At 36.3% G+C, this 57671-nt stretch carries 53 protein-coding genes (2 of these 53 only partly in view); 12 read left to right on the top strand and 41 right to left on the bottom strand.

The features are described from left to right. The 6 genes from ABM34_RS12265 to ABM34_RS12240 all read left to right on the top strand — a co-directional run. Positions 1 to 168, top strand: the final stretch of a protein-coding gene (locus ABM34_RS12265; RefSeq protein ID WP_048706133.1) for a MarR family winged helix-turn-helix transcriptional regulator. The gene continues 261 nt to the left of window position 1, outside the view; the window shows 168 of its 429 coding nt (coding positions 262-429); the start codon falls outside the window, past its left edge; the stop codon is at positions 166 to 168. 9 nt (positions 169 to 177) lie between these two features. After that, positions 178 to 699 carry a GNAT family N-acetyltransferase gene (locus ABM34_RS12260; protein WP_048706131.1) on the top strand — a complete coding sequence of 174 codons (522 nt, stop codon included), beginning with the start codon at positions 178 to 180 and terminating at the stop codon, positions 697 to 699. A 99-nt stretch (positions 700 to 798) separates the two neighbouring features. Beyond that, positions 799 to 1326, top strand: a complete 528-nt coding sequence (locus ABM34_RS12255) for a hypothetical protein (RefSeq protein ID WP_048706129.1) — start codon at positions 799 to 801, stop codon at positions 1324 to 1326. Positions 1327 to 1452: 126 nt separating this feature from the next. Continuing rightward, a complete protein-coding gene (gene clpP / locus ABM34_RS12250) occupies positions 1453 to 2046 on the top strand; it encodes an ATP-dependent Clp endopeptidase proteolytic subunit ClpP (RefSeq protein ID WP_048706127.1) in 594 nt (197 codons plus the stop codon). A gap of 103 nt (positions 2047 to 2149) precedes the next feature. Beyond that, complete coding sequence (locus tag ABM34_RS12245) at positions 2150 to 3547, top strand: DHA2 family efflux MFS transporter permease subunit (protein WP_048706125.1); 1398 nt, start codon at positions 2150 to 2152, stop codon at positions 3545 to 3547. Positions 3548 to 3612: 65 nt separating this feature from the next. After that, entirely contained in the window at positions 3613 to 4329 is a 717-nt protein-coding gene (locus ABM34_RS12240; protein WP_048706123.1) for an alpha/beta family hydrolase, read from the top strand. Positions 4330 to 4382: 53 nt separating this feature from the next. Here ABM34_RS12240 and whiA read toward each other — a convergent pair whose 3' ends face one another. From whiA to rapZ, 3 genes are read right to left on the bottom strand one after another with little or no spacing between them, the layout of a single operon-like run. Next, positions 4383 to 5318 carry a DNA-binding protein WhiA gene (whiA, locus tag ABM34_RS12235; RefSeq protein ID WP_048706121.1) on the bottom strand — a complete coding sequence of 312 codons (936 nt, stop codon included), beginning with the start codon at positions 5316 to 5318 and terminating at the stop codon, positions 4383 to 4385. Continuing rightward, positions 5319 to 6350, bottom strand: coding sequence for a gluconeogenesis factor YvcK family protein (locus ABM34_RS12230; RefSeq protein ID WP_048706119.1), 1032 nt, complete (start codon positions 6348 to 6350; stop codon positions 5319 to 5321). Next, entirely contained in the window at positions 6337 to 7251 is a 915-nt protein-coding gene (rapZ, locus tag ABM34_RS12225) for an RNase adapter RapZ (RefSeq protein ID WP_048706117.1), read from the bottom strand. Before rapZ ends, ABM34_RS12230 begins: the two co-directional genes overlap by 14 nt. A 125-nt stretch (positions 7252 to 7376) precedes the next feature. Between rapZ and ABM34_RS12220 the strand changes: the two genes are divergently transcribed. Then, positions 7377 to 9389 carry a cation:proton antiporter gene (locus tag ABM34_RS12220; RefSeq protein ID WP_048706116.1) on the top strand — a complete coding sequence of 671 codons (2013 nt, stop codon included), beginning with the start codon at positions 7377 to 7379 and terminating at the stop codon, positions 9387 to 9389. 31 nt (positions 9390 to 9420) lie between these two features. Here the strand turns inward: ABM34_RS12220 and uvrA are convergent, their stop codons facing one another. From uvrA to ABM34_RS12100, 24 genes are all read right to left on the bottom strand, one after another. Next, a complete protein-coding gene (gene uvrA / locus ABM34_RS12215) occupies positions 9421 to 12279 on the bottom strand; it encodes an excinuclease ABC subunit UvrA (RefSeq protein ID WP_048706115.1) in 2859 nt (952 codons plus the stop codon). Between the two features lie 2 nt (positions 12280 to 12281). Beyond that, entirely contained in the window at positions 12282 to 14324 is a 2043-nt protein-coding gene (gene uvrB / locus ABM34_RS12210; protein WP_417924660.1) for an excinuclease ABC subunit UvrB, read from the bottom strand. 79 nt (positions 14325 to 14403) lie between these two features. Further along, positions 14404 to 15654 carry an MFS transporter gene (locus ABM34_RS12205; protein ID WP_048706111.1) on the bottom strand — a complete coding sequence of 417 codons (1251 nt, stop codon included), beginning with the start codon at positions 15652 to 15654 and terminating at the stop codon, positions 14404 to 14406. Between the two features lie 11 nt (positions 15655 to 15665). Then, positions 15666 to 16958 (bottom strand): alkaline phosphatase family protein, encoded by a 1293-nt coding sequence (locus ABM34_RS12200; RefSeq protein WP_048706109.1) that lies wholly within the window; start codon positions 16956 to 16958, stop codon positions 15666 to 15668. 154 nt (positions 16959 to 17112) lie between these two features. Next, entirely contained in the window at positions 17113 to 18153 is a 1041-nt protein-coding gene (locus tag ABM34_RS12195; RefSeq protein ID WP_048706107.1) for a zinc-binding dehydrogenase, read from the bottom strand. A 27-nt stretch (positions 18154 to 18180) separates the two neighbouring features. Beyond that, entirely contained in the window at positions 18181 to 19899 is a 1719-nt protein-coding gene (locus ABM34_RS12190) for a phospho-sugar mutase (RefSeq protein ID WP_048706106.1), read from the bottom strand. 824 nt (positions 19900 to 20723) lie between these two features. Beyond that, positions 20724 to 21665, bottom strand: a complete 942-nt coding sequence (trxB, locus tag ABM34_RS12185) for a thioredoxin-disulfide reductase (RefSeq protein WP_048706103.1) — start codon at positions 21663 to 21665, stop codon at positions 20724 to 20726. Positions 21666 to 21699: 34 nt separating this feature from the next. Next, positions 21700 to 22539: a prolipoprotein diacylglyceryl transferase gene (lgt, locus tag ABM34_RS12180; RefSeq protein ID WP_048706101.1), complete on the bottom strand. Its 840-nt coding sequence runs from the start codon at positions 22537 to 22539 to the stop codon at positions 21700 to 21702. Further along, positions 22539 to 23498, bottom strand: coding sequence for an HPr(Ser) kinase/phosphatase (gene hprK / locus ABM34_RS12175; protein ID WP_048706099.1), 960 nt, complete (start codon positions 23496 to 23498; stop codon positions 22539 to 22541). Before hprK ends, lgt begins: the two co-directional genes overlap by 1 nt. A 63-nt stretch (positions 23499 to 23561) precedes the next feature. Then, the gene (locus ABM34_RS12170; protein WP_048706097.1) at positions 23562 to 23927 is read right to left on the bottom strand and encodes a phage holin family protein; all 366 of its coding nucleotides are present in this window, start codon (positions 23925 to 23927) and stop codon (positions 23562 to 23564) included. Continuing rightward, positions 23928 to 24227 (bottom strand): PspC domain-containing protein, encoded by a 300-nt coding sequence (locus ABM34_RS12165; protein WP_048706096.1) that lies wholly within the window; start codon positions 24225 to 24227, stop codon positions 23928 to 23930. A gap of 56 nt (positions 24228 to 24283) precedes the next feature. Beyond that, a complete protein-coding gene (gene phoU, locus ABM34_RS12160; RefSeq protein WP_048706094.1) occupies positions 24284 to 24967 on the bottom strand; it encodes a phosphate signaling complex protein PhoU in 684 nt (227 codons plus the stop codon). A 15-nt stretch (positions 24968 to 24982) separates the two neighbouring features. Next, positions 24983 to 25747, bottom strand: coding sequence for a phosphate ABC transporter ATP-binding protein PstB (pstB, locus tag ABM34_RS12155; RefSeq protein WP_048706092.1), 765 nt, complete (start codon positions 25745 to 25747; stop codon positions 24983 to 24985). A 15-nt stretch (positions 25748 to 25762) separates the two neighbouring features. Beyond that, a complete protein-coding gene (gene pstB, locus ABM34_RS12150; RefSeq protein WP_048706090.1) occupies positions 25763 to 26575 on the bottom strand; it encodes a phosphate ABC transporter ATP-binding protein PstB in 813 nt (270 codons plus the stop codon). 1 nt (position 26576) lies between these two features. Next, entirely contained in the window at positions 26577 to 27464 is an 888-nt protein-coding gene (gene pstA / locus ABM34_RS12145) for a phosphate ABC transporter permease PstA (RefSeq protein ID WP_048706088.1), read from the bottom strand. After that, a complete protein-coding gene (gene pstC / locus ABM34_RS12140) occupies positions 27464 to 28384 on the bottom strand; it encodes a phosphate ABC transporter permease subunit PstC (protein ID WP_048706086.1) in 921 nt (306 codons plus the stop codon). Before pstC ends, pstA begins: the two co-directional genes overlap by 1 nt. After that, entirely contained in the window at positions 28385 to 29284 is a 900-nt protein-coding gene (locus tag ABM34_RS12135) for a phosphate ABC transporter substrate-binding protein PstS family protein (RefSeq protein ID WP_198141152.1), read from the bottom strand. Positions 29285 to 29374: 90 nt separating this feature from the next. Next, positions 29375 to 31021, bottom strand: coding sequence for a two-component system histidine kinase PnpS (pnpS, locus tag ABM34_RS12130; RefSeq protein WP_048706083.1), 1647 nt, complete (start codon positions 31019 to 31021; stop codon positions 29375 to 29377). Positions 31022 to 31031: 10 nt separating this feature from the next. Next, positions 31032 to 31700 (bottom strand): response regulator transcription factor, encoded by a 669-nt coding sequence (locus ABM34_RS12125; RefSeq protein ID WP_048706081.1) that lies wholly within the window; start codon positions 31698 to 31700, stop codon positions 31032 to 31034. 2 nt (positions 31701 to 31702) lie between these two features. Beyond that, positions 31703 to 32819, bottom strand: a protein-coding gene (gene prfB, locus ABM34_RS12120) for a peptide chain release factor 2 (RefSeq protein WP_157023341.1) whose coding sequence is annotated in 2 segments (ribosomal slippage) — positions 31703 to 32746 and positions 32748 to 32819 — 1116 coding nt in all. Because the reading frame shifts where the segments join, the coding sequence is not laid out codon by codon here. Between the two features lie 48 nt (positions 32820 to 32867). Beyond that, on the bottom strand, positions 32868 to 35228 hold the full coding sequence (gene secA, locus ABM34_RS12115) for a preprotein translocase subunit SecA (RefSeq protein WP_048706078.1): 2361 nt from the start codon (positions 35226 to 35228) through the stop codon (positions 32868 to 32870). Between the two features lie 257 nt (positions 35229 to 35485). Then, complete coding sequence (gene hpf, locus ABM34_RS12110; protein WP_048706076.1) at positions 35486 to 36034, bottom strand: ribosome hibernation-promoting factor, HPF/YfiA family; 549 nt, start codon at positions 36032 to 36034, stop codon at positions 35486 to 35488. A gap of 97 nt (positions 36035 to 36131) precedes the next feature. Continuing rightward, positions 36132 to 36815 (bottom strand): ComF family protein, encoded by a 684-nt coding sequence (locus ABM34_RS12105; protein ID WP_048706074.1) that lies wholly within the window; start codon positions 36813 to 36815, stop codon positions 36132 to 36134. Further along, positions 36812 to 37909: a DEAD/DEAH box helicase gene (locus ABM34_RS12100; RefSeq protein WP_198141151.1), complete on the bottom strand. Its 1098-nt coding sequence runs from the start codon at positions 37907 to 37909 to the stop codon at positions 36812 to 36814. Before ABM34_RS12100 ends, ABM34_RS12105 begins: the two co-directional genes overlap by 4 nt. 255 nt (positions 37910 to 38164) lie before the next feature. Between ABM34_RS12100 and ABM34_RS12095 the strand changes: the two genes are divergently transcribed. Beyond that, entirely contained in the window at positions 38165 to 38803 is a 639-nt protein-coding gene (locus ABM34_RS12095; protein WP_048706071.1) for a YigZ family protein, read from the top strand. 87 nt (positions 38804 to 38890) lie between these two features. On the opposite strand, the gene ABM34_RS12090 is transcribed toward ABM34_RS12095, so the two are convergent. From ABM34_RS12090 to ABM34_RS12030, 13 genes are all read right to left on the bottom strand, one after another. Beyond that, on the bottom strand, positions 38891 to 39973 hold the full coding sequence (locus ABM34_RS12090; RefSeq protein WP_048706069.1) for a glycosyltransferase family 4 protein: 1083 nt from the start codon (positions 39971 to 39973) through the stop codon (positions 38891 to 38893). A 115-nt stretch (positions 39974 to 40088) separates the two neighbouring features. Further along, on the bottom strand, positions 40089 to 41654 hold the full coding sequence (gene rny / locus ABM34_RS12085) for a ribonuclease Y (protein WP_048706067.1): 1566 nt from the start codon (positions 41652 to 41654) through the stop codon (positions 40089 to 40091). A gap of 132 nt (positions 41655 to 41786) precedes the next feature. After that, complete coding sequence (gene recA, locus ABM34_RS12080) at positions 41787 to 42878, bottom strand: recombinase RecA (RefSeq protein WP_048706065.1); 1092 nt, start codon at positions 42876 to 42878, stop codon at positions 41787 to 41789. A 92-nt stretch (positions 42879 to 42970) separates the two neighbouring features. Further along, on the bottom strand, positions 42971 to 43516 hold the full coding sequence (locus ABM34_RS12075; protein WP_053084475.1) for a nicotinamide-nucleotide amidohydrolase family protein: 546 nt from the start codon (positions 43514 to 43516) through the stop codon (positions 42971 to 42973). 23 nt (positions 43517 to 43539) lie between these two features. Next, positions 43540 to 44124 carry a CDP-diacylglycerol--glycerol-3-phosphate 3-phosphatidyltransferase gene (gene pgsA, locus ABM34_RS12070; RefSeq protein ID WP_048706063.1) on the bottom strand — a complete coding sequence of 195 codons (585 nt, stop codon included), beginning with the start codon at positions 44122 to 44124 and terminating at the stop codon, positions 43540 to 43542. A gap of 101 nt (positions 44125 to 44225) precedes the next feature. After that, complete coding sequence (locus ABM34_RS12065; RefSeq protein WP_048706062.1) at positions 44226 to 45074, bottom strand: helix-turn-helix domain-containing protein; 849 nt, start codon at positions 45072 to 45074, stop codon at positions 44226 to 44228. Between the two features lie 60 nt (positions 45075 to 45134). After that, positions 45135 to 45854, bottom strand: a complete 720-nt coding sequence (ymfI, locus tag ABM34_RS12060; protein ID WP_048706060.1) for an elongation factor P 5-aminopentanone reductase — start codon at positions 45852 to 45854, stop codon at positions 45135 to 45137. Between the two features lies 1 nt (position 45855). Further along, complete coding sequence (yfmH, locus tag ABM34_RS12055) at positions 45856 to 47097, bottom strand: EF-P 5-aminopentanol modification-associated protein YfmH (RefSeq protein WP_048706058.1); 1242 nt, start codon at positions 47095 to 47097, stop codon at positions 45856 to 45858. Position 47098: 1 nt separating this feature from the next. Beyond that, positions 47099 to 48376, bottom strand: a complete 1278-nt coding sequence (gene yfmF / locus ABM34_RS12050; RefSeq protein ID WP_048706056.1) for an EF-P 5-aminopentanol modification-associated protein YfmF — start codon at positions 48374 to 48376, stop codon at positions 47099 to 47101. Positions 48377 to 48384: 8 nt separating this feature from the next. Continuing rightward, positions 48385 to 50814, bottom strand: a complete 2430-nt coding sequence (locus ABM34_RS12045; protein WP_053084474.1) for a DNA translocase FtsK — start codon at positions 50812 to 50814, stop codon at positions 48385 to 48387. Positions 50815 to 50892: 78 nt separating this feature from the next. After that, a complete protein-coding gene (locus ABM34_RS12040) occupies positions 50893 to 51342 on the bottom strand; it encodes a DUF1149 family protein (RefSeq protein ID WP_048706054.1) in 450 nt (149 codons plus the stop codon). 9 nt (positions 51343 to 51351) lie between these two features. Continuing rightward, entirely contained in the window at positions 51352 to 51861 is a 510-nt protein-coding gene (trmL, locus tag ABM34_RS12035; protein ID WP_048706052.1) for a tRNA (uridine(34)/cytosine(34)/5-carboxymethylaminomethyluridine(34)-2'-O)-methyltransferase TrmL, read from the bottom strand. Between the two features lie 179 nt (positions 51862 to 52040). Beyond that, the gene (locus ABM34_RS12030; RefSeq protein WP_048706050.1) at positions 52041 to 53267 is read right to left on the bottom strand and encodes an AI-2E family transporter; all 1227 of its coding nucleotides are present in this window, start codon (positions 53265 to 53267) and stop codon (positions 52041 to 52043) included. Positions 53268 to 53337: 70 nt separating this feature from the next. On the opposite strand from ABM34_RS12030, the gene ABM34_RS12025 reads away from it, so the two are divergent. From ABM34_RS12025 to ABM34_RS12015, 3 genes are read left to right on the top strand one after another with little or no spacing between them, the layout of a single operon-like run. Continuing rightward, positions 53338 to 54357 (top strand): lactonase family protein, encoded by a 1020-nt coding sequence (locus ABM34_RS12025; RefSeq protein ID WP_048706049.1) that lies wholly within the window; start codon positions 53338 to 53340, stop codon positions 54355 to 54357. Between the two features lie 26 nt (positions 54358 to 54383). Continuing rightward, positions 54384 to 55220: an undecaprenyl-diphosphate phosphatase gene (locus tag ABM34_RS12020; protein WP_048706047.1), complete on the top strand. Its 837-nt coding sequence runs from the start codon at positions 54384 to 54386 to the stop codon at positions 55218 to 55220. A 54-nt stretch (positions 55221 to 55274) separates the two neighbouring features. Continuing rightward, complete coding sequence (locus ABM34_RS12015) at positions 55275 to 55913, top strand: copper homeostasis protein CutC (protein ID WP_048706046.1); 639 nt, start codon at positions 55275 to 55277, stop codon at positions 55911 to 55913. A 313-nt stretch (positions 55914 to 56226) separates the two neighbouring features. On the opposite strand, the gene ABM34_RS12010 is transcribed toward ABM34_RS12015, so the two are convergent. Beyond that, entirely contained in the window at positions 56227 to 56790 is a 564-nt protein-coding gene (locus tag ABM34_RS12010) for an IS3 family transposase (protein WP_048706045.1), read from the bottom strand. 279 nt (positions 56791 to 57069) lie between these two features. On the opposite strand from ABM34_RS12010, the gene ABM34_RS12005 reads away from it, so the two are divergent. Next, positions 57070 to 57671, top strand: partial view of a hypothetical protein gene (locus ABM34_RS12005; RefSeq protein ID WP_048706043.1) — the 5' portion only. The gene runs 13 nt beyond the window's last position; only the first 602 of its 615 coding nucleotides appear in the window; its start codon is at positions 57070 to 57072; its stop codon lies beyond the right edge, outside the window.

Genomic DNA, 57671 nt, shown 5'->3' with positions numbered 1-57671 from the left:
ATAAAGGTTTTAGCGTTAACCGACCAAGGCCATGCAGCTTTAGACGATATTAACCACAGAGCCGATGATCAAATTTCTTCCCTATTCAAAAATGTTGAAAAATCGGAAATAAAGCATATAATCGACGCCATGAAAGAGATTCAAACTAAATTAGATAACAACGATTGAGGCAAGAAAATGTCAAATATTTATTTAAGAAAAGCAAATCTAGACGACCTAGATGCAATTATGGATATCATTAATGAAGCAAAAGCACTTCTGAAAAAAGACGGGAGTACTCAGTGGCAAAATGGTTCACCAAACCGTGAGAAAATTGAAAAAGATATTGATTTAGGATTCAGCAATGTATTGATAGTTGACGGAGAAATTGCTGCTACTGCCGCATTGTATACAACACCGGACCCTACTTATGCAAAAATTTATGACGGAGCTTGGTCTGCCACTGCTGACCCTTATGCAACTACTCATACGGTTGCTATCTCCAGCAAATTTAGAGGGATGCACTTAAGTAAATTTCTCTTCTCCAATTTAACTACACTAGCTGTAGAAAAAGGATTCCACAATCTACGTATTGATACTCATGAAATGAATGTGCGTATGCAAAGATTGGCCAAGAGTTTTGGATATGTACAACGTGGAATCATTTACATTGATTCAACTCCTGAAGGCAAAAGATTGGCTTTTGAATTAAATTTATAATAGGTAAATAACTGAATTTTCATAATCCCAAGAATACTTTGACTTAATATTTATATCCGTTAAAGTTGACTTATAGATTAAATTACTTTGGGGGGAATTATGAAAAAATTACTTACAAGCTTTTTTCTAACATTAATGGCGGTATTGGCAATTGTTCCGTTTGCACAAATTGCAAAGGCGGATGATCACAATGCTTTTAATTACATTAGCAATGTGGCGACGCCAAAGTTAACTACTTTGTATAACAAAGATGATAGTAATAACTTTACTGCAGTTAAGAATCGTAGTCTGGGTGCTAAAACAAATTGGTACACCGATATGTGGATTCAAAGTGGTAAAGAAACTTACTTACGTGTTTCCACAAATGAATGGGCACGTATGTCTGATGTTGTTGCAAGTTTGAAACTCGCAGCATCTGGAGAGCCTCATATTACTGGAGTTACAGTAACTGCTAATCCAGCAGCGATAATTTATGATGACTTTGGCGCAAAAACTATCGGTCGTCTAGAAAAAGGCTATGCTTTTAAAGCCGATCAAATGGGTTACTTTAATAATGACACACAACACACTTATTTCCGTGTTGGCACAAATCAATGGCTAAGCAATGCTGATGTTAATCCATATTAAATCATTAATATTCAAATGATAATTTTTTTTACATAATATAGTGCTAGTTTGTTGACCCTGTATTATTTATATGCTAAATTAGCACCGTACCGTTAAGAGTGCTAATCAAAAAACAGGAGGCATTTTATGTTAGTTCCTACAGTTATTGAACAAAGTTCACGTGGCGAACGTGCCTATGACATTTATTCGAGATTATTAAAGGATAGAATTATCATGCTATCTGGCGAAGTTAACAGCCAAATGGCAAACACAGTTATTGCAGAATTACTATTTCTAGACGCCCAAGATTCAGATAAGGACATTTCCATGTACATCAACTCACCTGGTGGCTCAGTTACCGATGGTTTAGCTATCGTGGATACTATGAATTTCGTAAAATCTGATGTTCAAACTATTGCTACAGGTTTGGCTGCTTCAATGGGTTCAGTCCTATTGTCATCAGGTACAAAGGGCAAACGTTTTGCTCTACCTAATTCAACAGTTCTTATTCACCAACCACTCGGTGGTGCTCAAGGACAACAAACAGAAATCGAAATTGCTGCACAAGAAATTTTGAAGACAAGAAAAAGATTAAATCACATCTTGGCTGACAATTCTGGCCAAACTTTCGAAAAACTACAAAAAGATACAGATCGTGATAACTATATGACAGCTCAAGAAGCTAAGGATTATGGTTTGATTGATGAAATCATGAGCAACAAGCCAGAAGACAAGAAATAATCTTTTAAATTGGAGGGAGTGCAAATTACTTGCATCCCTCTTTTTTTGCGTCCATAGACAAATAATTTTATTTCGACTATTCTTTTGATTGAAAGGAGAAATTATGACAAGCAATACAAACAAAATTATAAATAGAAAACTTTTTGTCAGTACTCTCTTAGCAGGAACTTTTACAATGTCGATTAGTCAGTCGTCTTTGTCTACCGCCTATCCGACATTGATGAAGTTCTTCGGAGTAACAGCACCAACCATTCAATGGCTGACGACTGGATTTATGCTAATCATGTGTATCATGATGCCAATTAGCCCTTGGTTGTTAAATAATATCTCGTTCAAAAAATTATTTCTCAGCGTCGTGGCAATTTTTGGAATTGGGACATTTATCATCATCCTAGCACCAAATTTTCCATTGGCTATGTTGGGTAGAGCTTTGGAAGCCGTCGGAGTAGGGATCCTATTTCCGTCGTTTCAATCAGTTCTACTAGAAATAACCGAGCGAGATCAACGTGGTGGAACAATGGGGATGGCTGGACTGGTAATGGGTTCAGCCCTAGCCAGCGGGCCTATCATCTCCGGAATTGTTTTGAATTGGCTTAAATGGCAAGGATTATTCGTAATATTCCTAATCATCATGGTAGCAATATTCGTCTTAGGATTATTTTTCATACAAGATGTTATGCCACGAAAAAAAGTTAAACTCGATTTTATTTCAATTATTTATTTACTTGGATTAGTTGGTCTGCTTTATGTTGTAAACCAGGCAGGCGCAGCACATTCATTGGATAATAGCCTACTAATTTTATTAGTAATCAGTATTATCCTCACCGGTTTATTTATTTATCGTCAGTTGACGGCAAATGACCCACTTCTAGATTTGAAAGTCATGAAATCATTTAACTTTGATTTAGCGATTTTGCTAACTGGATTTTCCTACATTTCGTTAATCGTTGTAACCATTATTTATCCTCTTTATTATCAAAATATTTTACACACTTCTATTCTGATTTCCGGATTAGCATTGGTGCCACCAGCAATATTGCTCAGCATCTTGAATCCACTAACTGGTAAATTAGCAGATAGAATCGGATTCAAACCAACTTTGTTAACTGGGATGTCGATGATTGTTGTTGGTTGGTTCCTACTATTCATCCTTAATTTCAAGTTAAACATTTGGGCCATGATTCTCATCGCGATGCTAATTGAAGGTGGAAATGCCTTTGTTATGATGCCTGCCACTACTCTTGGAGGAAATTCACTTTCTCAAGAATTAATCCCTCATGGGACGGCAATTATCACAACAGTTAGACAGCTATTAGGATCATTGGGTGTCAGTTTGGCAACATTAATCCTAGTATCATCGAATCAAAATCATCACTTACCAGTAAATGGTGGACTGGCGGGATATCACAGCGTATTTACATTCTTCTTTGTAATTGCATTATTTGGATTGATTTTCGCAATATTAGTCAAAGATTACAAAAAAACTTTAAAGCAAAACTAAAATTTCACCTCTGAGAAAATTTTTCAGAGGTGTTTTTTGTTATTATTATTCATGAGGACATTTACATGAAAAATTCATCAAAGTGGCTATTTCGAATAATTGCCACGATACTAATTATTGCGACAATCATCTTTGGGACAACCAAAGTTTTAGAATACCAACCTTCTTCAAAAGCAGAAGATGCAGCAAAAAGTTCAACACAAGTTTTGAATACTACAAAATTTCAAGGCGATGACAGTAAGCCAATGGTTATTTTTTATCCTGGTGCACTTGTAGATCCTAAGAGTTACAGTATTTGGGCAGAAAAAGTTGCTGCAGCTGGATATTCAGTTTATATTGTCAGGTTCACACTGGATTTGGCGGTTCTTAATCCTAATGTTGCTAAAAAAATTCAACAAAATAAAAATTATATCATCGGCGGACACTCACTTGGTGGGACCATGGCTGCCAGATATGCCCACGACAACCCCAAAGATTTAAAGGGTGTCTTCTTCTTGGCAAGTTATCCTGAAGAAAAAGGTGATTTAAAAAAAGCTAAAGTACCCGTGCTTTCAATCACCGGAACAAATGATGGTGTCCTCAATCAATCTAAATTTAATGGTGCAAAAAAATACTTACCAACGACCACAGTCTATACGCAAATAACTGGTGGAAACCATGCTGGATTCGGCAGTTACGGAAAACAACGTCACGATAAAAAAGCCTCAATCAGTAATGCCCGTCAACAAGACGAAATTTCCAATATCCTAATTACTTGGTTAAATAATTCTGTAATCAAATAAAAAGCATTATCAGATTTCATCCCTCAAAAGGACGAAATTAGATAATGCTTTTTTTATGCGCTAGCTTCTTCAGCCAACTGATTAATTTTTCTTAGTCGATGATTGATTCCTGATTTGGAAATTGCCCCACTAGGAACCATATCTCCGAGCTCCTTCAATGAGACTTCAGGATTATCCAATCTCAAAACAGCAATTTCTTGTAGTTTTTGTGGTAATGAATCAAGTCCTATCGTATCTCGAAGATGCTTAATGTTTTCAACTTGACGCTCCGCAGCGGCAACGGTCTTATTGATATTTGCATTTTCGCAATTAACCAGACGATTAACAGAGTTGCGCATATCGCGGACAATCCGAATATCTTCGAATTTTAACATTGAGTTAGTAGCACCAATCAACTGCAGAAAGTCGGCGATGCGTTCAGCTTCCTTTAGATAGGTAATATACCCGTTACGGCGTTTTGTTGTTTTAGCATTCAAGCCAAAATGATTCATCATTTCGGCAATATCAGCGTTGTGTGACTCATACAATGAATAAATTTCCAAATGGTATCTTGAAGTCTCTGGATTATTAACACTACCTGTTGCCAAGAATGCACCACGTAAATATGAACGCATTCTTTGATCTTCATTCAAAATATCAGGCGTTACATCAGTATTAATTGATAAACCTGTTTCATCTAAAATACCTAAATCTTGTAACACTTCATTAGTATTACGTTTGAGTCGAACAAGATATTGATTATTCTTCTTCAACTTCATTTTCTTACGAACTAAAAGTTCAGATTCCATGCCATACTTTTGCTTAATTAATGAGAATATTCTCCGAGCAATTGCCGGATTCTCTGTTTGAGTTGTTAATACAAAATGATGATTTTGTAAACTTAACGAACCATTCATTCTGATTAAAGCTGACAACTCAACACGTGCGTGCTCTGGATGGACCTCTAAACCAGTGAGTTCTTTCTTAACCTCACTTGCATACGAAGCCATTTATCTCACCTCATTTTTTCTATTCCCTGACTGAAAAGCCAAATTTAAAATTTCATGGGCAATTTTATCGCCGTCATGAAAGGCTCCGTGATCTCGCAACTTCAAAAAGTCATCAGAAATTACACGGCAACCCATATCTCTCAAACCTTCAAAATCAGGTGTAACTTGATTAATATACTCGTCATATTTTTTATGGTCCATATAATCTTCTGGAACGGGACGAGTATTGACCAAAACTGTATCGACAAAATTCCCACCTAAATGATTATCGAGTACGCGAACGTGATCAGCATCAGTAAAGTTTTCTGTTTCACCAATTTGGGTCATGATATTGCAAATATAGACTACTTCAGCGGGAGTTTGTTTAACTGCCTCACCAATTTGTTCAATCATTAAATTAGGAAGAATACTAGTAAACAAGCTACCAGGTCCAAGCACAACCACATCTGCTTGCATGATTGAAGCTAACACTGGAAGCAAGGTCTTGGGTTTTTCTTCTGGATTATCTGAGTTGGTTACCCAGACTCTTTTAACATGCTTACCTGAATGAGTAATCTCATGTTCACCCGCCAAAGTTGTACCATCAGTAAACTCAGCATTTAGAGTCAACTTAGTATTTGACGCAGGAAAAACATTTCCATCAATCTTCATCATTTTTGACAACGCTTGAACGGCATCGAAAATATTAGGAGACATTTCACTTAAGGCAGCGATGATCAAATTACCAAGCGCATGCCCCGAGAAAAAGTCATCATCACTTTTGAACCTATGTTGAAACACATCCAACTCATCTTCTGGTAAATCAGAGAGTGATGCTAACACATTTCGGATATCCCCGGGTGGAACAACGTTAATATAATTGCGAATAATACCTGACGATCCCCCATCATCGGCAACTGTAACAATTGCGGTAATATTGGCATCTTCTTTTCGTAAACTGTTTAAAATAACTGGTAAACCAGTTCCCCCACCTATAACAACAACTTTTGGACGACGTCCCTTAACAACACGAACTATCCTATTTGCTGCCATGTTCAATAACCTTCTTTTGTGATTTTTCCATATCGCGATGAGTAATATCAACGTAATACTTGTCCTTTAGATCTTTGCCCAATCTTTCCGCAATTGCTACGGAACGGTGTTGTCCACCCGTGCAACCGATTGCGACTGTTAAACTAGTTTTACCTTCTTTTTCATATCCAGGCAAAATGAATTTCATTAAATCAAATAATTTTTGATAAAACTTCTCGGTTTCGGGACTGTCCATAACGTAATCATAGACGTCCTTGTCTTTTCCTGTTTGAACTTTGAGTTCTGGGACATAGAAAGGATTTCTCAAGAATCTGACGTCCATCACAATATCTGCATCAATTGGAAGTCCATATTTAAAACCAAATGACATAACTTCAATGTGAAAAGTTGGTACTTCAGCTGATTTCTGAAAGTTGTCAAAAATAGCCTCACGAAGTTGTCTTGGTGATAAATCAGTAGTATCAATCACAACTTGAGCTCTTGACTTCATTTCACCCAATAACTCACGTTCCTTTTGAATCCCATCTAACAATCTTCCTTCCATAGCTAATGGATGGCTACGGCGTGTTTCTTTATAACGTGAAACCAATTCCTCATCAGAGGCATCAAGGAACATTATCTTCATTTCAACTTTTTGATTTTGTTCTTGTTCGTCAGCATTAACTTCGGCCAACATTGAAAAAATTTCATCATAAAATGCTCTTGATCTGATATCAACAACTAAAGCAACTTTGTCGATAGTTCCAGATTCGTGCACTAACTCCCAAAATTTTGGAAGTAAATTCGGCGGCATATTATCAATACAGAAATAACCAAGGTCTTCGAAAGATTGCATTGCAACAGTCTTTCCAGCCCCGCTCATTCCGGTAACTATAACTAAATTAAGTACATTTTTTGACATCTGTGCACCTCGCATTCAGATACTAGCATAACATTGCAACCCGGGCGTGTCTATTTAGAAACATCATATACGAGATTTATTTAGCGGTATAATTATTTCAAATCAAATTTGAGGGGGAAGTTGGTATGAATACCGTCTTCTTAGTTTTACTACTTGTTGCTGCAGTTGTTGCCGCAAATGCGTTATACACCAGATTCAGTATAGTCCCTGTAGCCTTTCTCCAAATTGGTGCAGGCTTAATCCTATCTCTATTCCCAATTTATAAACATTTTGAATTAGAACCTGAGGTATTCTTATTAGTTATTATTTCAGTATTGATGTTCAATGATGGTCAAAAGACTAGTCTGCGTCGACTGACACATGAATTTGGGACAACATTTTCATTATCAGTTGAACTTGCAATTGTATCAATTCTAATTATTGGATTTTTGACACACTTGGTTCTCCCAAGTTTGTCGTTGGCACTCGCTTTTGCACTTGGTGCAATCATTACGCCAACGGATCCAGTTGCGGTTTCATCCATCACCAATAAAGTTATGGTGCCAACTGAGGTAATGTCGACCTTAGAAAATGAGTCATTATTCAACGACGCTTCTGGTATCGTTGCTATGAATTTGGCCATTGGTGCAGCCGTCACCGGACAATTCTCCGTTTGGAACGGAATTGGTAACTTCTTATTTGTATTTTTCGGTGGAATTATTGTTGGGGCAATTTTAGGTTCAATTATAGTTAGAGGCCGAATTTTTCTAATAAATAGTAGTGTTGACACTCCTTCTGTTATCGTTCCGTATACACTTTTGACCCCATTCGTAGTTTATCTAATTGCTGAAGCTCTTGGTGTATCAGGAATTTTAGCGGTAGTTGTAACTGGACTAATTCACGGTGTGCAACAAGATCGACTGAGATTAACTTCATCGAAACTACAAATTGTTATGTCATCAACTTGGTCCATTATTGCTAGCATTTTAAATGGAATAGTATTTATCCTATTGGGACTGTCATTGCCAAGAGTAATAATTAGTCTTCACAGACGAGGAACCGGTTCAATATTATTACTAGTGGCCATTGGTGTTTTGCTCTACTTAGTTATGACTCTTCTTAGATATTTATGGACAAAACTTGATTTTGCCAAAATACGTGCTTGGGATAAGCATGATAAAAATAGTAATAGTGTAGTTATAGCGCTTAGCGGTGTCCACGGAACTATCACGTTGGCAATGGCATTCTCATTACCACTAACTTTGGATGGCAATGCATTTACTTTTCGAACTGATATTATCTTTATTGCGTCAGTGGTAATTATTACAAGTCTCTTAATACCGACACTTGTCCTACCTTTAATGCTTCCTAAGCAAGTTTCCAAGGTCTCGGAAAAAGATCTGACAGTTGCCAAAGATAAAATGGTGAATAATGCATTTCAAACCATCAAATCAATTCATGGCAACGAACCTGGAATTCTCGAAGTAATCAATATTTTAGATGGGCAACGTACCGTTGACGGACACGTTAATCGCAGCAAATTGAGTGATATTTTTTCCAAATGTTTCGAGCTTGAGGAAGAATCAATCAATCAAAGTTTGGATAAGGAAGAAATCAGTTCACTTGATGCACAATTATTTATGAGAGTTGCGCAAAGCACCAATCTTAGATATCAACAAAATGGATTTCAAAGATGGCGACTATTCTTCAAATTCAAAGTCGGTACTAGATTTTCTCCTAGCAAAAAATCCCGTCAGTTTAGAAAACAACTTCGTCAATTCAAACCAAGGAGTGGTACTAGCCGTGAGGAAATGATCAAGCGTAACAGACAAATGTGGTCAAATATGCAAACCATTGAAAAGAAACCCTACTCTATAGTTTCAAATTACTTGATGAAAAATCCAGATAATTACGATACAAAAGAAATCAGTATTGTTAGTCGTGCATATGACGAGAGACACCGGAGACTTTCAGGATCCTCCGGTGAATCTATTATTGAGGCTCAAAACGAACTATTGATCAAAGCTTTTCAATATGAATACAACTTCATTCAAGCCCAGGTAGCTTCTAAGAAATATAATAGTGAACTTGGTAATGAATTATATGAACAGATTTCTACTGATCAATTAGTCTACATGCAATCAATTAACGAAGCATAGAAAAAAAGTCAGGCCATAATGGCCTGACTTTTTATTTTTTCTTAAGTGCATCTTTTGTACGTTTAGTATCACGTTCAAGAATTGGACCTAAATACTGTCCTGTGTAGCTCTTTTTAACTTTAGCAATATGTTCTGGTGTTCCGGTAGCTACTACTTTTCCGCCACCTTCTCCACCTTCTGGTCCAAGATCAATGACCCAATCAGCTGATTTTATAACATCCAAGTTATGTTCAATTACTAAAACAGTATTGCCTTCATCAACTAATCTTTGGAGAACGTCCAGTAAACGTTTGATATCATCCGTATGGAGCCCTGTTGTAGGTTCATCAAGAATGTAGAAGTTCTTACCATTAGACTTCTTGTAAAGTTCTGATGCCAACTTCATTCTTTGAGCTTCACCACCGGATAACTGTGTAGCTGACTGTCCTAGTGAAACATAGCCTAAACCAACATCAACAATTGTTTGGAGTTTTCTCTTGATACGTGGAATATTACTGAAGAAATCTAATGCTTCAGCAACTTTCATATCAAGTACTTCAGAAATATTTTTACCCTTGTAGGTAACTTCCAAGGTTTCTGAATTGTAACGTGTGCCATGACAAACCTCACAAGGAACATAAACATCAGGTAAGAAATTCATTTCGATTTTAATGATACCGTCTCCACGACAGTTCTCACAACGTCCGCCTTTGATATTGAAAGAGAATCTTCCCTTTTTATATCCACGTAACTTAGCCTCATTTGTTTGTGAGAACAAATCACGAATATCATCAAAGACACCCGTATATGTTGCCGGATTACTTCTTGGTGTACGACCAATTGGACTTTGATCAATGGCAATCATCTTTTCCAACTTGTCATATCCGGTAATTTTCTTATATTTACCGGGCTTTTGAGAATTATGATTCATCTTTTGTGCTAAGGCACGCTTTAAAATCATATTTACTAAGGTTGATTTACCGGATCCAGAGACCCCAGTAACCCCAATAAATTTACCTAATGGAAATTTAACATCAATATTCTTTAAGTTATTCTCAGCAGCACCAGTGACTTCAACAACATCACCGCTACCAGCACGACGCTCAAGTGGAACAGGTACAAATTTCTTTCCTGCCAAATATTGACCAGTTAGAGATTTTGAATTCTTCTCCACCTGTTTTGGAGTTCCGGCAGCAACGATTTCACCACCGTTTTCACCAGCACCAGGACCGACATCAATCAAATAATCGGCAGCACGCATAGTATCTTCATCATGCTCGACAACAATTAACGTATTACCAAGATCACGCATCTTCTTCAATGAATTAATCAATCGATCATTATCACGTTGATGCAATCCAATTGATGGTTCATCAAGAATATACATGACACCAGATAAGTTAGAACCGATTTGTGTGGCTAGACGAATACGTTGTGCTTCACCACCAGAAAGTGTTCCAGCAGCACGAGACAATGTCAAATAATCCAAGCCCACATTAATTAAGAAAGCTAGTCTGTCTCTGACTTCTTTCAAAATTGGTTTGGCAATAACTGTATTTTGTTCACCTAATTTTACTGATTCGAAGAATGGTAATGAATCTTTGATTGAAAAATCAGAAGCTTCAGCAATATCCTTACCTTCTATTTTAACGGCTAATGCTTGGCGATTTAATCTTTTACCATGACAAACAGGACAAGTAAGTTCCGTCATGTACTTACGCATAACTTCACGGGTAAAATCACTGTTTGTTTCGTGATAACGACGATTAATATTCTTCAACACGCCTTCAAACGGAACATCAACATCCCTAACACTTCCAAAATCATTTTCGTAATGGAAATGGAAGTTCTTACCATCTGAACCGTTTAAAATTAAGTCACGTTCACGTTTTGATAGCTTGTTAAACGGTGTATCCATATTAATCTTGAAAGTCTTAGCTGCTTGAGCCAACATTTCAGGATAATATTGAGAGCTAATTGGGTTCCAAGGAACAATTGCGCCTTCATTTAAGCTCTTACTTGGGTCAGGAATCACCAAATCAACATCGACTTCTAACTTCATACCTAAACCATCACAGGCCTCACAGGCACCAAATGGTGCGTTAAATGAGAACAGTCTTGGTTCAAGTTCACCAACAGTAAATCCACATAATGGGCATGAATTCTTCTCAGAGAATACCATTGGTTCTCCATCAATAACATCAGCTGTCATGTATCCGTCTGATAATCTTAGGGCAGCTTCAACTGAATCAGTTAATCGTGATTTGATGTGATCATTAATAACGATTCTATCAACGATAACATCAATATCATGCTTTTTATTTTTGTCTAATTCTAAATCTTCGGAGACATCATGAACTTCTCCATCAACACGAATACGGACGTACCCTTGTTTTTGAATTTGTTCCAAAGCCTTTTTATGTTGTCCTTTTTTTGCACGAATAACTGGAGAAAGTACTTGTAACTTTGTCCCATCATCCAAGTTTAAAATTGAATCTACCATTTGTTGAGCAGATTGACTGGTAATTACCGTTCCATCATTAGGACAGATTGGTGTCCCCACACGTGCCCAAAGTAGACGCAAATAATCATTTATTTCTGTGACGGTTCCGACGGTTGATCTTGGGTTTTTTGAAGTCGTCTTTTGGTCAATTGAAATTGCGGGACTTAACCCATCAATTGAATCGACATCTGGCTTGTCCATTTGTCCCAAAAATTGTCTAGCATATGATGACAAACTTTCAACATAACGTCTTTGCCCTTCAGCATACAAGGTATCGAATGCCAATGAACTCTTACCGGAACCAGAAAGTCCAGTCATAACGACTAATTTATCTCGTGGTATTGTTACATTAATATTTTTTAAGTTGTGAGCACGTGCTCCATGAATTACTATTTTATCGTTCAGCATACTTAATTCATTTCCGCCTTTAACTCTAGAATTGTGTCACGTAAGTTGGCAGCTCCCTCAAAATCAAGTTTCTTAGCTGCTGATTCCATTTGCTCAGTTAAATTGCTGATCAATTCGTTCTTTTGTTTCTTAGTCATATTATCGAAGTCCAAGTTCTCTTCGGTAATTTGTTCTTTTTCAGATGAAGAATTATCAACCTTATGGAACATTGAAATTGCGTCACGTATAGGCTTAACAATAGTCTTAGGTGTAATTCCATGTTCCTCATTGAATTTCTCTTGGATCTCACGTCTGTGTGCAGTTTTATCAATGGCTGCTTTCATTGAGTCGGTAACTTTGTCAGCATACATGATAACTTTACCATGTTCATTTCTGGAAGCACGTCCAATAATCTGAACCAATGAACGTTCAGCACGCAAAAATCCTTCTTTATCAGCATCCAAAATAGCAATCAAGGATACTTCAGGAACATCAATACCTTCACGAAGTAAATTAATACCAATCAGTACATCAAATTTACCAAGTCGTAAATCACGAATAATTTGACTTCGCTCAATTGTTTTAATATCACTGTGTAAGTATCGAACCTTAATTCCCAGATCTTTGAAATAGTCAGTTAAATCTTCCGCCATCTTTTTGGTCAAAGTTGTGACGAAGACTCTTTCGTGCTTTTCAACACGATCATTTATCTCAGCAACCAAATCATCAATCTGCCCCATAATAGGCCGGACTTCAATTTTTGGATCAAGTAACCCAGTTGGACGGATTACTTGTGTAGCAATGTTAGGTGTTCTCTCTAGTTCATATGGACCAGGAGTAGCTGAAACGTACATTATACGTTTAACATGTTGTTCAAATTCCTCAAGTTTCAAGGGACGGTTGTCCAAGGCACTTGGCAATCTGAAACCATAGTTAACTAACATTTCCTTTCTGGCACGGTCACCATTATACATGCCACGGATTTGTGGCATAGTAACGTGAGACTCATCAATCATAATATTGAAGTCATCAGGGAAGAAATCAAGGAGAGTGAATGGTGGCTCACCTTCAGCTCTTCCTTCCATATGACGAGAATAATTTTCGATACCAGATGTATAACCCATTTCACGCATCATTTCGATATCGTATTCTGTACGTTGTTTAATACGTTGTGCTTCTAGTAACTTGCCTTCGCTTTCAAATTTTTTCAACTGTTGATCTAGCTCTTTTTGAATCCGAGTTAGAGCTTGTTCCATACTGGCATCACTGATCATAAAGTGAGTAGCAGGGAAAATCCCGATATGATCCATCGATCCTAAAATTTCACCAGTTAAAGCATTCATTTCGATAATTCGATCAATTTCGTCACCAAAGAATTCGACACGAATGGCATTATCATCTCGTGAAGCTGGGAAAATATCAACTACGTCACCACGAACACGGAAACGTCCACGTTGGAAATCAATATCATTACGCTCAAATTGATTTTCGACCAAATCTTCCAACAACTGATTACGAGATATTTCTTGTCCAACTCTTAGTGAAATAATACTGTCGGCATACTCTCTAGGATCACCCAAACCAAATATACAAGAAACCGAGGCAACAACAATAACGTCATTACGCTCAAGCAAAGAACTTGTAGCAGAATGACGTAATTTATCGATTTCATCATTGATACTAGAATCTTTTTCGATATAAGTATCACTTGATGGAACATATGCTTCTGGTTGGTAATAATCATAATAACTGACAAAATATTCGACAGCATTATTTGGGAAGAACTCTTTCATTTCACCATAAAGTTGACCCGCAAGAGTCTTATTGTGAGAAATAATTAGAGTTGGTTTATTTAAATTCTTAATTACATTGGCCATGGTGAAAGTTTTACCTGTACCCGTGGCACCTTCAAGGATTATTTCTTTTTCACCTTTCTCAAAACCCTTTGTGAGTTTATCAATGGCTTGTTGTTGGTCGCCGGCTGGGGCATATTTTGAGACCAAATCAAACTTATTATCATTCGCTCTATCTATCACTTTGAACCCTCCCAAAGCCAAAAAATACATCTAACTCAAACAGAATTAGATGTAATTTGCGTTAGAAATAATATATCGAATATATATTAACATATCGAACATACTTTCGCTATTTATTTGGATTTTTTGAAAGTCGAGGGATGATTGCAAAAATAATCAATCCCACGGCGAATAGAAAACTTAGTGAAGCTGCTCCAATTGTGGATTTACCAGTCATTTGTGTGACAATTGCCACGATAAATGGACCCATAACAGCGGAGAATTTACCTAAAATATTATAAAATCCAAAGAATTCGCTTCCCGAATCTTTAGGGATTATTTTACCGAAATACGATCTACTCAATGCTTGGAGTCCACCTTGCGATGTACCAACCATTACAGCCAAGACCCAGAAGTCAAAGGAATTCTTGAGGTTTAAAGCATATAAGCAGATGAAGAAATAAACGACAATTCCAACAATAATACCTACTCTGGTTGAAGTTTTATCAGCTAGCATTCCAAATAAAATCGAAAATGGGAAGGCAATTAGTTGAACCACCAATAAGACAATCATTAACTCGGTAGTTTTAACCCCAATATCCATACCAATGGACGTTGCCATAGTAAAGATTGTATCAACACCGTCTATATAGAAGAAATAAGCTACTAAAAACCATGCTACTTGTTTGTACTTTCTGATATGTTTAATCGTCTCAAATACTCGCTTGAAACTTCCCGCTAATGGGGAGGTAGTTGGAGCGACTGAGAATTTCTGACGAACATTTTTTTGTAATGGAATGGCAAAGACAAACCACCATACAGCCGCAATGACGAAACTCCATCTTGCTATTCCAGTGCCATCTAAAGTTCCAAATCCGTCAGTCAAATTGATTACTAAGAACAACATGAATGAGATAACCCCACCTAGATATCCATATGCATATCCGTGAGTTGAGATTCGATTCATATCTTTGTTATCGGCGACATCAGTTAAAAAGCTATCATAAAACAAATTACTAGCAGAATATCCGATTGCTGAAATAATGTACACTCCTAAAAGCATACTCCAGTGTTTTGCTGGAACTAACGCGAGCCCAAGTGTAGCGACAACACCTAGCCAACAAAATCCATTCAATAAACGTTTTTTAAAATTGGGATAATCGGCAAGTGCTCCTAAAAATGGCGCCAATATTGATACTAATAACGTACCAAAACTGTTTGCATATCCCCAGTATGCGGTGGAACTTGCTGCCGACACATGGTCAGCTTGAGCTATGGTTTTAAAGTACACCGGCAAAACAGCCGTTGTAACTATGATTCCATATGATGAGTTTGCCCAATCATATAAAATCCAGCTCCATTGTTTTTTGTTAATTTTCAAATTGACACCCCTTAATTTTTGAAAACATCGTCAATGCATGAACCTGCAATTTCACCTTCAAATTTCAATCCTAAGAGTTTAGCAAAGGTTGGTGCTTCATCCACCAAGTTTGCTTTTTCAACGGTAGTTCCTTCTTTTATTGCTGGCCCATTAAAGACCAGTGTTGTTTGATAATCTGATTTTCTTGGATCGTAGCCATGAACACCGTGGTATCTATCGGGTTGACCTAAAGTCTTCGAATCAACGCGCTCAACTACAGATGGACGCTCGCTTTCATCTGTAAAGTAATATCCGGCTTTTGCTTCAACCATCAAACTACAATTTTGGTCGGCACCACGTTCAAATGCCTCTTTTGATGTATAAACTTTTTCTACACCTTCAACATTTTCAACCAACTTCTTCAATTCATTCAGTTGATCAAAATTTTGAGTATAGATATAAGTTGAACCGTCACAAGTTTTGGCCATAGCTTGCCAATCTTTTTTGAAAGTTTGATCATCATTGGCATTCAACCAACCTTTTTTTGCGAAAAGAGTATTTAAGTGAATCATTTTAGTTACATTGATTTGGTAGTGATCCCCTAAAATTACAAAATTTGTATCATCGAATGTGCCTGCATTTTTAGTGGCTTGTATCAGTTGTTCAACATGTTTATCTAGTCGATGTAAGGCTGCCATTGCTTCAGTGGAACGAACGCCATATCGATGACGCATACTGTCCATATCAACCAAATGAATCATTGTCATATTTGGTTTCTTGTTTTCTATCGTATCAACCGCGCATGCAGTTATAAAATTATCCAGTTGAGGCTGTTTAATTCCATTTCGTAACTTGCCATATTTATGATTCATTTCCAATAAGAACAATGGTGAACTGGCCTTTAACGAAACTAACACTTGATTAGTCCAAATTCGATTAGGAAAAATTTCGGCAAGATTGTAATTAATTTTGCTTCCAGCAGTTACTGGCCACAAAAATGCGGCTGTTGTTAATCCAGCCTTTCGCGCCAAATCATAGACCGTTGTCGATTTAACATCCTTTTGATACCAATACCAATCAGGAGAACGACGCTCTGGTTGAATTTTAGTATTGTTGACAATTCCATGAACACTCGGATATTGACCGGTGATAATTGATGTATGTGACGGATAAGTCAACGTGGGATAAATTCCCGTAACCGATTTAACCCAACTTCCACCATTTACCAATTTATTGAGAGTTGGTAATTCCTCTTGGTGTTCTCGAATATCACGAAATCCTAATGAATCCAGTGAAATGACAAGTAAATGTTGATTTGATGACACAATAAAAATCCCCTTTTAAAATCACACTTCGATACAAAATATTATATCGCAGTTACTAAAGCGATGTCACAAGGTTCAATAAACATAAAAAAATAGATGTGAAAAAAATTCACATCTACATTTTAAATATTCAACTGAAAACAAATTTTAAACTCTAAGCGATTACAACTAGTGACTTAATAGCCTCACGATTTGTCATTGCTTGATAAGCATCATCGATTTGGTCTAGAGTAAATTCTTTTGTGAAAACCTTTCCAGGATGGATATCACCATCTAAAACGGCTTTCAACAACAATTGTTTATCATAAGTCGTAACAGAAGCAGGCCCACCAGCTACGGCAACATTCATACCAAATGATTGAGTCATATCCATTTTTGGTTCGTGTGGAAGACCAACGCGTCCAACAATCGCACCCGGACGTGCTGACTTCATAGCGGTCTCATTGGACAGCTCAGTGCCGACACATTCCAAAACAGCATCAGCACCAGCGTTATTCGTCAATTCCATTACTTTAGCAATACCTTCATCACCACGTTCGGCAATAATATCTGTTGCTCCAAATTCAATTGCCAATTTTTGACGATCTTCATGTCGACTCATCGCAATAATTTGTTTAGCTCCACGCATCTTAGCAGCAATAACACCACAAAGACCGACAGCACCATCACCAACGACGACCACACTGTCACCACGTTTAACGTTGGCAACACGTGCAGCATGATAACCAGTTGCCATAACATCAGCCAAGCTCAACAAAGAATTTAACATACTATCAGAATAATCTGCAGGTTTTCCAGGAATCTTGACTAAAGCCCACTCAGCATGTTGAAATCTGATAAATTCTGCTTGATTTCCACGGCTGAAATTATCTGTATGATCCTGGCAATCACCATCAAAACCAGCTAAACAGGCGGGACAGTGTCCACAGCCATGTGTAAATGGAGCAATTACAAAATCACCAGGTACAAAAGTTGTGATTGCTGAACCGACTTCTTCAACAATACCAATGGCTTCATGTCCATTGTTTTGTGAATTTGCATCCTTATCTTCAAATCCACGATATGACCACAAATCTGATCCACATACACAAGTACGAACAACATGAATAATTACATCATCGTCTGCTTGAATCGTAGGTTTATCAATTTCTTGAATAGCAACTTTTCCAGCTTTAACAAATAAAGTATTTTTCATAACGAAAGCTCCCTCTTGTCTAAAATATTATTCCCAAGTTTCAATAACTTTGGCAAATCCAGCAAGTTTCTTGGCAGCACTGTCATCAGAATCACTAGTAATTCCAATGTAGAATTTCATTTTAGGTTCAGTACCTGAAGGACGAACGGCAACCCAAGTACCGTCTTCAAGGATAAATTTCAATGCATCAGCCTTTGGAAGTCCGGTGTCAGATACTTGACCATCCTTAGTGTCAGTCTTGTTCAAGTAATCCAATGACTCAACAACTTTGACACCATTGATTTCTTTAATTCCTTCCTCACGGAATTCTTTCATCATTCCCGCCATGCGGTCCTTACCTGAAACACCATCAAAAGTCTTTGAAATAGTTTGTTCACGGTAGTAACCAAACTCTTTATATAAGTCTTCAAGACCATCATAAATAGTTTTTCCTTGTGATTCATAATAAGCAGCAGCTTCAGCAAGCAAAATTGTTGATTGCATGGCATCCTTATCACGAACAAATGGTTTAACTAAGTATCCATAACTTTCTTCAAATCCGAATAAGAATTCGTGACTCTTATCGTCTTGGAAGTTCTGAATTTTTTCAGCAATATACTTGAATCCTGTTAAAACGTTATACATCTTAACGCCATACTTATTAGCAATGGCAGTAGCTAATTCAGTTGAAACAATCGACTTAACGGCTGCACCATTTTCAGGCAACGTATTAGTATCTTTCTTAGCTTTCAAAATATAGTTTAGCAGTACTGACGCAATTTGATTACCTGTCATCAATTTATATGAACCGTCAGGTTGACGAACAGCTGCACCCAATCTATCAGCATCAGGGTCTGTAGCAATTAAAATATTAGCTTCAATTTTTTTACCGAGTGAAATTGCCAAATCAAATGTTTGAGCAAATTCAGGATTAGGAAATGGAGTTGTTCCAAATTCGGGGTCAAGAATAGCTTGTTCTTTAACCATATTGAAATTGTTGAAACCTAAATCTTGGAAAATTCTTGGAGCAATCATTTTACCAGTACCATGAAGAGGAGTATAAACGAACTTCATATTCTTACCAACATTATTAATTAAATCGTGGTTAACAACTACGATATCAAGTTTTGCCAAATATTGTTGGTCAACATCTTCACCAATCAACTGCATCAACTTTTCTTCACGGAGTTTATAGACAGTCTTAACTTTGATGGCAAACAAGTCATCAGCTTTTCTGACATAATCAGTAATCTTGTCAGATTCGACAGGTGGCATTTGACCGCCATCTGGACCATAAATCTTGAAACCATTGTATTGTTTAGGATTGTGACTAGCAGTGATCATGATACCTGCGTATGTATTCAAAGTTCTAACCGCAAATGATAATTCAGGAGTTGGTCTCAAACTATCGAATACGAAAGTCTTGATATTGTGAGCTCCCAAAACCTTAGCAGATTCAATTGCGAAATCTTGTGAGTGATAACGAGAATCAAAACTAATAGCAACACCACGAGCCTTAGTTTTCTCATCCAAAGTATCCATAAATAAAGCTAAACCTTCGGCAGCCTGTCTTACTGTGTAGATATTCATGCGGTTAATTCCAGGTCCCAAGACCCCACGCATACCAGCTGTACCAAATTCCATAGGTGCATAAAAAGCTTCTTCAGCTTTATCATCATCATTTTTCAATTCGGCCAATTGTTCTTTTAACTCAGGATCCAATTCAGAATAATCGAGCCATTTTTTCATATTTTCTTGCCAAGCCATTGCTAGTCCTCCTACTTTGTAAGTCCTTACATTTTATTATAGCAATTTTCCACGATATTAGTAGTTGTTAGAGTAAATTTATTAGTAAAATTATAGTGCTTTGATGGATTATTTTAGTAAAACAGTTTAGATGTTACTTGAGTTTAGTGATATTAGCTTAAAAATGGGTTAAAAACATTTATGTTGGAGTAGATTGCTGTTTTGTGTGGTTCACTGCTGTCCTACGGTTGGGATTATACAACGCTGGAACGCCATGGACATCAGTTTGAGCTTTTTTCACAGACCGAAAAAATCTCAAACCTGAGTCTTTTCCTAAGCCGGGGGCATCCCCGACTAAGGAAAATTTCATGGCTGAGCATTGTATAATCCCGCCCTTCGGACGAGGATATCAATCAATTTATTCTTTGGTGGGTGGGGCCAAAGATTGGACATACGTGCTCTGTTTGGGTACTTACTAACCTATTTACTTTGGTTTTGAAAAATCTTCCATTCTAGATTATCATCTGATTAATCATTTAATACAAAAAGCAAAAAAAACAGTTTTCCTCAGAAAACAAAAAAAAGACCCAATCCAATTCTGAATTGAGCCACCTAATATATATATTTGTACGTTTCCAAACTAACTTTGATGTTTGAGGATCACTAGCCCGTAGGTCAGGTTTTTGGGGGCCAAAGCCGTGAGATCCTTGTTTGCATGCCATAGGGCATGCTTACAAGGAGGCCGATTTTCGAGACCGCACTATGGCTCGGAAACGTGTCCACAGCGTCCACGGCCCCCAAAAACCTGACCGGAGGGCGGAAGTGAACCGCATAATCACATCAAATTATTTTGCAGAAACTTTAGCGTCTGACAATGTTTGAATATAATTGAATGCTTCTTGACCAGCTATTGCACCTTCACCAACAGCATTAGCAACTTGACGCAAATCCTTCTTGCGAACATCACCAATAGCATAAACTCCGGCAACGTTTGTCTTCATGTGTGTGTCAGTATCAATCCAGCCAGCATCGTCAAGAATACCCAAACTCTTGAATGGTTCTGTCATTGGTTGGATACCTACATAAATGAATGCACCTTTTGCAGGTACTACGTGTTCTTCACCAGTTTCTTTGTCTACATAGCGGACACCGGCTACTTTATCGTCTTCACCGACGATTTCTTTTACGTCGGCGTTCCAAACAAATTTAATTTTATCATTCTTGAAGGCACGGTCTTGTAAGACTTTTTGTGCACGCAATTGGTCACGACGATGAATAATTGTTACGGATTTTGCCATTTGAGTTAGGTAAACTCCCTCTTCAACAGCGGAATCTCCACCACCGATTACGGCTACATCTTGATCCTTGAAGAATGCACCATCACATACGGCACAGTAAGATACTCCACGTCCTGATAATTCATTTTCACCAGCAACGCCGATTTTCTTATATTGTGAACCTGTTGCAACAATTACAACTTTGGCTTCGTAATCACCGTCATCTGTGTGAACGATCTTACGATTACCGTTATCTTCAACTGATTCAACAGCACCGTAACCAAATTCTGCACCAAATCTTGTTGATGAATGATACATTTTTTCACTGAGGTCTGGTCCTAAAATAGAATCAAATCCAGGATAATTTTCAATTTCAGCGGTGTTATTCATTTGGCCACCATAAATACCACGATCTAAAATCATTACTGATAAATTAGCACGTGATGCGTACAATGCGGCTGTTAGTCCACCAGGACCTGCACCTATTACTACTACGTCGAATTCTTTCATGCGTCTACCTCCTTAGTACCAAACTATATTACCATTAATTTTTATTTAATCCATTATTTTGCTCTGTCAGATCTGTGTACCATGGTAAGTCCATTTTCTTTCTTCTATAAATTAATGCTCCAATGGCAAATATCAATAGAATCAGTGAAAGTATTTGTGAGACTCTTACTCCAGGCATAATGTACAGGCTATCTGTTCTCATACCTTCAACGAAGAATCTAACAACTGGATACCAAACTAAATAGCTAAGAGCTACTTCACCTAGTTTGTAGAAATGCTTACGATGTCTGAATACCAAAATTAGTATCAAACCAATCACATTTGCAGCTGATTCATACAAAAATGTTGGTTGACGATAAGCACCATTAATAAACATTTGTTCAACAATGAAATGAGGCAAATGTAATGACTGTAGGAAGTCCAATGAGGTCTTTGCACCAAATGCTTCTTGATTCATGAAATTACCCCAGCGGCCAACAATTTGACCCAACATTACTGATGGTGCTGCGATATCTAGCATCAACCAGATTGAAATCTTTCTTCTTAAGCATAAAACCACTAATACAATGAATCCACCAATCAAACCACCATAGATGGCAATTCCACCATGCCAAATTTTGATGATTTCGCCAGGATTTGCAATATAGAATGGTAATTCAAACACCACATAATATATTCGAGCACAGATCAATCCAACTGGTACACCAATTAGGACTAAGTCCAAAATGTTATCTGAATTGACTCCGCGTCTTGTGGCTTCACGCATTGCCATAATAACTCCGACTAATGCTCCCAAAGCAATAATTATTCCGTACCAATGAATTTCTAAACTACCTATATTGAATGCAATAGGATTTAAGGCTAATAAGTTCATTACTTACTTTCTCCATCTTCAGCATTCTTTTGGCCATTTTCTTGAATTAATGAGCCAAGATTTTCTTCAAATTTTTTCGTTGCATCAAAGCCCATTTTCTTAGCTCTGAAGTTCATGGCAGCAACTTCAATAATGATTGAAATATTACGACCAACTTTAACTGGAATTGTAATTTGAGGTACGCCAACATCGAAAAATGTTCTCGTTTCTTCCATCGAACCGAGGCGGTCGTAACTCTTGTCAGCTTGCCAATCTTCCAAATTAATAATTAATTGAACGTCACTAGAAGTTCTAACTGCTCCAGCGCCAAATAGATTCATCACGTCAATTATTCCAATTCCACGAATTTCAAGAAGGTGATTCAAGATTTTTGGTGCTTCACCAACAATAGTTTTCTCATCTTGTTGATAAATATCTACACGGTCATCCGCAATTAGTCGATGACCTCTTTTAACTAGTTCGAGTGCAGTTTCACTTTTACCAATTCCTGAATGACCAGTTAGCATAATACCAATACCATATACATCAACTAAAACACCGTGAACTGACTCTCTAGGTGCTAGCTTTTCATCCAAATATTCAGTGATCAAACTTGAAAGTCTAGTGGTTGGCAATGCAGAACCGATTACAGGAACTCCATTTTCCTTAGCAGCATCCAACAATTCTTGACTAGGTTTGATATTTCTCGAAATTAATAGTGCTGGTGTATCATCTCGACAAATTTCACGCATGACTTTATAACGATTATTTGTAGTCATTGAATGTGAATAAGCGGATTCAGTTTGTCCAAAAAGTTGGATTCGTTCACTTGGATAGTAATCAAAATACCCTGTTAGCTCGATTCCAGGACGAGAAATATCGCTAGTCGTGATATTTTTTTTATCTAATAAATCTTCCCCACCATAAACTTTAAGATTATTTTCTTTAACTAATTGAGAAACCGTAACAAAATTTGACATACTCTACCTCTTCATAGCCTTTTTGTTAATTCTATCATCAATTTGGATATAAAAAAAACGCGGTTATACGCGTTTCTGAAAATTGTTCATTGCAAAACTATTAATTATTGAATTACAGATGGCAAGAATGACTGCAACTACTAGTGCAGAGCCAAAGCCGTTAAAATTAAAATGTTGCGAACCCATTACCATGGATGTTAATTCAAGTGTAATTGCACTAATTACAAACGAGAATAAACCAAAAGTGATAAAAGTAATTGGAAACGAAATGATATGTAGTAATGGCTTTACACTCCAGTTTAATAACACAAGTACAAAACTAGCTATGATTGCTGTTACAACGGTATCGATTTGAAACATGTTTGGTAATACACGTGCTATTGCCATAAATAATAATGTATAAATTGCGGTTTTTATCAGTAATTTCATTTATTTCCTACCCTTAATTGAACTACCACCATGAGAACTGTGGCCTGAACGACGCTGATGTAGTCGGTGTAATGTGTCATGCATTTCACCTCTAAAATGAGTGCGTTGAATATTACGATTCTCAGGCATTAGAAATACTAATGCGATATAAACCAAAATTGAAATAAAATCCGTAAATGGAATTAATGCAATAAATGCCAATCTAAACCAAGTCGAATCTACTCCAAAGTATTCACCCAATCCGCCACAGACACCTGCTAATAATCGATCTGTGCTAGATCTTGTTAAACGTTTTCTCATTTTTTTTACCTCAACTTGTTACCAGAATATATAACAATATGGCAAAAATTACAAGATTACTCTTCGTCTTCATCCGCCACATGCTTCTGACTTAGTTCTACCACATGTCCGGTATTAAGGTAAACAACCCATTCACAAATATTTGTAGCATAATCACTTACTCGTTCAAGATAACTTTCAACAAGCATATATGATGATCCACTTAGGACATTGTCTGAAGATTGTTGCATAGCTGAAATACAGGCATCATTAATTTGCTTTCCTTCAATATGAATGTTTCCATCTTGATCAGCAACTTCTTTTGCCATTTTACTATCTTCTTTTAAATAGGCTTCTAATGAATCTTCAACAATACCGGTTGAAAGGTCCCCCATATCAGCGATGTCCTTTTCAATCTCAGGAATACGGACCTCGCCTTTCACACGAATAGTTTCTTGTGCAATACTAACCGCATGATCCCCCATTCGTTCAAGATCAGAGCTAGCTTTTAAGACTGTAACAACCATTCTTAGATCTGATGTAACTGGTTGTTGAAGAGCAATCATTTCGAAAGATTTCTTTTCAAGATCAACTTCTCGTTTGTTAATGAAACGATCATTTTCGATAACTTCTCTTGCCAATGCCTTGTCATGATTTACATATGCTTTAACTGATTTCATGATAGCTTCACTTGCCATCATCCCCATCTCAGAAAATCTTAAATGTAAATTATTTAGCTGTTCCTCAAATGTACTTCGCATAACATTTCCCCCTTATTATCCGAATTTACCGGAAATATAATCTTCTGTTTCTTGTTGAGCTGGATTCATAAAAATCTTCTTCGTGTCGTTAACTTCAATTAAATCACCATTCAAGAAGAATGCTGTTTTATCAGAGATTCTTGAAGCTTGTTGCATATTATGCGTAACAATGATGATTGTATATTTATCCTTTAATGTTAATAGCATATTTTCGATTTGTGAAGAAGAAATTGGATCCAATGCTGATGTAGGCTCATCTAATAGGACAATATCTGGTTTAACCGCAAGAACACGCGCGATACAAACTCTTTGTTGTTGTCCACCTGATAATGAAAGAGCACTAACATTTAGCTTATCTTTCACATCATCCCACACAGCAGCGTTTTTCAAACTTGACTCAACTGCTTCATCTAAAACAGCTTTATCTTTTACACCAGCTAATCTAAGACCATAAACGACGTTATCGTAAATTGAAAACGGAAACGGATTTGGTTGTTGGAAAACCATTCCAACTTGTTTTCGTAATTCAACAGTATCAATATTTGGCGCGTAAATATTTTTACCATTGAGAGCGATTGTTCCTGTAATTGTAACATTTGGAATCAAGTCGTTCATTCTGTTCAAACAACGTAAATAGGTTGATTTTCCACATCCGGAAGGCCCTATTAATGCTGTGATTTCATTTTCTTTAAAGTCAAGATTAATACCTTTTAGAGCTTCTTTTTTTCCATAAAATAAATGGACGTCTGATGAAGTTAAGATTTTTTTTGCTTCAACCATGTTTGTCTTCCTTTTTTATCCAAAGTGTCCAGATACATAATCTTCCGTAAGATCAATCTTAGGACGAGTAAATATCTTTCGAGTTTCATTAAATTCTACAACACGTCCCAAGTGGAAAAATGCAGTATAATCACTAATTCTTCCGGCTTGTTGCATGTTGTGTGTAACAATAATTATTGTGTATTTATCTTTCAAACTAAGCATTGTTTCTTCAACATTTGAAGTTGAGATCGGATCTAGCGCACTTGCTGGTTCATCCATCAACAAAATATCTGGCTTCATAGCAATAGCGCGAGCGATACAGAGTCGTTGTTGCTGTCCACCTGAAAGTGCCAAAGCACTCTTGTGGAGGTCGTCTTTGACTTGGTCCCACAACGAAGCTTGTTTGAGCGTTTTTTCCACAATTTCATCAAGCTTCTTTTTGTCATGCAAACCATGACGTTTTAATGCAAAAGTAATGTTGTCATAAATTGATTTAGAAAATGGATTTGGCCTTTGAAATACCATTCCAATATGCTTTCTAGTTTCATAGATATCGACATCATTTTTGTTTATATCTAATCCTCGATATAAAATTTGGCCTTTAACAGAAGCACTAGGAATATTGTCGTTCATTCGATTTAAAGATCTGAGATATGTCGATTTTCCAGAACCTGAAGCTCCAATTAAAGATGTGATTTTATATCTTTCAAATTGAAGTGATGCTTTTTGCATTGCTTCTTTTTCACCATAAAAGACTTGTAAATCCTTCGTCTCCATAGCAATTTCATGTTCATTTTCATCAAGATGGTAAATATATTGGTCTTGAGCTGTTTTTTGTTCTTCCATATTATTCTCCAGTCATCTTCTTATAAACCAAGTTTCCAATGTAGCGAGATAACAAGTTGAAAAGTAATACTGCAATGATCAGAACAGCTGATGCTCCAGCTGAAACTTGAACTGCATCAGGAATCAATCCTTCAGAGTTAACTTTCCAAATATGAACCGCTAAAGTTTCCGCAGGTCTAAATAAGTTAAGTGGACTTGTAATACTAAATATATTGAAGTTCGTGAAATCTAATGGTGGTGCACTCTGGCCAGCTGTATAAATCAATGCAGCAGCTTCACCAAAGACTCTTCCGGCACCAATGATCATACCGGTAATAATTCCAGGAAGCCCATCTGGGATAATGACATGAATTACTGTCTCCCACTTTGAAAGTCCTAAGGCTAATCCGGCTTCACGTTGTGACTGTGGAACTGAATTCAATGAATCTTCAACGTTTCTTGTCAAAATTGGAAGGTTGAATACTGTTAAAGTCAATGCTCCAGACAAAATTGAGAATCCAAATTTGAAACTAATTACGAAAATCAAGAAGCCGAAAAGTCCAACCACGATTGATGGAAGTGAACTTAATACTTCAATCGAAATTCGAATTACCTCAACGAATTTATTTTTCCCAGCATATTCAGATAGGTAAATACCAGCTGAAATTGCAATTGGAATTGAAATTAGCATCGATAAAATTAGTAGGAAGAAAGAGTTGAATAATTGTACTCCGACACCGCTCCCTGCTTGAAATGATTTTGAGGCAGATGTAAGGAAGTGCCAATTAACATAACGTAATCCGCTTCCTAAAATATATAGAAGTAAACCAGCTAAAATTAATACAATAATCCCTGACATAGTATAAATTACGCCAGTTGCAATCTTATCTTTTACTTTTTCATTGAACATTAGAATTCACCTCGCTTAGCAATAGATCTGATAACGAAGTTGAATAGCAATGACATTAGTAATAGTAATAGAGCTAATGACCACAGCGCATTATTTGAAGTTGAACCAAGTATCGTATTACCCATATTCATAGTTAACACACTAGTCAAAGTTGATGATGGTGAAACTAAATTTTGAGGTAGTAACATTGCGTTACCAATTACCATCTGGACGGCTAGAGCTTCACCAAAAGCACGTGACATACCAAATACTACAGCTGTCAAAATACCTGGTGTGGCCGATCTCAAAATAACTTTTGAAATAGTTTGCCAGCGTGTAGCACCCAGTGCCAAAGATGCTTCCCGATAATATCTCGGTACTGCTCGTAAAGCATCAACAGACATTGAAGTAATCGTTGGTAGGATCATAACAAATAAGACAAATGATCCAGCTAGAATACCGAAACCACTACCTCCTGCGATATTTCGAACAAATGGTACAACAATTGTTAAACCGATGAAACCATAAACAACTGAAGGAATACCAACCAACAATTCAATAACCGGTTGGAGAATTTTACGACCCCATTTAGGTGAAATTTCGGTCATAAAGATTGCTGCGGCAATAGCAAACGGAGTTCCAATCAAAGCGGCAATAACTGTGACCGCAAATGAACCAATAATCATCGGCGCAGCACCGACAATTGGGTGTCCAGCACTATCTAATTTGCTAGGTGACCAGACTGAATGAGTTAGAAAATCAATTGGGTTAACCCCGTCTTTGATAAAAATAAGTAATCCTCTTGATGCAACGAAACCAATAATTGTTACAACTAAAATAACGATTATGGCAGTAAAGCTAAAGGAAATGATCTTACCTTTAGTTTCTCTTTTAGCTGAAACTGATTTTTTTAGTAAGCTTTCTCTAATTGGGTCTTTCAATTACTTTCCCTCCCCAGAAACTGGTGTGACATTACCTTTAGCATCTTTTTGATATTGCATGCTTTGAATAGGCACATAACGCAACTTCTTAACAACATTATTCTGAACTTCGGTAGTCATAATGTATTCGAGAAATTCCTTTGTCATTCCAGTTGGTTTACCGTTTGTATACAAATGTTCGTATGACCATATTTTCCATGTATTATTCTGAATATTTTTAATGGTTGGCTCAACACCGTCTATTTTCAATGTTTTAACAGTGTCATTTAAATATGGCATAGCTAAGTAACTGATTGATCCATTAGTGTTATCAACAATTTGACGCACCATACCACTAGAATCCTGTTCTTGTGCTCTGGCAAATGGAGTTCCACCCATAACATCTTTTTCAAAGGATGCTCTAGTTCCTGAACCATCAGCACGATTAATGATGGTGATTGGCAAATCAGCTCCACCCACTTCTTTCCAATTCTTAATTTCCCCTGAAAAGATTTGACGGAGTTGCTTAATTGTTAATGAATCAACAGATACATTTTTATTTACAACAGGGACCATCCCTACTGCACAAATACGGTGATCAATTAATTTAGAAGAATCGATACCACTTTTTTGCTCAGCATAAAGATCCGAGTCACCAATATCAACAGCACCCTGTTGAATTTGGCTCAGACCCGTACCTGTACCTCCACCTTGGACATTCACAAATTGATTCGGATTATTTTTGGTGAAACCTTCACCAGCAAGCTCTACCAAGGGTTGTGCTGCAGATGAACCTACAGCCGTGATAGTTTGTTGCCCTTGACTACCTTTGCATCCCGATAAAACAAAGATAGCTGAGAAAAGCAAAGCAAATAAAGCGACAATTCTTTTTTTCAATATTCTCACCTCTACTTTCAACATATTAACGTAACAATGTATATTTTTTGTATAAAAAAGAACTTACAAAAAAAGATTGAGAAAAAATTTCTCAATCTTTTAAATAAATGTATTCTATAAAGGAATTTCCAAAGTGAATTTAGTACCTAAACCTAGATTAGATTCAACTTGTAAATTGCCATCAATGCTATCAAGTGTTTCTTTGACAATTGCTAATCCTAGTCCAGTCCCGCCTGTCTCAAGGCTTCGTGAACGATCGACACGATAAAATCTTTCAAAAATTCTATCTTGGTCTTTTTGGGAAATACCAATACCAGTATCTTCAATGATAACTCGAAGTCTATTTTCAACCTCATCATGATGAACTTCAATATCGATACTTCCGTTTTCTTTGTTGTAAGAAATCGCATTCTTGATTAGGTTATTCAGAACTAAATTAACTTTCGCCTTATTAATAGTTACTTCTTTATTACCGAAGAAACTTTTATCAACTTTTAGATGATGTTTCTCAATTGGAACGGACATACTTTGCAAAATAGATTTGATATTAGCTTCCATATCAACCAATTCAGTTTCTTCATTATCCTTTTTAATCTTAGATAATGACAAGATATCTTGGATTAAATCAGTTAGGCGGACACTTTCATTATGAATTATTTCTAGGAAATGATGACGCTTTTCAGGGTCATCCCCAGCTCCATCTAATAATGTCTCAGAGAATCCTTCAATAGACGTAATTGGAGTCTTCAATTCATGACTAACATTATTAACAAAATCAACTTGCATTTGTTCCATGCGACGGCTGGTTGTTAAGTCGTATAAGATAACCAAAATTTGTTTATCGTAGTCTTCTCGGGAATGAACTAAGTGGATTACATTAGCGTCAACATAGCGTTGAGAATTACCCACTAACTGGATCTCACGACGATAATTCTTGTTCTTCCGCAACGCATGCTCAATCATACGGCTCAATCCATAAGTCTTAACATCTTCAATGAATGGATGTAATTCATTAGAAATATTTTCGTCAAGTAAAGCAGCCATTGCTTGATTATGTAATAGCACCTCACCTTGAGAATTCAACAACATTACACCAATTGGTAAATGACCAATCAAACTCTTAAATCGACGCTCACGTAATTTTGCATTGTCACGCAGCTCACTAATATCTTTATTGATTTGATTGGTTTGTTCAACTAATTCATACAAATCGTCGTCAGGTGAAAGAATCAACGACGACATATCTTTATTCTTTCGAACTCGTTTTAAGTTCTGAGTCACTCGGTCGATATCATCACGAATATTTTGGCGTTGTCTGTAGTACACCAAAATAATTGCTTCAGTAATCAAGAAATACAAAATCGTGAATAATGCAAATGAAATCCAATTTTGATTCCAAAGGCGAGAATAATCTTTTGCTACAACATAATTACCGTTATTAAAACGATAAAACATTGCTCGGCGACCAAATGATACGTCTGTACCAAATTGCTCACTCATCGACAAATTGCCACGATGAATCATATCAGATGCCTGCTTAGAAATATCACTATCATCGTTGATGTTAATGTACTTCAAACTAGTAACATCAGCAGCCTCTTCTTTTGTATGGTTCTTTCGAAGTTCAGTATACGACTCAACTTCTTCAGAAAAGGAATTCGATTGCGAATTACTCAAAATATTATCCGCAAATAATGCTAAAGCTATGTAAAGGATTACTGAAATGACGATTGATACTGTAGGTCCTAATCTTCTTTTCATTGTTATACCCCTATACCTCTAATATATAACCGAAACCATGCACGGTTTTTATTATTTGTGGATCTTTTGTATCTCTCTCGATTTTATCACGTAAGTGACTAATTTGAATATCTACCATGCGAATTTGTGAATTCGAATTGATACCCCAAACATTTTCAAAAATCTGGTCTCGAGATACAACAATACCCTTATTTTTAATCAAAAATTCAAGCAATTCATACTCTTTTCGAGTTAGTGAAATATCTGTACCATCCATGTTCAAACTCTTCAAAGATTTATTTAATTCGAAGATTCTCTTAGCATCTGCAGACTTCTGAGTTCTTCGTAAAACAACTTCAATTCTTGCCAGCAGTTCTTTAACGCTGAACGGTTTCGTCACATAATCGTCGGCACCACTAACAAGACCGTCAATTTTGTTCTCTTCAGTATCGACAGCCGTCAAGAAAATAACTGGAGTTAAATCTCCTTTGGAACGTAATTTTTTCAGAACATGTAATCCGTCTACTTTAGGCAACATTTGATCCAATAGAACTAAATCAAATTTACCTTGTTCTAACTTATCAAGCGCCATTTGACCATCAGTCGCATGTTCAACTTGATACCCATTAGTTTGTAAATTGTATTCAATTAATTCCAAAATTGCTGGCTCGTCATCAACACATAATATTTTTTTTGCCATGATTATTTAGGATTGTCCTCTTGAAGTTTCCATTGTAAATAAGCATAAATAAATGGATCCAAATCCCCGTCCATCACTGCTTGACCATTCCCAGTTTCGTAGTTTGAACGATGATCCTTAACCATTGTATATGGATGGAAAACGTATGAACGAATTTGTGAACCCCATCCAATATCCATTTGTTCACCTTTGATTTCAGCGTTTCTCTTCGCCTGCTCTTCTTGTTCTCTTTGGAAAAGTTTTGCTTTCAGCATGCTCATGGCTGTCTGTCTATTTTGTAATTGTGAACGTTGAGCTTGTGAGCTAGTGACTATACCTGTAGGCAAGTGGGTGATTCTGACAGCTGAAGAGGTTTTGTTGATATGCTGACCACCAGCACCGGAAGACCTGAAAACATCGACTCTCAAGTCATCGTCATTAATATCAACTTCAATTGAATCATCAAGTTCTGGCATAACATCAACTGATGCAAATGATGTATGTCTTCTTCCAGCAGAATCAAATGGTGATATTCTAACTAAACGATGAACTCCTCTTTCTGAACGCAAGAGACCATATGCATTCGTACCTTTAATCATAATTGAAACGCTTTTTATACCTGCTTCATCGCCAGGTTGGTAATCTTCTACTTCAACACTAAAACTGTGTTGATCAGCCCAACGTTGATACATACGAAGAAGCATTTCACCCCAATCCTGTGATTCAGTTCCACCGGCACCTGGATGAATTTCTAAGATTGCATTATGAGAATCATATTGCTCAGACAACAACATGGTCAACTCATATGAACGCATTTTTGCATCAACCTCAGCAATATCTTTTTCCATCTCAGACTTTAATTCATCATCTGGGTCCTCATCATATAGTTCGGCTGAAACTTTCAGATTCTCGACTGAATCATCTAATTTCTTAAAATTATCATATTTATCTTTTAACACATTTGTTGCATCAATGACTTCCTGAGCCGCGGCATGATTATCCCAAAATCCGTCCTCTGTCATCTTAGCTTCATTTTCTGCGATACTCTCTTCTAGACTTTCTAAGTCAAAGAGACCCCCGGAACTGATTTATTTTGTCTTCTATCTCTTGAATTTTACTTTTAATTTCGCCAAATTCCATAAATTCACCTTTAAATAAAAAAAGCAGGCCAACCGGCCTGTTTTTTTATTATCTTTCCATGTTTTGTCTAATTTCGGCCTTCATGAATAATCTAGTTACATCATATTCAATGTCTGAAATCATTTCTTCAAACATACGATATCCTTCTTCTTGGTACTCAACTAAAGGATTTAATTGTCCGTATCCACGTAAACCAATTGATTGACGTAATTGATCCATCGCATCAATATGGTTTGTCCAGTGTTCATCAACAACTCTTAGGATAACAACCTTTTCAAATTCTAGCATTTGAGCAGGGTCACCAAGGTCTTCAGCCTTCTTATCATAGTTGGCTTGAACAACATCCATGAGATACTTCTTGATTCCATCAGCATCACGCATTTGTAAATCAACGATACTGAATTCTTCATCAGAGATAAGAGCTGCCTTAGCAAAATCAACAATTGCTGGTAAGTTCCATTCTTCTTTTTTACCTTGAGTATGAACATCAACTTGGGCGTCAATTGTACGTTCGATCATTGGCTTCAATACGCGGTCAAGATCTTCGTCCTCGTTGATAACTTCCATTCTCTCTTTATAGATAACTTCACGTTGTTCACGCATAACATCATCATATTGAAGAGTATTTTTACGAGTATCGTAGTTATTACCTTCAACACGCTTCTGTGCAGATTCAACTTGACGAGACATCATTCTACTTTGAATAACAGCATCGTCATCTTCAATCTTCATTGCGCTTAGAACACGTTTGATTCTTTCAGAACCGAAACGTTTCATCAAGTCATCTTCTAGTGACATGTAGAATTGTGTAACACCAGGATCACCTTGACGACCTGAACGTCCACGTAGCTGGTTATCGATACGACGTGATTCATGTCGTTCAGTACCAATAACTGCAAGTCCACCTAAATCAACAACACCAGGTCCAAGTTTAATATCAGTACCACGACCAGCCATATTGGTAGCAATAGTAACAGCACCACGTTGGCCGGCGTTCATGATGATTTCAGCTTCCTTAGCATGGTTCTTGGCATTAAGAACAGCATGTGGAATACCTTTTTGATCAAGCATCTTTGAAAGATATTCTGAAGATTCAACAGCAACGGTACCAACTAGCATTGGTTGTCCCTTAGCATGTCTTGCTTCGATATCTTTAACAACAGCATTGAACTTACTCTTAATTGTTGGATAAAGAACATCTTCTTTATCGTCACGGATAACAGGTTTGTTAGTTGGAATTGAAATAACTTCCATGTTGTAAATTTCTCTAAATTCTTCTGCTTCTGTCTTAGCAGTACCAGTCATACCAGCAAGCTTGTCATACATACGGAAGAAGTTTTGATACGTGATGTTGGCCATTGTCTTTGTTTCATCTTGGATTTCAACACCTTCTTTGGCTTCAATAGCCTGGTGCAATCCGTCAGAATAACGACGACCTTCCATAACACGACCAGTAAATTGATCAACAATTTTAACTTGGTTGTCTTGAACAACATAATCAATATCCAAACTCATAATTTCATTGGCACGCAAAGCTTGATCCAAATGGTGGTTCAAAACAGTGTTATCAATGTCATATAAGTTATCAAGGCCAAAGTAATCCTCAGCCTTACGGATACCAGTTTCAGTTAAACTAATTGACTTTGTAGGCCAATCAATTTTGTAATCATCTTCAACTAATGTCTTAACAAATCTATCTGTACGAACATACATAGCAGTAGATTTTTCAGCGGCACCAGAAATAATCAAAGGTGTTCTAGCCTCATCAATTAAGATTGAATCAACCTCATCAACAATGGCATAGTTCAAAGGACGTTGTACCATTTGTTCTTTGTAAACAACCATGTTGTCACGTAGGTAATCGAAACCTAATTCTGAGTTAGTTGAATATGTGATGTCACAGTTATAAGCTTCACGTTTTTCGTCAGCGTCGAGTTGGTTAACATTTAGACCAACTGTAAGACCTAACCATTTGTATAACTCACCCATTTCCTTAGCATCACGGCCTGATAAGTATTCGTTAACAGTAACAACGTGAACACCCTTACCAGCTAATGCATTCAAATAAACAGGTAATGTGGCTGTCAAAGTTTTACCTTCACCAGTCTTCATTTCGGCGATGTTACCTTCATGTAAAGTAATACCACCAATTAATTGAACTCTAAAAGGATAGAGACCTAGAACTCTTTTAGCACCTTCACGGGCAGTTGCAAAGGCTTCTGGCAAAATATCATCCAATGTTTCGCCATTTTTAAGTCTCTCTTTAAATTTAGGTGTCTTAGCTTGAAGTTTCTCATTAGAAAGTTTGCTAAAGGCGTCTGCGTATGCTTCAACCTTGTCAGCAATTTTTCCCATGCGTTTAACTTCTCTATTATCGCTTTCGACCCATCTTCTTAATGGATTTGCCATATTTGTATATCTCTCCTAAACGTAATAAACATATCTACTATTCTATCATTATTTAATGTACTTTTAAACTTAATATCGAATATACACCAAAGTACACTTCCAGAATTATAATTCTACACCACTTTGACAAAATTTCGAAGAATTTAGCATAAAAAACGGTCTCGTTACAAAATCTTAACATTATTATTTAACTGCATGTAAAAAAATAGCGCAAAAAAAAGAATGGGTCCATATGTCCCCATCCTCTTAACTATTTATTATTCGTTTGTTTCAATCAAACCATATTTGCCGTCATTACGCTTGTATACAATACTTGCGCCGTTTGTTTCTGAATCTTCAAAAATGAAGAATTCATGTCCGAGCATTTCCATTTGTAGAACTGCTTCTTCAGCGTCCATTGGTTTCAATGACAAACGTTTTGTTCTAACAATTTGTGATTCGTCTTCCTTAGCATCTTCAGCAGGAACGTCATCAAGCGGAATATCTTTAATGCCTGGTTTGTCACGATCCTTACGGTTGACCTTTGTCTTGAATTTCTTAATTTGTCTTTCTAGCTTGTCAATTACTAAATCGATACCTGCATACATATCGTCGTTCATTTCCTCAGCTCTTAGAGTGATATATGGAAGTGGTATTGTAACCTCAACCTTTGTGCCCTTTGAAGGGTAAATCTTCAAGTTTACATGTGCAATTGGATTACTGTCTGGGCTGAAATATTTTTCCATCTTGGAAACTTTCTTTTCAACATAATCACGAATAGCAGGTGTAACTTCGATGTTTTCGCCACGTACGTTTATTGTTAACATAAAAATCTCTCCTTCCGATGATAAGGAATAAATAAGAGCCAAGATCAACTCTTCACATTGATTATATAATTCTATAGGCAAACTGGCAACGGTTTCACTAACGAGTTAATGAAAAAGTACAAATATTTTGAAAACCAATATCTGTCAGCAATTGCCGTGCGTGTAATACTGTACGCCCAGTTGTGTATATATCATCCACTATTAAAATTTTTAAATTTAGTGATTTTTTCGGAAAATCATTAACTATTCTGAAAGTCTGTGGTGTAAGCATTCGCTCCATTTTATTTTTCTGAGCTTGAGGCTTATCAGCATCAACTTTTTGAAAAACTTTAGTAAGCGGAAATACATCTTTATATAACTCATAGACCGGATCAAATCCTCGCTCAATATAGTGGCTATCACTACTAGGAATATACGTCACAACGTCAAACTCATGACACCTAGCCCACTTTTTAAGATCAGATATAAACAGCCTTGCTAACAAAACATCCCCATACCGCTTATATTTTTTAAAATAATCATGTATAAATTGATTATACCCAAAAATTGCAAAATGTTGATTAAATATTTTATATTTTTCTCTCCAATTCTCACAATCAGAGCAAATATCACTTGTAGAAGTTTTATAACAATATCGGCAGTGGGGGAAGTTTTTCAGCTGTGATAATTGTTGTCGACAAAATCCGCAAAGATTATCGTCTGGTGGTTGCGTACAAAAAATAATATCCTTGAGTGAATGATTTTGTAATATTGGTTGATTACAATTTAAACAATTTCTCATTTTTTATACGCTTGACGATTGACCTGTTTAATTTCTGAGCAGGCCGATTTTATTTTCTTGTTATAAAATTGATAATATAAATGAACTTCGTCGTTCGGTGAATCTTGTGATCTTCCCGCCCGACCTGCAATTTGAATTAAGGCAGTTTTGGAAAATTCATCCGCATCTGCATCAAGTACTAGAACGGTAATATTATGAAAAGTCACCCCACGTTCTAAAATAGTTGTCGTTAAAATAACATCTGCTTGCTCATCACGGAATTGTTGGACCTTCTCAATTCTCTTAGAATCTTTTGAACTTACCGAAACAAGTTTTAACTTTGGGAAGAACTTTTTAATAATTTTCTCAAAATAAAGCATATCGGGAATTCTAGGAAAGAACACAATAAAACGTTGCTGAGAATTAACCAGTTTAGACATCTTAATACGAAGTCTCGGATTGATTCCAAAATATGTAGTTGGCTTCAATAGGCAATGGCAAATTGGTTCTGGCAACGGATGATTGTGGAATCTTCGATATAATTTTGAAATATTAATCTTACCATTTGAAACTTCATCCAAAAGTTCTGCTGGTGGTGTCGCAGATAAATAGACGATGCTCCCAGAAACCTTTTTTGCCTTAGCAATTGAACCTTCTAACATTTCGTTTCCGGCTAGAGGATATGAATCGACCTCGTCTACAATTATGACGTCAAAAGCTTTGTGAAACTTGACTAGCTGATGCACTGTACTGATCATTATTTGAGTTGGATAATACTGAATATCACTTTTACCATGAAACAGGCCTACGCTCGCATTGTTAAATGCGGCCTGGATTCTCGGATATAATTCGATGCATACGTCAATCCTAGGTGAACAAATTGCTACTCGTTGATTATTCGAAATTATTCGTTCCAAAAGGGGAAAAGTTATCTCAGTTTTTCCGGCACCTGTCACCGACCAAACTAAGTGGTCACATTTATTTTGATAGGACTGAATCACTTCTAAAGCAATTTTTTGCTGGAGATCAGTCAGATTCCCTTGCCAACTCATTGGGTTACTTTGATGAGGAAAATCCAAATTTAGATTTGTAATTATTAGCTTGTCATCTTGCATGATTTTCCCAAAATTAATGCAATTTCGACAGTATGGTGCAATATCATCAAAAGGGAAATCTTCAATTACGCTCAGGCATCGTTGACACTTATTTCCAGAATTATGTGGTTTTGTCGCCGAGATCAACTGCGAACCATTATCCAATAATTGACTTATTTGCTCATTTGTTAGTACTCTGGTATTAATTATTCTTCCGCCTAGGAACTCATTTATATTTGTCATACTAATAAATTACGCAGAGAAAGGAATCTTCGCTTGGAAAATTACAAAACTATTGCTGAGTCTGATAGTTACTTAAAAGAAATTAAAAAATCTAAATTTATTGTCCATCTTGCTCAAACTAATTCTGAAGATGAAGCTAACCAATTTATTGAGAAAATTCGTCAACAGGAATCTGGTGCAACTCATAATTGTTTTGCCTTCATCGTTCGAGAAAAGGTTTTGACTGAGAGAATGTCCGACGACGGCGAACCGAGTGGTACAGCAGGATCACCAATTCTAAATGTTCTTCAACAACAAGGCTTGGAAAATGTGACTGCTGTCGTTACCCGTTATTTTGGTGGCATTAAGCTTGGTGCCGGGGGATTAATCCGCGCATATTCATCGACCACCGCCGAGGGAATTAAGAATATCGGACTAGTTGAAAATCGTCTCCAACAAGGCTATAAACTAAATGTTCCTTATCATTTGTATGATAAATTTGAAAACTATGCCAAAAATGAAAAGCTAATATTGGAAAACAAACAATTTTCAACTGACGTTTCCGTTGACATATATTTTGACATTGAAAGCTTAACTGCTGACAAACAAGATATTATCGATAATTTTCAAAATCAAATAACTTTTGAAGAAACTGATCAAGAGTTTAAACAAATTCCCATAGAAGCCAATTAAATCTGTGTTTGCTTGCTATGCTGACTTTGTTTCACTTTAAAATTGGGAAAGAAAAAGCCATATCCTGCGATATGGCTTTTTGAGTGCTTATTTTTTTTCAAGACGTTTAATAAATTTTTGAATGGAATGTAATAACGGTTGTCGGTTATCTCCAATTAATCCAATTGACTCCACGAATAGCTCGAGTCCAATTAACAGTGCAACAGCAAGTAACACGCTTCCCCAGAAGCTTGAAATAGGTAATAGCAATGAAATAAATGCGAATACTAGTGCCAATCCATAAATTACTAAAACTGTTTGTCTGTGCGATAAGCCTAATTGCATCAATCTGTGATGCAAATGATGTTTATCTGCCTGAGTAATCGGCTTTTTGTTCAAGAATCGACGTAACATAGCATAAACTGTATCGGTAATTGGAACTCCCAAGATTACCACTGGAATAAGCATTGTAACGAATGTTACATTTTTCAAACCTTTTAATGAGAATACGGCAATCATGAACCCTATGAACAACGCACCGGTATCCCCTAGGAAAATACTAGCAGGATGGAAATTATGCGGTAAGAAGCCAACTAGTGCAGCTACAAGGGCAAAAATCCAGATGGATACATATATATTTGTAAAGTTTAAGAAGAAATATCCAACAATTCCCATGGTGAATAGCGCAATTATTGAGACTCCGGTCGCTAGTCCATCCAATCCATCAATTAAGTTGACGGCATTGGTGATTGCCAAGATCCAAATAATTGTGATTGGAAAGCTCCACCACCCTAACTGGAATGTTCCAAGGAATGGTATGACAATCTCGTTCATCTTAATTCCGGCTAAGAAATAAATTACCAACGCAGCTACGAATATCCCCAACATTTTGGCTTTAGGAGATAGCTCACGAATATCATCGATAATACCAGTTAGAATAATTATTACCTCGGCCAGGAACACACTAAATAATTCATGGCTAGGGAATTGATTACGTAATAAAACAAACGTTGAAAAGGTAAACGCAATAAATATTGCCAATCCACCCATCGTTGGCATTGGCTTTTTGTTCACTCGCCGGGCATTAGGATTATCAACCGCGCCTAAGATATAGGCAAGTTTTATTACAAAGGGAGTTATAACTGCCGACAAGATCATCGTCAGAAATAACTTAACTATTACACCAAACATACTCGACATCCCTCAAACCTACTTTCCAATAATACTTCAATTATACCAATACCCTAGGTTAATACCAAAAAAATATATAAAAAAAAGATAGTGCAAGCACTATCCCCTAAAAAATCTATTTTGCTAATTCCACTTTACGAACTTCACGGACAACTGTGACTTTAATATGTCCAGGATATTCAAGATTTTCCTCAATTTCATTTTTAACATCTCTTGAAAGAATTGCTGCTTGATCATCTGAAATTTCTTCTGGCTTAACCATAATTCTAATTTCATGACCGGCTTGAATAGCATAACAGTGGTCAACACCTTCATGCTTATTCGCAATTTCTTCAAGTTTTTCCAAACGATGAATGTAATTTTCCATTGACTCTGATCTTGCACCTGGTCTAGCAGCAGAAATTGCATCTGCAGCTGCAACGATTGTGGCAATCAAAGAGGTTGGCTCTACATCACCGTGATGAGAAGCAATTGTGTTAACAACGACTTCAGGTTCTTTATACTTAGTGGCTATGTCCACGCCAATTTCAACGTGGGAACCATCTACTTCACGATCAATAGCTTTACCTATATCGTGTAATAACCCTGCTCGTTTTGCTAAAGTAACATCTTCACCCAATTCACCAGCCATAACTGCGGATAGTTTAGCTACTTCGATTGAGTGACTCAAAACATTTTGACCATAACTAGTACGATATTGCATACGTCCAATAATTTTAATTAGATCTGGATTTACAGAACTGATTCCCAAACCATAAATGGTTTGTTCCCCGATTTCACGAATATGATCGTCCATATCTTTACGAGCTTTATCAACCATCTCTTCAATACGAGCTGGATGAATACGCCCATCTTCAATTAATTTCTCCAAAGCCATTCTAGCAATTTCTCTTCTGATTGGATCAAAAGCACTTAATGCTACAGCTTCAGGAGTATCATCAATTATCAAATCGACACCTGTTAAGGATTCGATTGTACGGATATTACGACCTTCACGACCAATAATACGTCCCTTCATATCTTCATTAGGCAACGTAACGGTAGTGACTGTTGTTTCAGCAACAGTATCAGCAGCACTTCTTTGGATAGCCGCAACAATTAATGATTTAGCTTCCTTATCGGCATACTGCCTTGCTTGTTCGCCACTTTCATTTATCATCGTAGCGCGTTCGTGAGTTAATTCTTTGTTCAAATCATCTAAAATTATTTTACGGGCTTGGTCTCTAGTTAGATTACTTACTCTGATTAATTCCGCTTTTTGTTCATCAAGAGTGTTAGTCAATTGTTTGTCTTTTTCATCAAGTTGTTTTTCTTTAGCAGAAATATTATTTTCGTTCTTCTCAATATTTTCTTCACGTTTTTCCAACGATTGGTCTTTACGATCCAAAATATCTTGTCGTTCAAGATTGCGATTCTCTTGTTTCTTCACGTCATTGCGACGATCATTGAGTTCGCTTTCCATCTTTTCTCGATACTTGTGAGCCTCATCTTTAGCTTCAAGAAGTGTTTCCTTCTTTAGCGATTTAGCAGACTTTTTAGCATCAGAAATAATATCTTCGGCTGTTTTCTTAGCTTGTGAAAGTTTTTTCTCGTAGGCATCTTTACAGAGAGCATATCCGAAAAATGCACCTACAATCAATGTTATTAAGGCAAAAAAGAGGGTTATGATAGCATTCGGCATGCCATCACCTCCACTTTTTCATTATTAAAATTTGTTTGTAAAATCTGAATATTTTAAAAACTTTTACATACAACTTTATATTATAGAATAAAAATCATCTGTCAACAAAACAATCTGAAAAAAAAGAGACCATTATTTGGTCTCTTCTTCAGTCTTATTTGAACTGTCAGTAGTATCGGCAGTCTTTTCAGTATCTTTTTTGTCGTCCTCAGATTTTTTTTCATCTGCTTGGCCGTCCATATTATATGCAGCTCTGACCTCTGACATAATTTCGTTCATTTTTTCTGGATTCTCAGATAAGAAGGTCTTAGCGTTCTCACGACCTTGACCAATACGTTCATCCTTATATGAGTACCATGAACCAGCCTTATTGATAATATCTTTTTCAACAGCCATATCGACAAGTTCTCCTGTCTTAGAAATACCATGACCATACATAATATCAACAATTGCCACTTTAAATGGTGGAGCAACTTTGTTCTTTACAACTTTAATCTTTGTCTTGTTACCAATAACATCGCTACCGTCTTTGATTTGTTCTGAACGACGGATTTCAAGTCTTACAGTTGCATAGAACTTAAGCGCACGACCACCAGGTGTCGTTTCAGGATTACCAAACATGATACCAACTTTTTCACGGATCTGATTAATAAACAAAGCAATAGTCTTTGTTTTATTAATTGAGCCAGAAAGTTTACGCAATGCTTGTGACATTAAACGAGCTTGCAAACCAACGTGGGAATCACCCATGTCACCCTCAATTTCAGCTCTTGGAACCAACGCAGCAACTGAATCGACAACAACAATGTCGACAGCACCACTTGAAACTAAGGCATCAGCAATCTCAAGTCCTTGTTCACCTGTATCTGGTTGTGAAAGAAGTAAATCATCGATATTTACTCCCAGTGCAGTTGCATAGGCAGGATCCATAGCATTTTCAGCATCAATATAAGCTGCAGTACCACCTTGCTTTTGAACTTCAGCAACAGCGTGCAATGCAACTGTTGTTTTACCAGAACTTTCTGGTCCATAGATTTCAACGATTCTTCCTCGTGGAAATCCACCAACACCCAATGCATTATCCAAGGCTAGTGAGCCAGTTGAAACGGTGGAAATTTGTGTATTTACATCGTCTCCCATACGCATAATTGCGCCTTTACCAAAATCTTTTTCAATCTTCTTTAGGGCAACATCCAATGCTTTTTGACGTTCATCTTTTGCCAAATTGTCTTCCTCCTAATGCTTTCATCATTCTAAATAGTATTAGTAAATCATCAAAAAAGCAAGAAAAAAGCAAACGTTTGTTCGCTTTTTTTCTATGCAATCTTGCTAACGAGTACAAAGGCAGAAATAACGGCTTTTTCGCGAACCGCATTTCGACTTCCTTCAAAATGGAACTCTTTAACTTGAACAACATTTTCAGATTTTGTATATACACCAATAAATACTGTTCCTACAGGACTTCCTTCAAGTGGATCAGGTCCGGCTACACCTGTGATACCAACTCCGATATCCTTGCCCAAAATAACAGCTGTCGATTCAGCCATTTGTTGAGCTACGGGTGCACTTACAACAGTATGAATATTAATAACCTTTGAAGGAATGCTAAGCATTTTCTCCTTCATCGCGTCAGAATAGGTAATATAGCCACCTTCAAATGTATCAGATGCATGAGGAACGTCGGCAATTGTTGCCTGAAAAAGACCAGCGGTAACTGACTCTGCCGCAGTAATTGTCTTTTTATCAGCTAACAATTTTTCAACTGTCTCCGCAGGAATATTTTTGTATTCCTCAGGAATTCCATTTTCAAAATCAGCTGCTTCAATGTTTTCGCGAAAGTTCTCAAAAATTTCTTTATCCATTGTTCTCACTTCTAAATTACGTTTTATTTTTTAAATATGTCTCTGCTTTGAATAAAATAATCTGCACCAGAATACAAAGTAAAGAATAAGCAAATATATAGGAAAATCTCTCCAATTGGGAAATTGATTGCTGAGAAGAAGATATTGTGTAGTAATAAGAAAATAATAGCAATCATTTGAGTCGTTGTTTTAATCTTACCAGGCATTTGAGCTTGCATAACTTTTCCGCCATCTTCTTGGATCAACATTCTCAATCCTGTAACTGCTAACTCACGACAAACAATAATTGCGATTACCCAAGCTGGTGCCATTTTTAAACCAACAAGAAAAACAAATGCTGTCATTGTCAACATTTTGTCAGCCAGTGGATCGGCAAACTTACCAAAGTTTGTCACAATTTTATTTTTTCTAGCAATCTTTCCATCTGCTAAATCTGTCAAAGATGCGATTATGAATACAAATGCAGCTACAACATGGTTTACAGGAATCAGATCGTCAAGGACATAAATGTCGCCCCAACTAGTCCAGCTGAATGCTAAGACAATAATAAAAACAGGTATCAAGATGATTCTAAACATTGTTAACTTATTTGGTAAGTTCCACTCCATTGTTAGTTCCCTCCGTATTGAAAAAAGTCTGTAAATCCCGTTGCACAAAGAAATGGTGCCGACCTTAATTTATGAAGTGGACACCATTTGCTTTAAAAATATTATTCCACGTTGAATGTTAGGGTTCTTACAATCGAAGAATTACTTGCAGTTGAGCCTAAATCAACGGTCTTACCGGCAACTTCAACCTTAGTATTATTTATATTACCGGTATGTACAGCAAACGTCTTAGTAGTTGCTGGGACATTTGTTGATTTCTTGTCGCCAGCGCTAATAGCTTGTTGCCAAACAGTATCACTTGAACCTTCTGAGAATTGAATCCAAGCTTGTCCACTCGTAGCTGAAACTGTTACATCGAAATCTTTATCAGCTGGTAAGTTTTTAACTGTATATGTTCCTTTTGTATCTGTTTCTTTGACACTAATTTCAGTACTCTTTTTAGCAGCTTTCTTCTTTGTAGTAGACTTACTGCTATTTGAAGATGACTTTTTAGTTGAAGTTTGAGCACTATTGTCCTTAGGAATCGTAACTTCAGAAGAACTTTGACTTCTGTGAATCATACCGAAGATAATTACTCCGATAATCACAATTACTACAACACCAACTATGATTTGTGGAACGTAGTTACGCAAATTTGAAAAGAATGAATTTGAATTCTCTGAGATTGATCTCTTCTTAGTTGTTTCTTCTGTTTGAACTGTTTCATGAGGTTGAGAATCTGGAATCTCCGCTTTGTACTCATCTAACAATTCATCACTTGAAAGCCCTACAGCTTCACAATATTGTTTAATAAATGCACGGACATAAAAATCACCGGGGAGGTGATCAAATTGACCCTCTTCAATGGCAATTAAATATCTCTTTTGAATCTTTGTGACTTGTTGTAAGTCATCAATTGTATAACCCTTTTTAATACGGGCATTCCTTAACTTTTGGCCAATTTCGTCCATTTCATACCACCATTAACTAATTTTTATAAGTATAACATATCATAAGTAACACCGGCGACATTACAATAACCATCCACCTGCAAAATAAATCGTTTGACCGGTTAAATAATTTGACTTTATTTGTACTAAATAAGCAACCAAGTCTGCTATCTCATCTGAGTTAGCAAGACGGTTGGCAGGGATTTCCTCACGAACAGCTTCTAGGTCTTCACTTGAAAACTCATTGTTCATTTTTGTATCGACAGCTCCAGGAGCAACGACATTTACCGAGATTCCTAATGAAGCAACCTCCTTGGCATATGCATCCGCAAATGAGGTCATCGCACCTTTAACAGTGCTGTAGACAACTTCCATCGCCGAGCCAATTTTCCCATATATTGAGCCAATAAACACAATTCGACCATGATGCTTAGTTGCCAGTTTATCCTGCAACTCTTTAAGTATCAAAATAGGTTGTTTAATATGAATATTCCATAATGAATCAATCTCTTGTTCATCAATGTCAACCAAGAGTTTGTAGTATGTATTCCCTTGAGCAAAAATTATTGCATCCAGTCCAAATATTTGTGAAGTCAACTTAGAAACATCATCAGACTCCATATCGTATTGAACAGGAATAAAATCTTGCTTCGGATATTCATTTCTCAGTTCATCATACAACTTTCCAATACGACTACGATTCTTATTATAATGCAGATAAAGTGACCAACCCTTTGATGCTAAATTTTTAGCTGTGCTGGCTCCAATATCTCCGGAACTTCCCATTATCAATGCATACATATTATTTTCCATCTGCAATCAAATTATAGTAAGTAAAATTATTTTCATCAAAAATAACTTTCGAGGCTGCAAGTACTTCATCCAAAGTAATTGAATTTAGCAATTGAACTAGTTGTAAATAGTCAACATCATAAAATTGCAATTCGGCAATCTGATTGGCGATTGCATCAGGTGAATTTTGAGCAAATAAATATGCTCCAATTGCATCTCGTCTAATACGTTCAAATTTTTCATTAGTAAGAATTTCTTTTAAATCATTGTTAATAAAATAATTACGTAAATATTTTTGAAATTCTTCTGGATAATTTGTCGTACCACTAATAATGATAAAGCAATAGGCATTTTCTGCAACAACATTATATGAAAAACTGTCATCAATTAAATTTTTGTTAGTCATTGTTTGATAATTATCTGAAGATTCACCAATTAATGTTTCCATGATCATATTTAAAATATATTGATATTTAACCAAGTCATAACCTGTTAATTTGGTATCAATTCTAATACCAAATGCAGAACGGCTTTGACTTATTTTCATTGACTCTTGACCACCAGGACCAATTTTTTCAGGCTGATTGTCACTGATCTCGGTGTTAACTTGATTGTCATCGAAAGGAACTTGTTCAGCAATATCCATTACTTTATTAAAATCAACATCCCCAACAATAACTAAATCCATGTTGCTAGGACGATAACTCTTCTGATAAGTTGCCAACAAATTATTCTTATTGATCTCTTGCAACGACTCAGAAGATCCAGCAATGTCAGACGCAATCGGATCATTGGGATACAATTGCCCCAAGATTCTTTGTTCGAGAACCCATTCCGGCATATCTAAATACATTTGAATTTCTTGATTAATAATTCCACGTTCAGAAGCAACATTTTGCTCTGTAAAAAATGGATGCTCTACTAAATCTAGCAGAACTTTTAGATTATCGTAGGGATTCTCCAATGTTTGGAACAAGTAGGCAGTCTTGGTATAGCTCGTATAGGCATTCGAATTGGCACCATACTGAGCAAATTTTTCGGAAACATCGTAACCAGGCTTCGCAAATAACTTGTGCTCAATAAAGTGAGCAATTCCAGCAGGCAAATATTTGCCATGGCCAAGATTTGTATCAACTGATCCGAAGTTAGCCATAGCTACACTATAAGTTTGTTTATAACCAGGTAGTGGAACTGCAGTTACTTTGAAACCATTTGGAAGTGTCTTAATAAACTGTTGTAGTTTTTCTGCCATACTATTCTCCCATCAATTTGTATTGAGCAATTAAATGCATATTATTTGCCACTGAAATAATATGTTTTCGATCGATTCTTGCTAGCTCTTGCTTATATTCTTCGTCACCCATCATTGCTTTAGGATAAACACATTCCCAAATACTACGCATAATGTAATGTTGAATACTATCTGAACTAATTTCTCTGCGCGTGAATAAAACTTTTTTTGCATGCTCAACTTGTTCATCAGTAAACTTACCATCTTTGATAAATTTAAGTTGATCATCAATTAAACTAATGGCTTTGTCCATAGCATCGCCGTCGAGACCAGCTGTAACTATCATTAGATGATTATTGGGCTGGTAAGTACTGGAAACTGAATAAGCCAGACTGTTTTTCTCACGAACTTGTTGGAAAAGTTGTGATTGATCATCCCCACCAAAAATCAAGTTCATCGCTTGAGGTGCCAAATGACTATATCCTTTTTCTAATTTTTCAGAAACATACGCCATTGCTAATCTACTTTGATTAACCTTTTTTGAATCTGACCTATTAGCTGGATTTTTAACTAAATCATCAAAGTTTTCAAATTCAATTTTTAAATCATTACGTTCTTGGACAAGCAGACGCTTATTAAATTCTTTTTTCATTAATTCTGAAAAACTCTTAGGGTCAACATTTCCAACCACATTAATCAAGACAAAATCATTTTTGATAACGTCCTGATAGTAATTTAATAACTCTGCATTCGTTAAATCTTGTAATTGATTTGCATCACCAAAAATCGGAACTTGCTTGTTTGGATATGCGTGATGAATCAATTTGGCTAATTCAAGAGCACTTACTAAATCTTGATTATCAACGATGGCATCCAAGTTTGAAAGCATGTTTCGCTTTTCAACGTCAAATGCGATTTGATCGAATTCATGGTCATTTTTCAAATTAGGATGAAAAATCACTTCACCTAACAAATCTAAATTATTTTCAACTTGCTTTGTATCACCAATCAAAAAGCTTGGATCAGCAAACTCAATACTAAATCCCATATCGTTAAAATTGAGTAATGGTCTAGTATAGGCACTTATTTCTGATCCGTATAATTCCATTTCACGGTCATTAATTGCTTTGAAACTAGGATATTTTTCAGTCGAATTACTCAAAACATTTGCCAATAAACGTCGTTTAGTGGATTCATCCTTATTGATGGGACGTAAAAAATCTATTTGAATTTTAATTGTACGAAATTGGTTAAGTTGTTTGACATTTAAGACGACATTCTTTGCTAAAACTTCTCTCAATTTTTCACCTATTTTTTCCGAATTGTCTCCAGTTGTTCAGGAGTTAGTAGAACTTTTCTCGGTTTACTACCTTCTGGAGGACCTACAATACCTTTTTCTTCCATCTGGTCGACAATTCTTGCAGCTCTATTATAACCAATTGAAAATCTTCTTTGTAGCATCGATACACTGGCTGACTGTTGGTTGACAATTAAATCAACTGCATCATCCCAATATTCATCGTTAGGCTTTTCTTCATCACCTGATCCACCGTCTTCAGAAACATCTGTCGGAATCATGTCTTCGTTGTATTCAGCCTGTTGTTGAGAACTGACATACTTAACGACATTTTCCACTTCTTCCTCTGAAATGTAAGCACCTTGAAGACGTACAGGTTTGCTCTTACCAATTGGTTGGAATAGCATATCACCACGTCCAAGTAACTTTTCGGCTCCAACGGAATCTAAAATAGTACGCGAATCGACACCACTGGAAACAGCAAAAGCAATTCTTGATGGAATATTAGCTTTAATCAAACCAGTAATAACATCAACAGATGGACGTTGTGTTGCGATAATAATATGCAATCCCGCGGCACGTGCCATCTGAGCTAAACGAACAATAGCAGCTTCAACTTCATGTCCTGCAACCATCATCAAGTCAGAAAGCTCATCGACAATAACCACAATAAATGGCAGACGTTCCATCTTTTTGTCATCTGGAGCTGTTTTGTTGTATTCATCGACTTCATCGTTATACTCACCAATATTACGGTGATTAGTTTCCGCAAAAAGTTTATATCTTCTTTCCATCTCAGTAACAGCTTTTTGCAATGCACCAGCTGCCCTTCTTGCATCAGTGACAACAGGAATAAGCAAGTGGGGAATACCATTATAGACATTCAACTCAACCATCTTAGGGTCAATCAAAATTAGCTTAACTTCATTTGGCTTAGCTTTCATTAAAATACCCGTAATAATCGTGTTAATGGCAACAGATTTACCACTACCTGTTGAACCAGCAATTAGTAAATGGGGCATCTTGGTAATGTCAGCTTCAATAATATTTCCAGAAACTTCTTTTCCAAGTGGAACAACTAGCGGACTAGTTTTATCTTTTTGATTTTCAGTAATTTCTCTAAATGAAACTGAAGAAATAGTTTGATTGGGAACTTCAATACCAACGAATGATTTACCAGGAATTGGAGCCTCAATACGGATATCCTTAGCAGCTAAGGCCAAGGCTAAATCGTCAGCCAAGTTAACGATTTTGCTAACTTTGACACCAATAGCAGGTTGAACTTCGTATTTGGTAATAGTTGGTCCAAGACTAGCTTTCTTAACATCAACATCAACACCGAAACTCTTGAATGTCCGTTTAAGCTTGTCCTTGTTGTCATCAATCAAACGAACTTCACCACTTTGATCAACATGAGGAATTTGTTTCAATAAATCAGTTGAGGGCAATTTGTAGTCGTCATCTGAAACATTGTTGTGTTCTGTAGCTGAACGTGGCGTTGGCAAATCCTTATCCGTTGACCCATCAATTCCATATGGTTTTGAAACAATCTTACCTTTTGGTTCTGATGGTTTTTCTGGTGCTTGTGTTGGCGCTGGATTACTTGGCATATCAATATGGAAGCCTGTATCCTCGTCCCGTGGGATCGGATCATAATCAGGCTCAGCAGTCTTACTTTTCTTCTTTTTAGCAAAACTATTAACGTCTTGATACTTGTCATCTTCACGTTCAACAGTTTTTTCAGGTTCTGCAGCTTTTTTTGCTTTTACAGTTTCTTTATTATCAACATAATTGTCATATTTTCCTGAAAAGGCATCTTTGATACTAACCAAGCCATTGCGACAGTGTTTCATCGTTTCCTTAGTAACATTTGAAACTTGTTTCATAGTTACATTGAACAACATCAAAATTCCGACAACCACGAGTAAGGCGGCAATTAAAACCGTTCCTAAATTTGAGAAAAGTGGCATAAAGATGCTGTACAAATAAGATCCAATCATTCCACCACCAACTGAATGAGCAACCGAATTACTCGACATATCAGCGGTTAACGTATTCCAAGTTATCAAATTGTAATTGTGATACAAGGATAATTTTGTGAACATTAATTTATGCAACATAACTAACGCGCCCATGTATGTGAAAACAAACCCAAAATTTCGTTTCGGATTCATCTTTGGAAGCTTACCAGTAGCAATTAAAAATGCACCAGCGAAAATGCTGACGAGCAGCATGAATAAATAACTGTCACCAACAAAAATTCGATAAATATTATCGTAAAATTTTCCAACAATACCCAACTGAAATAAACCTAGCACTGAGAAAATAATCAATGCTAGACCTATTACAGATTTAATTAATCTAATATTATCAACGTTATTTTTTTTTGTATTTTTTCTGGGACTCTTTCTAGGCGTCCTTGCGGACTTTCTTCTAGCCATAAATACCTCACACTAAACATTTCACCTTAAAAAATTATACAGTTTCTTGGTACAAAAAAAGCGCATTTCTGCGTTTTTTTAATCTTTCTTATTTTTCTTTTCTTGCAAGTCTTTAACGTGTTGATTTGGTTCCAAACTATCTGCTGCAGAAAAGTCCAAAGATACTCCATGATTCAATGTAATTGCAGTAACTTGATACGTAATAGTCTCAATATACTCAATTGCTTCACGCGAGATTTGTTGAACTTCTTTGCTAGTTAAATCTTCACGGTGACCGTGGAAATCCATAAGTTGAACAATTTGTGTGATCATTCCTGAAATCTTGAATGGTGAGTTTCCAGGATGGATATCAAAAGGCACGACAACTTGATAAATTCTTCCGTCAGTTTCTTCGACTTTTTTACCGTCTTCGTCATGAAGTTCAGGATGCTCCAAAGCAATTTGAATCTCTGATTTAACTTCTTCGTCAGGATCGGCAATGTCGTAATGATATTGTTGAACTGAAATTGGTCCTTTATTTGTTTTCATAATTTTTCCTTAGTCTAATTTATCGTGTACATAGTGATGTGTTAGTTCTAATCCGGCAAAGTTTTGTTGACGAACTGCTTCATAAATTACCAAAGCAGCTGTGTTAGCAAGGTTTAGCGCACGAATATTATCACTCATAGGAATTCTAAGACATTTCTCAGGATTCTCACGCATGAATTTTTCAGGCAAACCAGTAGTCTCTTTTCCAAATAAGAAGTAGTGATCCTTGGATGTATCTGAAAAGTCTTGGTCACTATAAACCTTGTCGGAGAATTTAGTAATCAAATATAAATATTGGTCATCTGGAATACTGTTCAAAAAGTCATCCAAATCATCATGATAAGTAATATCGACTTTATCCCAGTAATCCAACCCTGCTCTTTTCATATGAGCATCGTCGGTACTAAAACCTAATGGTCTAATCAAATGTAACTTGGTATTTGTACCAGCACAAGTTCTAGCGATATTACCTGTATTAGCAGGCATTAATGGTTCAAACAACGCAATGTGATTTGTCATAAATTTCTCCTTTGATAATAAAAAAACGCATCCCCTCGGTGACTACCACAGCAAGGGCGTGCGTTATGAACTCATCTATTTACATGCTTTTATCAAAATCGCTTCTGATAAAAACACGTAATGAAAAAGTCTAAAAGTATTATAAACTATGAATTACGCCCGTTCAATAGAAAAATGAATTATTTGTGATTTTTGTCGGAATCTTTTTCAACGTTTGTTACTGGTTCTGGTGTCGGAACAGCATTTGTTGCCTCATCCGTCTCCAAATCATCATCCGAATACCAATTTGAATTTCGCTTAAACCATCTGAAAATACGCGTACAAATAATTTTCAAAATAGCAAAAATTGGAATTCCGGCAATCATACCAATTAGCCCGTACATTCCCGCTGAAACTAACAAGACCAGAATTGTTGTTACAGGGTGCATTTGCATCTTGTTACCAACAATAATTGGTGAGATTACACGTGTCTCAATCGTCTGTTCAACTAAGAAGACGATGATAACTTTCAACACCATCGATGGAGCGATAAAAAATGCAATAACTAATGATGGTAATAACGCTAACGTTGATCCAACATATGGGATTAAGTTTAGGATACCAGCAACAATACCAAGAACCAAAGCATAACGCTGTCCGATAATTAGATATCCAACAAAGAACATAACTGCAACCCAAAATGCTACAGTCAATTGTCCTGTGATGTACGAACTCAATGATTGACTGATTTCTGAAAGCATGTCGCCAGTTGATTTCTTAATTCTATTCGGAACAAATTTAACAATTGATTCTTTAAACTTCTTATCATCTTTCAACATAAAGAACAGAATAAAGGGCGCTGTAAGCAGGATCATAACAACATTAGTCACAATTCCAACAGCTGAACCAATATTGTTGAAAGTTTGTGGAACGATTTGATCCAATGATTTTTCGAGATTTTTACTGATGCTGTCATCTGCAGACATCAATCTATCTCTGAAAACGTGCATCTTGGGGTCTGAGAACAAGTTTTGAATTGCCTTATTCAACGAGTCCCAATAACTAGGCCAATTTTTAATTAGTGAGGTAATCTGACTTTGCACCAAAGGAATTAATGACATAATTCCCCAGACTAATAATGCCGCAATGATTATGAAAACGACTGTTATGGATAAAATTCGATTTACATGAAATTTTCTTTCCAAAACATTAATCAGTGGATTAATTAAATAATATAAAATAAGAGCCAGAATTACTGGTGGCATCGTGATACCTAATATTTGTCCGACTGGTTGAAAAACAAAACTGATTTTTGAAAACAAGAAAATAATCAAAAATACTATCAAGATGTTGAACAAAAGAATGCTTGCTTGGCTATTCAAAAACCAACGGTAAAACCAACTTTTTTCTTTTCTTGATTCTTTCATTTGAGACTCCCATATAATTATTTTGCATTTACCATTATACTGTATACTATACACGTTTGGAGGTAATTTGATGTTAGAAAATGTTCTACTAAGTGGCTACACTAGAAAAACCGGAAAAGGTATTTACAAATCACAGTTAGACACCGAAACTGGTGAATTAACTGAACCTGAAGTTTACATTGAATCAAACGGTCCAACTTATATTGATGTTACCAATGATTTGAAATTGGTTGCAATCAAGAAAACTGCAGGCGGTGGTGGTATTGCGCTCTATGATATTAGCGGTGATCAACCCAAATTTTTAGATGAAGATGTTTCTGAAACAAATTCTCCATCGTTTGTAAAAATTGACCAAAGTAGAAATTTAGTTTTCAGTGCATATTTTCATTTAAGCAAAGTAACTATTCATCAAATTACTGATGACAATAAACTTGAGTTACTTTCAACAATTAATTTTGAAGGTACTGGTCCTCGAGCTGAGCAAGATCAATCTAAGCCACACTACAGTGTGGTTACGCCCGATGGAAAGTTAATTATTTGTGACTATGGTACTGATAGGATTTCGATTTATGACATTGACGATCCAACTGACCCAAAGCTATTGAATAATTATATTGCTCCAGCTGGGTATGCACCTAGACATCTTGTCTTTCACCCTACTAAGCCATATATTTACGTCGCATGTGAACTCTCATCAAAAGTATTGGTACTTAAATATGATGCTGATGACACTCGTTTGACTTTGGTTGATGAAGCCACCGTCGCAAAAGATGAACAGAAGAACACTACTGCTGCTATTAGAATTACTAATGATGGCAAGTATTTATACGTCTCAACTCGTGGTGCTGATACAATTGCTGCCTTTGAGATAAATGAAACTGGTGACCGTTTGAAGACACTTGGTTCTGCGAAGACAAATGGTAATGGTCCACGTGACTTTGAATTAGATCCATCAGAGAAATTTGTCCTAGCAGCCAACCAAGATTCAGACAACCTAACTCTTTTCAAACGTAATCCCAACAAAGGACTTTTGTCAGTTGTTAAAGATAATATTGGAATTCCTGAGTGTGTATGTGTACACTTTATCTAGTTTCAGATTAATTTAGGAGAAAGAATATGTTCATTGAAATAATAAAAACTATTATTTTGGGAATCATTGAAGGTTTTACAGAATTCCTACCAATCAGTTCAACTGGACACTTGTATTTAGCTGATGAATTCGTAAAATTAAATGAATCTCAAGCATTTATCCACATGTTCATGGTGGTTATCCAATTTGGTGCCATTTTGGCAGTTATCTTGATTTATTTCCACAAATTAAATCCCTTTTCACCAAAGAAAAATAAAGTTGAAAAGAATAACACTTGGAAAATTTGGCTAAAAGTTTTAGTTGCCATCCTTCCCTCAGTTATTATTGGTTTGCCATTAAATGATTGGATGGATGCCCATCTAACAAGTTGGCAAGTTATCTCAGCAACCTTATTGATTTATGGTATTTTATTCATCGTTGTTGAAAATTACTTTAAAAACAAAACGCCACAATATACTGATTTAGATTCACTTTCATATAAGACTGCCCTAGGAATTGGTTTATTCCAAGTCCTATCACTAGTTCCTGGTACATCACGTTCAGGTGCTACTATCTTAGGTGGTATCTCAATTGGTACATCAAGATTCGTTGCCACTGAATTCTCATTCTTCTTGGCAATCCCAACAATGTTTGGTGCTAGTCTGTTGAAGATCGGTAAATATTTTGCAAAAGGTAACACCTTCACCGGCGATCAAACAATTATTCTACTTGTTGGTACATTCGTATCCTTCCTTGTTGCTTATGCATCAATCAAGTTCTTACTTAATTATATTAAGAAGAATGACTTCAAGGCATTTGGTTGGTATCGTATAATTTTAGCTATTATCGTTATTATTTACTTTGGTTTTATGAAACAAGCATAAAAGTAGGACGTCGATTGACGTCCTTTTTGTATGAATTTTTAGGAGGATGTACTTATGTATAAAGAAATTGCAGTCGAAAATTTTACTAATATTCCCCACGCTGTTCTTGCCGGTGCCAACAGAATCGAATTAAACGACAACTTGGCAGTCGGTGGAACAACTCCTAGTTTGGGAGTTCTTCAAGAAACTAGTAAATATCTCCAAGAAAAATCAATTCCCTTGGTCGAAATGATTCGTCCTCGTGGCGGCAATTTTGTCTATAACGATATTGAATTGAAAATGATGGAAACAGATATTTTTCAAGCTCAAAAATTAGGGATAGATGCTGTCGCATTTGGTGCACTAACAAGTGAGGGTGAACTTGATGAAGACGCCTTAGAAATGATGATTGGCGCTTCTGCAGGTATGCAGGTTGTCTTCCACATGGCTTTTGACGAAATTCGCGATGACGCCAAACAAGATTCCATCGATTGGTTGATTGATCATGATGTTGACCGAATCCTAACTCATGGTGGCAGTCTTGAAACTCCAATCGAACAAACTTTGCCTAACATCAAAAAATATTCTGACTATGCTAATGGAAAAATTCAAATTTTGCCCGGTGGCGGGATCTCATTTGAAAATGCCGACTCAATTGCCAAAGAACTTGGCGTGAATGCATTACATGGCACAAAATTAATCGATTTAGTATAAATTCTTTCAATAAAAATCACCCGGAAAATGACGTCTACCCAAAAAGTTAGAACTTTTATTTAGGCTACCTGAAGCTGCTCGAATTTGAGTGGTGAAAGGTAACCTAATTTTTTTTTATTTCTTCGGTATTTAACCCAGTCTTTTGTTGTAGCCATAAGTTCCTTACCTGTCTCGTAGCTGCTGGATGGGTCCATTCAGCCTTTATCTTATTAAAGATTGTCTCACAAGCCGCATTATCCAAACACGTTCTCCTGTGTGACATACTTTGTTTTATTTTCCCATTTTTCAATTGTTGTCGGTATTTACGATATTGTTATTGCCAGCCTTGATCTGAATGTAGCAGGATCCTACATCCTGTTTCTGGCAAGATTTTAACTAATCGCTTAAGTGGTGCCAATGAGAATTCAAGGTCAAGATGATAGCTGAGTTCAAATTTCAGGACACGTTTTGTAAATATATCTTTGATTACTTCTATATAAACCTTATCGCAGTTTTTAACTTTTAATTCTGTAACATCACAGGTCATCTTTTGGTAAGGACGATTAGAATTATTTCTTCTTCTAAGAATATATTTGGCTTTTTTACCAGTCGGACCTTTAGAAGAATCATACTTGCTGGTTCTCTTTGAGAACTTGGTACACTTGATATTATTTTCAAACATAAGCCGTTGAATTTTTTTATGATTTGGCACCTTGATTCCAAGTTTCTTACAGATACTTCGAACTTTAGGAGATACTCTCTCAACACCATAGTTACCATTATTCTTTTTGAATATATATTTAATAATACCAATTAATGCGTATTCATGATTAGTTGAATTAAGAGTCTTCTGCCAGTATTCAAAAATGGTTAATGCAATTGGCAACGCCTCAATCATATCGACTAACCGGTATTTCTTTTTGAGTTGGAGAATAATATGTGAGAGCTCTTTATTTGTGAGTTCTTCAATTTTTGAGTTTTTTTAGAACATCGATTTTTCTCCGCAATAATAAGTTCTCGTGTTCCATTTCTTTGATCCGAGCACTTTAAAAACATTTTAAACATCTGTGGTTTTTACTATATAAATAATGATTTATTATATCAAATCCATATGGATTTGATGCAACCTCTTTTGTACGATGTACATAGATACAAATACATTTTCAGAGAGGTTACCATGATCGTTTTAATATTACTGATAATTGCTTTATTAATAGCTTTAATTTCACTTTGGTTAAAAATTAGACATAACGACACTCAAAAATTAGTTAAGTATGCAACGGTATTAAGTATTATTCTCCTCCTAACATCTGGGACAATAATTATGTATGACGTTACAAACCCTGAAGCTATCACAAAAAGTGTATCGAAAGGAAAGCAACACAGACAAAAGAAACTTGGGTCTAATATCAGTGAAGAAAAAATAAGGAAAATCAACATTGCAATTGCGGAGTCTTTAGCAGATGATAAAAAACATTTAAGCAACGGAGATCCAAACATAGGATATAAATACTCTGATAAAATTCACTCGATTGAGTACTTGAGTAATAACAAAATAGAGATAAAAGTAAATAACGAATTTTTTGATAATAACGAAAACCAAAAAAAATCTACTATTGATTCAGCACAAAATTGTGCATATTCTGGAATAATGGATTCAAGGATGGTTTCTGGAAACGAACTTCGAAAAGGGTTATATGCTACGATAAAATATAAAAAAAATGTTGTAGGACATTCTAAAAAGTCTGATTTTAAGCATTATAAATGGATTGGAAATGT

This window comes from Companilactobacillus ginsenosidimutans (assembly GCF_001050475.1).
GTDB lineage: Bacteria > Bacillota > Bacilli > Lactobacillales > Lactobacillaceae > Companilactobacillus > Companilactobacillus ginsenosidimutans.
This window is presented reverse-complemented; position numbering and strand designations above follow the sequence as displayed.

Coding starts and splice junctions, on each gene's coding strand:
- pstB (WP_048706090.1), bottom strand. CDS start 26,575: ATGGAAGAACAAAAAACAGCTCAAGACCAATATATTTACCATCTTGAT.
- ABM34_RS12255 (WP_048706129.1), top strand. CDS start 799: ATGAAAAAATTACTTACAAGCTTTTTTCTAACATTAATGGCGGTATTG.
- ABM34_RS12190 (WP_048706106.1), bottom strand. CDS start 19,899: ATGGCTTGGCAAGAAAATATGAAAAAATGGCTCGATTATTCTGAATTG.
- ABM34_RS12240 (WP_048706123.1), top strand. CDS start 3,613: ATGAAAAATTCATCAAAGTGGCTATTTCGAATAATTGCCACGATACTA.
- hpf (WP_048706076.1), bottom strand. CDS start 36,034: ATGTTAACAATAAACGTACGTGGCGAAAACATCGAAGTTACACCTGCT.
- ABM34_RS12230 (WP_048706119.1), bottom strand. CDS start 6,350: ATGGCAGCAAATAGGATAGTTCGTGTTGTTAAGGGACGTCGTCCAAAA.
- phoU (WP_048706094.1), bottom strand. CDS start 24,967: ATGCGAAGTACATTTGAGGAACAGCTAAATAATTTACATTTAAGATTT.
- ABM34_RS12260 (WP_048706131.1), top strand. CDS start 178: ATGTCAAATATTTATTTAAGAAAAGCAAATCTAGACGACCTAGATGCA.
- pstA (WP_048706088.1), bottom strand. CDS start 27,464: ATGTTCAATGAAAAAGTAAAAGATAAGATTGCAACTGGCGTAATTTAT.
- uvrA (WP_048706115.1), bottom strand. CDS start 12,279: ATGCTGAACGATAAAATAGTAATTCATGGAGCACGTGCTCACAACTTA.
- ABM34_RS12015 (WP_048706046.1), top strand. CDS start 55,275: ATGTATAAAGAAATTGCAGTCGAAAATTTTACTAATATTCCCCACGCT.
- secA (WP_048706078.1), bottom strand. CDS start 35,228: ATGGCAAATCCATTAAGAAGATGGGTCGAAAGCGATAATAGAGAAGTT.
- ABM34_RS12040 (WP_048706054.1), bottom strand. CDS start 51,342: ATGAAAACAAATAAAGGACCAATTTCAGTTCAACAATATCATTACGAC.
- hprK (WP_048706099.1), bottom strand. CDS start 23,498: ATGTCAAATTTTGTTACGGTTTCTCAATTAGTTAAAGAAAATAATCTT.
- ABM34_RS12045 (WP_053084474.1), bottom strand. CDS start 50,814: ATGGCTAGAAGAAAGTCCGCAAGGACGCCTAGAAAGAGTCCCAGAAAA.
- ABM34_RS12105 (WP_048706074.1), bottom strand. CDS start 36,815: ATGAGAAATTGTTTAAATTGTAATCAACCAATATTACAAAATCATTCA.
- pnpS (WP_048706083.1), bottom strand. CDS start 31,021: ATGAAAAGAAGATTAGGACCTACAGTATCAATCGTCATTTCAGTAATC.
- ABM34_RS12075 (WP_053084475.1), bottom strand. CDS start 43,516: ATGGATAAAGAAATTTTTGAGAACTTTCGCGAAAACATTGAAGCAGCT.
- ABM34_RS12100 (WP_198141151.1), bottom strand. CDS start 37,909: ATGCAAGATGACAAGCTAATAATTACAAATCTAAATTTGGATTTTCCT.
- ABM34_RS12135 (WP_198141152.1), bottom strand. CDS start 29,284: ATGTTGAAAGTAGAGGTGAGAATATTGAAAAAAAGAATTGTCGCTTTA.
- trxB (WP_048706103.1), bottom strand. CDS start 21,665: ATGAAAGAATTCGACGTAGTAGTAATAGGTGCAGGTCCTGGTGGACTA.
- pgsA (WP_048706063.1), bottom strand. CDS start 44,124: ATGGAGTGGAACTTACCAAATAAGTTAACAATGTTTAGAATCATCTTG.
- trmL (WP_048706052.1), bottom strand. CDS start 51,861: ATGACAAATCACATTGCGTTGTTTGAACCATTAATGCCTGCTAATACA.
- ABM34_RS12195 (WP_048706107.1), bottom strand. CDS start 18,153: ATGAAAAATACTTTATTTGTTAAAGCTGGAAAAGTTGCTATTCAAGAA.
- clpP (WP_048706127.1), top strand. CDS start 1,453: ATGTTAGTTCCTACAGTTATTGAACAAAGTTCACGTGGCGAACGTGCC.
- yfmH (WP_048706058.1), bottom strand. CDS start 47,097: ATGGCAGAAAAACTACAACAGTTTATTAAGACACTTCCAAATGGTTTC.
- ABM34_RS12020 (WP_048706047.1), top strand. CDS start 54,384: ATGTTCATTGAAATAATAAAAACTATTATTTTGGGAATCATTGAAGGT.
- ymfI (WP_048706060.1), bottom strand. CDS start 45,854: ATGTATGCATTGATAATGGGAAGTTCCGGAGATATTGGAGCCAGCACA.
- ABM34_RS12090 (WP_048706069.1), bottom strand. CDS start 39,973: ATGTTTGGTGTAATAGTTAAGTTATTTCTGACGATGATCTTGTCGGCA.
- rapZ (WP_048706117.1), bottom strand. CDS start 7,251: ATGTCAAAAAATGTACTTAATTTAGTTATAGTTACCGGAATGAGCGGG.
- pstB (WP_048706092.1), bottom strand. CDS start 25,747: ATGGTTGAAGCAAAAAAAATCTTAACTTCATCAGACGTCCATTTATTT.
- ABM34_RS12065 (WP_048706062.1), bottom strand. CDS start 45,074: ATGGACGAAATTGGCCAAAAGTTAAGGAATGCCCGTATTAAAAAGGGT.
- rny (WP_048706067.1), bottom strand. CDS start 41,654: ATGCCGAATGCTATCATAACCCTCTTTTTTGCCTTAATAACATTGATT.
- uvrB (WP_417924660.1), bottom strand. CDS start 14,324: ATGTATTTTTTGGCTTTGGGAGGGTTCAAAGTGATAGATAGAGCGAAT.
- ABM34_RS12030 (WP_048706050.1), bottom strand. CDS start 53,267: ATGAAAGAATCAAGAAAAGAAAAAAGTTGGTTTTACCGTTGGTTTTTG.
- ABM34_RS12025 (WP_048706049.1), top strand. CDS start 53,338: ATGTTAGAAAATGTTCTACTAAGTGGCTACACTAGAAAAACCGGAAAA.
- ABM34_RS12125 (WP_048706081.1), bottom strand. CDS start 31,700: ATGGCAAAAAAAATATTATGTGTTGATGACGAGCCAGCAATTTTGGAA.
- ABM34_RS12165 (WP_048706096.1), bottom strand. CDS start 24,227: ATGAGAAAACGTTTAACAAGATCTAGCACAGATCGATTATTAGCAGGT.
- lgt (WP_048706101.1), bottom strand. CDS start 22,539: ATGAACTTATTAGCCTTAAATCCTATTGCATTCAATATAGGTAGTTTA.
- ABM34_RS12010 (WP_048706045.1), bottom strand. CDS start 56,790: ATGATTGAGGCGTTGCCAATTGCATTAACCATTTTTGAATACTGGCAG.
- ABM34_RS12170 (WP_048706097.1), bottom strand. CDS start 23,927: ATGAAATTACTGATAAAAACCGCAATTTATACATTATTATTTATGGCA.
- ABM34_RS12245 (WP_048706125.1), top strand. CDS start 2,150: ATGACAAGCAATACAAACAAAATTATAAATAGAAAACTTTTTGTCAGT.
- whiA (WP_048706121.1), bottom strand. CDS start 5,318: ATGGCTTCGTATGCAAGTGAGGTTAAGAAAGAACTCACTGGTTTAGAG.
- ABM34_RS12220 (WP_048706116.1), top strand. CDS start 7,377: ATGAATACCGTCTTCTTAGTTTTACTACTTGTTGCTGCAGTTGTTGCC.